The following is a 56771-nucleotide window of genomic DNA, read 5'->3' as shown; positions in this document are numbered from 1 at the left end:
GCCCGATGCGATCACAAGAGAGTTGCAATCGATGCGCCCGCCTGATGTCGAGACCCGAAAGCCGCTAAGGCTCTGCTCGAGCGCTTCAATCGAGGTCGACAGACGCAGAACGACGCCGGCATCCCGCATCTCGGACAGCAGCATGCGGATGATATCCTTGGCGCTGTCGTCGCAGAACAATTGCCCAAGCGTCTTTTCATGCCAGGCGATGCCGTGGCGCTCGACCATGCCGAGGAAATCCTGTGGCGTGTAGCGGGCCAGCGCCGATTTGCAGAAATGCGGATTGGCCGAGAGAAACGCTTTCGGGCTCGCATGGATATTGGTGAAGTTGCAGCGCCCGCCGCCGGAGATGCGAATCTTCTCGCCCGGCGCCTTTGCATGGTCGAGCACGATCACGCGGCGGCCGCGCTTGCCCGCCTCGATGGCGCACATCATGCCCGCCGCACCGGCCCCGATTATCACGACGTCGTAGTTTTCAACCACCGCTCATATCCCGTTTTCTTTTCCTTTGACGGCCGTGAGCGGAAAGTCAATCCGATGCATAAAACTGTCAAAAACCCGCTGCTGGGGCCATCAAGCCCCCCTAGCCAATTGCCAAACTGTGGCTATGATGCCCCATCCGAACCCAAAACCGGTGATTTATGCCTGCTAAAAGAACCCTCGTCCCCCGTGTAAAAGAGATTCCGAGAACACAGAAAATACCCGCAGCACTGCAAGCCCCACGCGGCGTCAAGACCTGGAAGGAAGCCGTCGACTGGCTCAAGGTTCGGGGAGTCGAAGACATCGAATGCATCACCCCCGACATTGCCGGCGTACCGCGCGGCAAGATGATGCCATCCTCGAAATTCACCTCCAATACCTCGCTTGCGCTGCCCTCGGCGATCTACCGCCACACCATTTCCGGCGAATATCCCGATGAAACCGGCAATTTCCGCTACGACAGCCGCGACAGCGACATCAAGCTGGTGCCTGACCTTTCCACCCTCTCCATCGTTCCCTGGGAAAGCGACCCGACGGCGCAGGTGATCTGCGACATCGCGGGCTCTTCCGGCGAAAACGTGCCCTACACGCCGCGTAACGTGTTGAAGCATGTGCTCGACCTTTACAAGCAGCGCGGCTGGAAGCCGGTGGTGGCGCCGGAAATCGAATTCTATCTCGTCGCCAAGAACGACGACCCCGACTATCCGCTGCGCCCGCCGACAGGCCGCTCCGGCCGCTCCATCCAGGGCGGGCAGGCTTACTCGATCGCCGGTGTTAACGAGTTCGACGAACTGATCGACGACATCTACCACTTCTCCGAAAAGCAGGGTCTGGAGATCGACACGCTGATCCATGAAGAGGGCCCGGCGCAACTCGAAATCAACCTGCGCCACGGCGACCCGATCGAGCTTGCCGACCAGGTGTTCATGTTCAAGCGCACCATCCGCGAGGCGGCGCTGAAACACGGCATCTACGCGACCTTCATGGCAAAGCCGATGCAGGCGCAACCGGGCTCGGCCATGCACATCCACCAGTCGGTGGTCGAGATCAACACCGGCCGCAACCTGTTCTCCAACGCTGACGGCTCTGCGTCGAAGGAGTTCTTCTCCTTCATCGGCGGCATGCAGAAATATGTGCCGAAGGCGCTGTCGATGATGGCGCCCTATGTGAACTCCTATCGCCGCCTGACGCCGGATATGTCGGCGCCGGTCAACAACGCCTGGGGCTACGACAACCGCACCACCGCCTTCCGCGTTCCGGTTTCGGAACCGGCGGCGCGGCGCGTCGAAAACCGGCTGCCGAGCTCGGATGCCAATCCGTATCTGGCGCTCGCCGCCTCGCTCGGCTGCGGCTATCTCGGTATCGTGCAGGGGCTGGAGCCCTCCGCACCGGCAGACGACAGCGCCGATGAAGGTACGATCGATTTGCCGCGTGGCCTCTTGGAAGCGGTCTCCCTGCTGGAATCGGAACCATCCTTCGAGGAAGTCTTCAGTGCCGAGTTCATCGCCATCTATGGCGGCGTCAAGCGGGGCGAGTTCGAGACCTTCATGCAGGTGATCAGCCCCTGGGAGCGGGAATACCTGCTTCTCAACGTCTGAGAGGAGGCTTAACCCATGGCGTGTCAAAGCCCGATCTCGCCGGGGATTTCCTGGTATGAGGACAATGTCGCCGAGCGGCCGGAATATCCGGCCCTCGGCGGCTCCACCGAAACGGACGTCGCCATCATCGGCGGCGGCTTTACCGGCCTGCAGGCCGCCTACAATCTTGCGAAGAACGACGTGCGCGTCACGCTGATCGAGGCCTGTCGCTTCGGCGATGGCGCATCTGGGCGCAATGGCGGCCAGCTTGGCAGCGGCCAGCGCTGGTGGCCGGAAGAAGCCGAAGCGTCCCTCGGCTACGACCGCTCCAAGGCTCTGTTCGACATGGCCGAGAATGCCAAGCGGTATCTCCTCGATTTCGCCGACGACCACGGCATTGATATCGACTACACGCCCGGCCAACTCTCCGTCTGTCACAAGAAGGGGCTGGAGAAATATTACCGGGCCAATGGCGAGATCGCCGCAAGCCGCTACAATTACCCGCATATCAGCTTCATGGACGGCAAGGAGACAGCGGAACGGCTCGGCTCGACGCACTACCTCTTCGGCGTGCGCGATACCGGCACCGGCCATATTCAGCCCATGAAGCTGCTGGTCGGGCTTGCCAGGCAGGCTCAGGCCGCAGGCGCTGCCATCCACGAGAAGACGAAGGCGCTGAAGATCGACCGGCAGGGCGGCAAGATCGTGATCGAAACCACCCACGGCACGATCCGCACCGAGCGGGCGCTGATTGCCTGCAATGCCTATATCGGCAATCTCGAACCGGTCACCGCAAACCACGTCATGCCGATCCGTTCCTTCATCGGTGCGACCCGGCCGCTGGATGATTTTCCTGATGTTATTCCCGGCAACGAATCGGTCGCCGATTCGCGTTTTGTCGTGCGCTATTTCCGCCGTTTGAAAAATGGCCGGCTGCTGTTTGGTGGCCGCGAAGCCTACACGGCTGACAATCCGCGCGACATCTCCGACCATATCCGCCGGCAGATCGCCGAAATCTATCCGCAGCTTGCCGAGATCGAGATGACCCATTCCTGGGGTGGCTCGGTCGGCATCACCCTGCCTCGCCAGCCCTTTGTGCGAGAGGTCATGCCCGGCGTCACCTCGATCGGCGGCTATTCCGGCCATGGCGTGATGTTGTCGAACTATTGCGGCAAGCTTTATGCCGACCTTGTGCGCGGCGACAGAACGGAGCTTGAGCTCTATCGCGACCTCAATATCGCAGGCTTTCCGGGGGGGCCGCGCTTGCGCACACCGCTTCTGTTTCTGGCGCTGAGCTGGTATGCCCTTCGCGACAAATTTTGATTGAAGACGCGGGAACCGTCATTAAACTGTTCCCGCGTCATACCAATCTTGGGCCAATCTTCCTGCGGCTTTCACAAGCCCGCTGCACACCGTATCAAGTCGCAAACCCGCATTTTATTGCGTCGCACCCTAGCGCTTTTAAATCGATTAGATTATATCACCCTCAGACGAACAGAGATCGAGAATTTCATGAGCAGCCAGATCATTCCTGTCGAGCCCTTTGACTATGTCGTTTTCGGCGGCACGGGCGACCTCGCCGAACGCAAGCTGCTGCCGGCCCTCTATCATCGCCAGCTGGACGGCCAGTTTACCGAGCCGACCCGCATCATCGGCGCCTCGCGCAGCGCGCTGAGCCATGAGGAATACCGCAAGTTTGCGGATGCCGCCCTCAAGGAATATCTGAAGGCCGGCGAATACCAGGAAGAGCAGGTCAAGACCTTCCTCAACCGCCTGTTCTATATTCCGGTAGATGCCAAGTCAGACGCGGGCTGGGACAAGCTCAAGGCTTTGCTCGACGAAGGCAAGGAGCGCGTTCGCGCTTTCTACCTCGCCGTAGCCCCCGGCATCTTCGGCGACATCTCCGAAAAGATCCGCGACCACAAGCTGATCACCAAATCGACCCGCATCGTCGTCGAAAAGCCGATCGGCCGCGACCTCGCCTCGGCGCTGGAGCTCAACGACACCATCGGCCGGGTTTTCCGCGAAGACCAGATCTTCCGTATCGACCACTACCTTGGCAAGGAAACGGTGCAGAACCTGATGGCGCTGCGCTTTGCCAACGCGCTCTATGAACCGCTCTGGAACGCCCAGTACATCGATCATATCCAGATATCGGTCGCCGAATCCGTCGGGCTCGAAAGCCGGGCCGGCTACTATGACAAGGCCGGCGCGCTGCGCGACATGGTGCAGAACCACATCCTACAGCTGCTCTGCCTCGTTGCCATGGAAGTGCCGCCGTCGATGAACGCCGAAGCGGTTCGCGACGAGAAGCTGAAGGTGCTGCGCGCCCTGAAGCCGATCAACGAAAGCAATGTCGAGAAGGCAACCGTGCGCGGCCAATACAAGGCCGGCGCCTCGGCCGGTGGTCCGGTCAAGGGTTACCTCGAAGAGCTGGAAGGCGGCGTCTCCAACACAGAGACCTTCGTTGCCATCAAGGCCGAGATCAACAACTGGCGCTGGGCCGGCGTTCCCTTCTATATTCGCACGGGCAAGCGCCTTGCGGCCCGCATGTCGGAGATCGTCATTACCTTCAAGCCGATCCCGCATTCGATCTTCGACGAATCGGCCGGTCGTATCGCCCAGAACCAGCTGATCATTCGCCTACAGCCGGACGAAGGCGTCAAGCAGTCGCTGATGATCAAGGACCCCGGCCAGGGCGGCATGCGCCTGCGCAACGTTTCGCTGGACATGAGCTTTGCCGAAGCCTTCAACGCCCGCGCCGCCGATGCCTATGAGCGACTTCTGCTCGATGTCGTCAGAAACAACCAGACGCTGTTCATGCGCCGCGACGAAGTCGAGGCTGCGTGGCAGTGGGTCGATCCGATCCTCAAAGCCTGGGAAGAGGTCGGCCAGCAGGCGCAGGCCTACACGGCCGGCACCTGGGGCCCGAGCCAGGCCATCGCGCTGATCGAGCGCGACGGTCGCACCTGGCATGAAGTGATCTAAGGAGCGCATATGGGGGAAGTCCTGCACCAATTCGATAACGGCGCGGCTTTGGCCGAAGGTCTTGCCGACGCTGTTGCCGAAGCGCTCTCGACCGCCATCGCGGCGCGCGGCAAGGCAACGCTGGTCGTTTCCGGAGGCTCGACGCCGAAAGCCTTTTTCCAGGCACTGTCGAGCAAACCGATCGACTGGCCAAATGTGGTTGTCACGCTGGTTGACGAACGTTTCGTGCCGCCGGAAAGCGACCGCTCGAACCACAAACTGGTGAGCGACAACCTGCTGAAAGCTGCGGCTGCCGGCGCACAGTTTCTCCCGCTCTATCACGCAGCCGATGATGCGGAGCGCGCTGCCGAGCTTGCGACGGAGGCGACAGCTTCGCTGGGCGCGCCCTTCGACGTGGTGATCCTCGGCATGGGAACGGATGGGCATACCGCCTCGTTCTTCCCGGGCGGCTCCCGTCTGGCCGAAGCGCTCGACGCGAACACCCCGCGCGGCGTGATCACCATGGAAGCCGACGGCGCGGGCGAGCCGCGCCTGACATTCACATTCTCCAGCCTTCAGGATGCCAGACTTCTGGTTCTCCATATCGAAGGCAACGGCAAGAAGGATGTTCTTGCCAAGGCAGAAGCGCCCGGAGACGAGGCGGAGATGCCGATCCGCGCCATGTTGCGCCGGGCGTCATCGCCGCTGCAGATCTACTGGGCGCCCTGACGTCACTCCGGGGCCCAAGACCCGAAGCCGTCACCCCGGGCTGCGCGATATCTTGACAGCGCGCAGTCTTTCGAAGTGTCGCGACGCCATCTTGCGGGTTTCGACCACGCGGGCGTCACAGAGCCAAGGGGCCGTTGGGCTCCGGAACAGGATTGCCATGTCCGTCGATTCCCGTATTGCCGCGATCACCGCCCGCATCGTTGAGCGTTCCAAGCCTTATCGCGAGCCCTATCTTGAGCGCGTGCGCAACGCCGCCGCAAAGGGTGTGCACCGCTCCGTTCTCGGTTGCGGCAACCTCGCACACGGCTTTGCCGTCTGTTCCCCCTCCGAGAAGGTCGCCCTTGCGGGCGACACGGTGCCGAACCTCGGCATCATCACCTCCTATAACGATATGCTGTCGGCGCATCAGCCGTTTGAGACCTACCCTGCCCTGATCCGGCAGGCCGCCCATGAAGCCGGCGGCATCGCGCAGGTCGCCGGCGGCGTTCCCGCCATGTGCGATGGCGTGACCCAGGGCCAGCCGGGCATGGAGCTGTCGCTGTTCTCGCGCGACCTCATCGCCATGGCGGCCGGCATCGGCCTGTCGCACAATATGTTCGATTCAACGGTCTACCTCGGCGTCTGCGACAAGATCGTGCCCGGCCTGATGATTGCCGCCATGACCTTCGGGCATCTTCCGGCCGTGTTCATCCCCGCCGGCCCGATGACCACAGGCCTGCCCAATGACGAGAAGGCGCGCGTGCGCCAGCTCTATGCCGAAGGCAAGGTTGGGCGCGACGAGCTGCTGGAAGCCGAATCCAAGTCCTATCACGGCCCCGGCACCTGCACCTTCTACGGTACCGCCAACTCCAACCAGATGCTGATGGAGATCATGGGCTTTCACCTGCCCGGCGCCTCGTTCATCAATCCGGGCACGCCGCTGCGCGACGCGCTGACCAAGGAAGCGACGAAGCGGGCGCTCGCCATCACCGCTCTTGGCAACGAATTCACGCCCGCCGGCGAGATGATCGACGAACGCTCGATCGTCAACGGCGTCATCGGCCTGCATGCCACCGGCGGCTCGACCAATCACACCATGCACCTTGTCGCCATGGCGCGCGCGGGCGGCATTGCCCTGACGTGGCAGGATATTTCGGAGCTCTCCGACATCATCCCGCTGCTTGCCCGCGTCTACCCGAACGGCCTTGCCGACGTGAACCACTTCCATGCGGCCGGCGGCATGGGCTTCCTCATCAGCCAGCTCCTGAAGAAGGGCCTGCTCCATGACGACGTTCGCACCGTCTACGGCCAGGGTCTTGATGCCTATGCGATCGATGTGAAGCTCGGCGCCAATGGCGGCGTGCTGCGCGAGCCGGCGCCGGAAAAGAGCCATGACCCGAAGGTGCTGGCCACGATCGATCATCCGTTCCAGTCGACGGGCGGCCTGAAGATGCTGGAAGGCAATCTCGGCAAGGCAGTCATCAAGATTTCCGCCGTCAAGCCGGAGCGCCACATCATCGAAGCGCCGGCCAAGATCTTCCACGATCAGGCCGAATTGCAAAGCGCGTTCAAGGAAGGCAAGCTCGAAGGCAACTTCATTGCCGTCGTGCGCTTCCAGGGGCCGAAGGCCAATGGCATGCCGGAACTGCACAAGCTGACGACCGTGCTTGGTATCCTGCAGGATCGCGGCCAGATTGTTGCGCTGGTGACGGACGGCCGCATGTCGGGCGCCTCCGGCAAGGTGCCGTCTGCAATCCACATGACGCCGGAAGCGAAGGACGGCGGCCCGATCGCCAAGGTGCGCGAAGGCGATATCATCCGCCTCGATGCTATTGCCGGTACGATCGAAGTGCTGGGAGACCAACATGCGTTCGCGGCTCGCGAGGCGGTGACAGCCGATCTCTCGCACAATGAGTTCGGCATGGGCCGCGAACTTTTCGCACCCTTCCGCGCGATTGCGGGCACTGCCGATCACGGCGCGAGCGTGCTGTTCAATTAAGGTTTTACGGAGACGGGCCCCTCTCCCCGCTTGTAAGGTTGAGGGGCAGTTCAAACCGACGATACACAGTTAAGGCAAAGGCCCGGGATGCATGTCCTGCCGGCCGTCATATCTCTCGATCTTCAAATCGAAGAGATCGATGTCATCAATGCAGCGCGCGTTGACGGACACCTTGCCGCCGGGATAGCCGGTCCGCAGCAGGGCGACACCGCAGGTCGGGCAGAAATGATGCCCTTCTGTGACGCAACGCCAGACATAGGTGGACATCTGCCGCTTTTCGCTGAGAAGCGTGATCCTGTCGGCCGGGATTTTCCAGTGAAGGAAGCCGGAGCGTCGGCAGGTCGAGCAGTTGCACTCGATGAGTTCGCCGGGCTCGTCATCGACCTGGAAGCGGATATCGCCGCAATGGCAGGAAAGCCTGTAGGGTTTTTCCATGCGTCATCATCCTGCTGCAACATAAGCCCATGACAGCCGCTCGTTCAGCGGGTGTCAAGCCTCGGCTTCGATGAGCGAAAGATTAGCGCGTCAACCGTAGATATCGAGCACCCGATTGCGGTGATTGGGGTGCGTCGAATAAACGAAGATGCGGTTGAGGTCACGATCGCTGATCAGCCGCAGGAAGCGGGCTTCGACGATGTTGTTGGCGTGAACACGCTTCACCAGGCAGCCGATCATGTTGATACGGGCGCTGGGAATATCGAGATAAAAATTCTGCGGCAGCTTGAACTGCGTCGGCATCGTCAGCACGGCGCTGCTCTTGGAGATCTTGATGATCTGGCACCGGCGGGAGGAGAGATTCGTCATACCGTTTTCGGTATATTCGATCCGCGCATCGTTCATCGTGTCTTCCATCGGGAAATTGACTTCCCGGTCATACATGAACGACTCTTCCTTGCTGAGGTACGTCGGCCGATCGACTGCGCCTGCCATTTCACTGTCCCCTTCCGTTTACGCCCTGAAATATTAGTGGGCGAAATTTAACAGAGGGTGAGTCGCCACAAAAAAACCGCCGGTTTTCACCGGCGGCCTGTTGAAAACCGGCTGGTTTCTAAAGCGTGTCGCGATCTTTCAGATTCGCTCGTCCGCTTTAGGTTTTTGTTTTTACGCATGTCTTTTCGCAAAACCGCGGCACACTTTTGCGAGACATACTTTAGCGGCGATAGGTCTTGCCGGCGTCGTCGAAGAGATGGAGCTTCGACTTGTCGGCGGTGAACCGTACTTTGGAGCCGCGAGCGACATCGAGAATGCCCGGCACCTTGGCGATAATCGGCTCGTTGGCGACGAGGCCTTCGATGTAAAGCAGCGTCACCTCACCGAGCGCCTCAATGATCGCCACGGTGCCCTCGAAAAGGAAGTCATCACCTTGCGCAATCCGCAGGTCTTCCGGCCGAACGCCGAAGCTGGCGGTCTTGCCGGCTTCGCTGGCAGCCGTCGGGATATCCAGCGTATCGCGCTTGCCGCCGACCAGCTCCACCGTCGTCTGCTGACCCGTGGTGATGATCTTGGCCGGAATGACGTTCATCGCAGGCGACCCGATGAAACGGGCAACGAACAGGTTGGCCGGGCGCTCGTACAGATCGAGCGGCGCACCGACCTGCTCGATATGGCCGGCGGACAGGACGACGATGCGGTCGGCAAGGGTCATCGCTTCCACCTGGTCGTGTGTCACGTAGATCATCGTGGTATCGGCCATGGCTTCGGAAAGCTTGGCGATCTCGATGCGGGTGGCGACACGCAGCGCCGCGTCGAGGTTCGACAGCGGCTCATCGAACAGGAAGACCTTGGGATTGCGGCAGATGGCGCGACCGATGGCGACGCGCTGGCGCTGACCGCCCGAAAGCGCCTTCGGAAGGCGGTCGAGATATTGGGTGAGCTGCAGGATATCGGCAGCCGAGCGAACCCGGCGGTCGATCTCTTCCTTGCTTTCCTTGGCGATGCGCATGCCAAAGGCCATGTTGTCGTAGACGGTCATGTGCGGATAGAGCGCATAGGACTGGAAAACCATGGCGATGCCGCGTTTCGACGGCGGCACGTCGTTGACGCGCTCGCCCTCGATGAACATATCGCCACCGCTGATCTCCTCAAGGCCGGCGATCATGCGCAGAAGCGTCGATTTCCCGCAGCCGGACGGCCCGACGAAAACCACGAACTCGCCCTTCTTGATGTCCAGATCGATGCCATGGATGACATCGACGGCACCGTAGGACTTGCGGATATTCTTCAGTTCAAGACCTGCCATGCCATCCTCCCCTTCATTTCCGTTGTCCGGCCTTTGCCCAAGGCTGTTTTGATTGTCATATCAGGCGCGCGAAAAAGCCGCTCCATGCGGGGAGCGTGATGCGCTCTTCGCCGAGTTCGGAAGTGAACCCGTGCCCTTCCAGCACGTCGAGCATCTCGATTGGACGCTCGACCGTGGTCGCCTCGCCGCTCATGTTGAACAGGCACAGAATTTCCTCGTTTCCGTGGATGCGGGTGAAACCGAGCACCGGCGCCTGGTAAGCGCGGAACGCGATGTCGCCCTTGGCAAAAGCCGGATATTGTTTCCGGAACGCCAGAAAGCGGCGATAGTGATGCAACACGGAGCGGGCATCGTTTTCCTGCGCGGAAACGGCGCGGGCGATATGGTCCGGCGAAACAGGCAGCCAGGTCTTGCCGACGCTGAAGCCGCCATTTGGCTCGTTTGCGTCCCAGACCATCGGCGTGCGGCAGCCGTCGCGGCCCTTGAAATCGGGCCAGAACTGGATGCCGTAAGGATCCTGAAGGTCCTCAAAGGCGAGCTCGGCTTCCGTCAGGCCCAGTTCCTCACCCTGATAGATGCAGACGGACCCCCGCAGCGTCATCAAGAGGCTGGCAAGGAACTTCGCATGGGCATCATGGTCTGCGATATCGAGGCCCCAGCGGCTGACATGGCGCACGACATCGTGGTTCGAAAACGCCCAGCAGGCCCAGCCTTCCGGCGCGGCGCGCTCGAAGGCATGCTGGACGGCCGCGACGCTTGCGGGCGTCAGCGGATCGGGCGCCAGAAATTCGAAGGCGTAGCACATATGCATCTTATCGCCGCCGGAGGTGTACTGGCCGGCGATTTCGAGACCGATCTGGCTGTCGCCGACCTCACCGACGGCGGCGATGGCCGGAAACTCGTCCATGACCGCACGAAACCGCTTCAGGAACGCCAGGTTTTCCGGCTGGTTCTTGTCGTAGAGATGTTCCTGATAGTTATACGGGTTGACGGCCGGCGCCGTATTCGCATTGCGCCGTTCGGGCGCGAGAGCCGGATTGTCGCGCAGTTCCTTGTCGTGGAAGTAGAAGTTGATCGTGTCGAGGCGGAAGCCATCGACGCCGCGCTCCAGCCAGAAACGCTCGACGGCCAGCAGCGCTTCCTGCACTTCCGGATTGTGGAGGTTGAGGTCCGGCTGCGAGGTCAGGAAGTTGTGCATGTAATATTGCAGGCGGGTCGGATCCCACTGCCATGCGGAACCGCCGAAGATCGACAGCCAGTTGTTGGGCGGCGTGCCATCCGGCTTGGAGTCGGCCCAGACATACCAGTCTGCCTTCGGATTGAAGCGGCTGGAGCGGCTTTCGACAAACCACGGATGCTGGTCCGACGTGTGCGACAGCACCAGATCGATCATCACGCGGATGCCGAGGCGATGAGCCTCAGCGATCAGCGCATCGAAATCGGCAAGGTCGCCGAAAATCTGGTCGACGCCGTTGTAATCGGAGACGTCGTAGCCGAAATCCTTCATCGGCGAGGTGAAGAAAGGCGAAATCCAGATCGCATCGACGCCGAGCGAGGCGACATGGGGCAGCCTTGCGGTGATGCCCTTCAGGTCGCCGATGCCGTCGCCATTGGAGTCCTGGTAGCTGCGCGGATAGATCTGATAGATCACCGCGCCGCGCCACCAGTCCTTGTCGGGCTGCAGCACTGCTTCGGTCGGGTTCGATACGCGTACATTCATTTCGTCTTGTCTTTCGTCGTCCAGTTAAATGTCAGCCGCCCTTGACCGAGCCCGCCAGCAGGCCGCGCACGAGATAACGCTGCAGGCTGAAGAAGACGATCAGAGGCACGATGATGGTGATGAAGGCGGATGCCGTGAGGATTTCCCAGTTGCCGCCGCGGCTGCCGAGCAGGTTCACCAGGCGGCCCGTCAGGACCAGCTCGTTGTTGCCGGTGCCCAGGAACACCATGGCCACCAGCAGGTCGTTCCAGGTCCAGAGGAACTGGAAAATCGCGAAGGAAGCAAGCGCCGGGAAGGACAGCGGAAGGATAATCTTGATGAAGATATCGAAGTCGCTTGCGCCATCCACCCGGGCGGATTCCATGATCTCGCGCGGCAGGCCGGCCATGTAGTTGCGCAGCAGGTAAATGGCGAGCGGCAGGCCGAAGCCGGTATGCGCAAGCCATATGCCCATATAGGTCTTGGCCGGCACGCCGAAGAAGGCACCGACGCCGTTATACAGTTTCAGAAGCGGGATCAGCGACATCTGTAGCGGCACGACGAGCAGACCGACGACGACGGCAATCAGCAGCGCCCTTCCGGGGAACTCCATCCAGGCCAGCGCATAGGCTGCGAAGGCGGCGATCAGGATCGGAATGATGGTTGCGGGAACGGCAACCGTGAGCGAGTTGATGAAGGATGCGCCGATGCCTTCGGCGTTCAGCACTTCGCGGTAGTTGTCGAAGGTGAAGCGCGGAGGGGTGGAGGCCGTGTAGAAAATGCGCTGGCCGCGCGTACCTTCCATCCTCGTATCCGAAACAATCTCGAAGCTGCCGTCTTCCTGCACCGTCAGCTTTGCGCCGTCGGCGAGGTCCGTCGTCTCGCCGGGCTGGAAGGCGCCGGGTTCGCGGCTGGATGTGCCGAAGGCGGAAACCTTGAGGCCGCCGCTCTCGCTGACATTGCCCGTGATGATGAACTTGCCGTCACGCTCGACCTGCGCATCGGCAGCCGGCGCACGGAAAACATCGTTGCGGGACGAACTGGAAAGAGCGGTCCACCAGCCGGAAACGGCCAGCTGGTCCTTGTCGCGAAGGGACGAGATCAGCAGACCTGCCGTCGGCAGTGTCCAGATCACGACGAGAAGCAGAACTGCCAGGTGAACAACCCACATCAGGGAGGAGCGTGCTGCGCCGATCATCTCAGTGTCCTCCCATTTCCTTGCGAGCGTTGCGGATGTTCCAGATCATGATCGGTATGACGAGCACCATGATGGTGACGGCGATCGCCGCCCCTCGTCCGAAATCGCCGCCCCCGCGGAACATCCAGTCGAACATGAGGTTGGCGAGCACCTGGCTCTGCCATTGCCCGTTGGTCATGGCCAGAACGATGTCGAAGACCTTGAGGACGAGAATGGTGATCGTGGTCCAGACGACGGCGATCGTGCCCCATATCTGCGGGATCATGATCTTGAAGAAAATCTGCAGGCCGTTTGCACCATCGATGACGGCGGCTTCCAGCGTTTCTTCCGGAATGCCGCGCAGCGCCGCAGAGAGAATGACCATGGCAAAGCCAGTCTGGATCCAGATGAGGATGACCATCAGGAAGAAGTTGTTCCAGAAGGGAATGGTGATCCAGGCTTCCGGCGATCCGCCGAAAGCGACGACGATGGCGTTCAGAAGGCCGATCTGTTCGGAGCCTTCGGCGCGATAGTCGTAGATGAATTTCCAGATGACGGATGCGCCGACGAAGGAGATCGCCATCGGCATGAAGATCAAAGTCTTCGCGATATTGCCCCACCAGATGCGGTCCGTGAGCGCGGCAATGATCAGGCCGAAGAAGGTGGCCGCGGCCGGAACGACCAGCAGCCACAGGAAATTGTTGAAGATCGACTGGCGGAACTCACCGTCATTGACCATCCAGACGAAGTTGCGGATGCCGACGAACTCCTGACCGGACTTGTCGTGGAAGGCGAGCCAGACGGACTCGATCACCGGATAGATCAAATAGATCGTCAGCGCAAAGAGTGCCGGCCCGAGAAACAGCCAGGGGCGGATGGCGTTGGTGATGCGCAGGTTTTGCGAGGCCTTGGCGCCGGAAAGGCCTTTCGATGGGAAAATCCTGTCGAGAATCCAGTTCGTACCGAAGAAATAGGCAACGCAGGCCAGAACGCCCGCCGCCATCGTAACAATGGCATAAAACAGCTGTTGCACGGCAACCCCTCCCCAGGATTGGGCGACCGTAAGCCGGCCTGCCCTCTTCATTCCCCGCCTTGGCCCTGCCCGGGCCCGAAACCGTCTGGCGTCATCCGACGGCCAGCGGCCAGAATTTCTTATGGAGCTTTGGAAAATCCCGCCGGGCATCGGTCCGGCGGGAGAATGTCTTGATCGAGCCGGCGTTTTGCCGCCGGTCCGTTTCTTTACTTGATCGAGTCCCAGGCCTTCTGGATATCAGCCGAAACATCAGCCGACGACTTGCCGCCGACATAATCAACCATACCCGTCCAGAACGCGCCTGCGCCGATCTTGCCCGGCATCAGGTCGGAACCATCGAAGCGGAAAGTCGTGGCGCCGAGCAGGATTTCACCCTGCTTCTTCATCGGACCGTTGGCATAGGTTTCCTTGTTGGCGGCCTTGTAAGGCGTCAGGAACGAGGACTGCGCCATCCAGAGTTCGTGGGCAATCGGCGTCTTCAGGAAGTCGATGAAAGCGCGCGAGGCCGGCGTATCCTTGGTGATCATGGCGAGCGTGCCGGCGCCGAGGACCGGATTGCCGAGATCCGGCTTGCTGGCGTAAGGCGGCATGTAGAAGAAGTCTGCGTCTTCCCCGACAACCGTGCCTTCCGGGAAGAAGGACGGGATGAAGGATGCCTGATGGTGCAGGTAGCACTTCGGCGGCGAAGCAAACAGACCCTTCGGGCTGTCGCGGAAGTCGGTCGCGGCAACGGCAGCAGCGCCACCATCGACGTTCTTGTCGTTTTTGGCGAACCAGCCGAATTCATCGATCGCGCCGGTGACGGCAGCATCGGTGAACGGAATTTCGTTCTTGATCCACTTGTCGTAGACATCTGCAGACTGCGTGCGCAGCATCAGGTCTTCAACCCAGTCGGTTGCCGGCCAGCCGGTTGCACCGCCCGAACCCAGACCGATGCACCATGGCGTACCGCCGTCGGCAACGATCTTTTCGGTCAGAGCCTTCAGCTCCTCCATGGTCTTCGGCACTTCGTAGCCGGCGTCTTCAAAGTTTTCCGGCACGTACCAGACGAGCGACTTCACGTCGATCTTGTAGGGGAAGGCGTAGAGCGCCTTGGTGCCGTCCTTGCCGGCATAGCTCGACAGATCGACCCAGGACTGGCCGGCGGCGTAGTTGTCGAGAAGCCACTTCTGGGTCTCTTCGCCAAGCGGCGTCAGGTAACCCTTGGAAGCGAGATCGGCAATCAGGCCCGGCTGCGGCAGGATGGCGATATCCGGCGGGCTGCCGGCCTGGGTATCGATGACGATCTGCTGCTCATAGTTTTCAGAGGAGGAATACTTTACCTCAGCGCCCGTCGCGTCGCGGAAATAGTCCAGAACGGACTCGACCAGCGTCTGGTCTTCGCCGCGCCAGGGGCCGAAGATGGTGAGCGTCTGACCCTTGAGGTCGTGACCCGTCTTGAACTCTTCGAGGCTCGCCCAGTTGAATTTGGAATCTTCGCCCGGCTTGAACTTCAGCTCGGCGGCGTTCGCTACGCCTCCGAGAAGCGCAAGTGCGGCAACCCCCATCAGGAATGTCTTCTTCACGTCACTTCCTCCCAAGAAATGCCCGACCTGACTGAGATGCCGGGCCCCAAACAAGCGCTAAATTCAAAGCGCTTTGAGCTGTTAACAAAACATTCGGATCGATAGCAAGTCAAGAGATTTCCCGCAGGTCGCGTAGTCCCGCATTTTTCTCGCGGCTGCAGCGAATTTTTGCAGCGCAATGAAGCCTGATTTTCATTGTCAGCCGGAAACACCGTGATACAGAGTACGTCTGTTCCGCTTCCATAATAGGAATGTAGCGGAATATCAAAGCGCTTTGGGAGGATGCGCTGCCGATGAATGTCAATCTGAAAAAGCTTGCCGAAATGCTTGGCCTTTCGCAGACCACCGTCAGCCGCGCCCTGAACGGCTTTCCCGAGGTCAACGCGGATACCCGGCAAAGGGTGCTGAGAGCCGTGCGAGAAACCGGCTACCGGCCGAACCGTGCCGCCCAGCGGCTTGCGACCGGCCGCGCGGGTTCGATCGGCCTCGTCATGCCCATTGCACAGGGCATCGATTCAGACATTCATTTCGGCGAGTTCCTTGCGGGGCTCGGGGAAGAATCCGTGCGCCACGATTTTCATTTCGTCATCAATCCGAGCGCGCCTGAAGACGAGGAACTGACCTTCAAGCGGCTGGCGGCCAGCGGCAATGTGGACGCGCTGTTTCTGGCCTATGTGCGGGAAAACGATCCGCGCATCGCAATGCTGAAATCGCTTTCCGTTCCTTTCGTCGTGCATGGCCGGACCGTGGACCAACCGACCGATTATCCTTTTCTCGACATCGACAACACCGGCGCCTTCTACGAGGCGACCCGCCTGCTCATCCAGCTCGGCCATCGTCGCATCGCCCTCATCAACGGGCAGAGCCATCTGACCTTCGCGATCCGCCGCAGGAAGGGCATGATCCGGGCCCTTGACGAAAACGGCCTTACCTTTGATGAGAGCCTATCCCACAACTCGCTGATGACGGATGAATATGGCTACCGCGCGATGGAGCGTTTTCTCGCCAACCCGGAGCCGCCGACGGCCGTCCTCTGTTCAAGCACCGTGATGGCGCTGGGCGCCGTGCGCGCGATCACACGCGCCGGATTGACGATCGGCAAAGATATATCGCTCATTACCCATGACGATGTTCTTCCCATGCTGAAGCCCGAAAACTTCATGGTCCCGCTGACCACGACACGCTCGTCGCTTCGGGCTGCCGGCGCGCGCATCGCAAACCGGCTGATCTCGCGCATCGGCATGGCTTCGGATGCCGTCGAGCAGGAACTCTGGCGCACCGAACTGATCGTGCGCGCCTCTACTGGACCGGCACCGTCCAGGTAGTTCTCAGCTTCTCAGAACTTCGGCGCCGTCTTGCCAGCCTTGCGATAGGCGGCGATCACGGTGTTGGCCATCAGCATGGCAATGGTCATCGGGCCGACACCGCCTGGAACCGGAGTGATAACAGCGGCGACCCTGGCGCATTCGTCGAAGGCGACATCACCCACCAGCTTCGATTTGCCCTCGCCCTTTTCCGGGGCCGGAACACGATTGATGCCGACGTCGATGACCGTGGCGCCTGGCTTGACCCAATCGGCCTTGACCATTTCCGGCCGACCGACAGCGGCAACCAGAATATCGGCATTGCGGCAGACCGAAGCGAGATCCTTCGTGCGCGAATGGGCGACCGTGACGGTGGCGTTGGCGGCAAGCAGGAGCTGCGCCATCGGCTTGCCGAACAGATTGGAGCGACCGACAACGACGGCATTGAGACCGGAAAGATCCTCGCCATGGGTGCGCTTGACGAATACCATGGCGCCGGCCGGCGTGCAGGAGACGAGACCGCCTTCGAGATCGCCCGTCGCCAGCTTGCCGGCGTTTACGATATTCAGACCGTCAACATCCTTTTCCGGTAGGATCGACTGGATGATCGGCTCGGAGTTCAAGGGTTTCGGCAGGGGAAGTTGCACCAGAATACCGTGGATCGAGGCATCGGCGTTCAGCGTTTCGACCAGCGCCGCAAGCGCGTCCTGGCTCGTATCTTCCGGCAGCGTGTGCTGCACGGAGGCAAAACCGCATTCCTTGGCCATCTTGCTCTTGGAGGACACATAGGCATGGCTTGCGGGATCGTTGCCGACAATCACCACGGCAAGACCGGGCTTTACGCCCGCCTCGCGCTCCAGCGCAACAGTTGCCGATTTCACCGCATCGATAACGGATGCGGCGACCTCTCTGCCATCAATAACGGTCGTCACGGATGCTCTCCCGGGGCTTTTCGTTGTTCGCGACACTTTAGTCGAAGCGCGTGGGCACAATGGCCTTATTGCGTCCTATGCTGTTCCGTTGCGATAAATACAAGTGCCGAAAATGCCGCGGGCTCTTATCTGCGGCGGGCCGCCTTGTGGCGCGCATAGTCTTCGACGCGCGAACGCAGAGCATAGAGTTCCTGACGCACATGCGCGACATTCGGATCAACAGGGACGTTGCGCGGTTCCATCGCCGCCGTGCGGTGACGGCTGCCCCAAGCGGCTTGCGGCTGAGCGTCAAGAGCCGAAAGGGCTGCCGTCGAGGCTGCGGTATGATGATATGACGGTTCCCGGTAGCGCGGCGGCTCGGCCTGCGGCTCTCGAAACCGTCGTCCATCCGGGCCGTCTCCATCGGGGGGCGTGACCGGCTCCTCAGCCAGCGTGCGCTGCCGGACATCGGTGGTCGAGAAAAGCTGACGCAGGCTGCGCACGACACCAAGCATAACACCGAGCCCGAGGCCGGCCATGAAACCCAGCATCACGCCAAGGATCGCAATCGTCCGGCGGGACGTACCGCTTGGCGCGAGAGGCGCCTGGGCGGGAGAGATGACCCGAATGTTCTTGGTGGTCAGCTTTTCCTCCTCGCCTGTCTCGCCCGCGCGTTTCAGGAAGGATTCGTAAATGGACCGCGTCGCGGCGGCCTTGCGCTCCAGTTCCCTCAGTTCGATGAAGGAGCCTGAAGCCGTGACCTGCTGCGTCTTCTGGAAAGCGAGCTGGCTGAGAAGATCCTGCTCAGCCTTCTTTGCCCGCTCAAGCTCCGTCTGGTTGCTTGCCGCGATCCGGCGCAGTTCGTTGTTGACCTCCGTGCGCGCGACATCGACGGCCTGCGCAGCCGCCAGCCTTTGGGGATGGCGTGGTCCGAGACTGGCCTCGAGTGACGCCAGCTGCGCGCGGGCAGACGAATATTGCTTGCGCAGTTCCGACAGCGCAACGGATGTCATCTCCTCCGGCAGCGCCCCTGTCAGCACCGCGTCGGCATCCGCCCGTTTTACGATTTCACCCTTGGCCTTTGCATCGCTGATCCGGCTTCGCGCTGCGGCCACCTGATCGGTGAGGGCTGCAAGCTGTCTGTCAGCGATCAGCTCGCCATTGGCCCCGATGATATCGTGATCGGCCTTGTATTTCTCGACGGCATTTTCAGCCTCGTCGAGCGACGCGCGCAATCCGGCGAGGCGGCTATCGAGCGCTTCGGTGGTGCGTTGGAAGAAGCTCGATTGGGCCGATTCTTCCTCTTTGAGAAAGGTCTTGACCAAATGATTGGCGATCGAGGCCGATTTTTCGGCGTTCCAGCTCTTCACCTCGACGGTGACGACGAAGGTCTTGGGGTCTCGTGAAACGGAAATCGCCTCGAAGAGATTATCCAGAACCTGCGGATCGACCGCTGCTTCCACGTCGGACCTCGGTACAGGCCGATCGGCGGGAGACAGAATGTCGCGGATGACCTTCACGCCAGCCACGAGGCCACCGCTCTCCTCGCCGGGCGCATTGCCGAACTCCGGATCGCTTTCAAGCTTCAGCTCGGTCGCGACCCTCGCAAGCACGCTGGGAGAACGCAGCACCTGCGTCTGACTGTCGACGATCGCAAGGATGGCCTCGGTGGAGAGGCTTTCCTTGGACAAATCGGAATCGGTGAGCCGGACTTCGCGGGGGTCGATGTAGAGTTTGCTTTCGGCGACATAGGTGCTCGGGGTGGACATCGCGAACATCACGCCGCCCACGGCACCCAGCACGGTGGTCGCCAGTATGACCTTGCGCAGCTGCCAGACCGAGGCGGCGATGAGGGCAAGATCGATCAGAGGCCGGTCCGGATTGGGCTCGGCAGGCGCGCGCGAACCCGAAAAGGCGACCGGCTTGGAAGCCAGGGAACCGGAGACGCCTTGCTTGACGCGTGCCAACAGGCCGGGTTCCGGCTTTTCGGAAGAACGTCCGGTCTCGATCTTGGCGGCGGAGGAGCGTGCTGCCTTTTCGGGGGCCTTTTCCACGGCCAAGGCGTTCAGGCGGTCGATCAGCGAGTCCGGGCTTTGCAGGCGCACGGCTTCATAGCGCGGACGCGCCTTTTCCAAGGGCGCGTTCGGCGCAAAGTCCAGGAGCGAGTTTGCCGCTCTGCGTCCTTTGTTGTCCGGCTCGAACATAAATGCCTGCAATATCCAAAGCGAGGTTCTGCAATCGTGAACACAAGCTAAGTTTTTATGGACAACAAACCGTTAACGCGCGGCGATCTTTTCGGAAATTCGACGATGGGGCGGCGCAGAACCGGTCATTAAACTTTGCAGGCTAGAAAAGTATCCAGCCGCGCAGCCGGAATGACTGCGGGCGCACGATGGACAAGTGGACCTTAAACCGTGATCGAGCTCGCCAAGACGGCCTATGCACGCCACCGTGACGTCATCGGCGCCTATATATCCATGACCGGCGGTTCGGCCGGGCGGCTGGTCCTGTCGCTCGTCTATTTCATCTGCGTGGCCAATGGCCTCTCGATTGCCGAGTTCGGACTGTTCGCGACGGCGTCTGCGGCGGGGATCATGGTCTCCCGCGTGTTGGCGTTCGGCTTCATGTCGCCGCTCTACCGCATCGCAACGGTCAAGCCGCTGCTGGTCGGCACCTACAGCCTCGGTTTTCTCTGCGCTGCCTTTCTATCCCTGCCGCTCGTGGCCGCCCTCGGCCTCGGCATCTATTTTGCCGTTTTCAGAAACGACATGGCGCTGCCGGTCTTCACGGTCCTGATGGCCGCCGAAATCCTCTGCTGGCGGGGCCTCGAAATCGTCGTCATCGTGCTGAACGGGCTTGGCCGCTTCGGTCGCGCGGCCTTGCTGGTCATCATCGGCACCGCGATCCGCACCGTTGCGGCGGTGCTCTTCGCCTTCATGCAATCATCGTCGCTCAACGATTGGTCGCTCTTCTATCTCGGCGCCAATGCCATCGCCTTTTCGACTGCCGTGTTGTTCTTCTTCCCGAGGGTGCGTCTGCGCTGGCAGCCGAAGCTTTATCTTCGCCGCTGGGCGGATTCCGTTTCCGTTGCCGGAGCCGAAGTGCTGTTCTATGTGCAATCGGAGTTCGACAAGATCGCGGTCCTGAGCATCGGAGGGCCGGCAGTATCAGGCCTGTACGCCATCATCATGCGGCTCGCCGACCTGACGGCGCTTCCCGTCCGTTCCTTCAACACCTTGCTCGTTCAGAAGATCATGCGGACGCCGGGCACGATCTCTTCCTGGCGCATCAGGCTGGCGATCGAGGCGATCATTGCCGCCGTGTCGTTCATGGCGATCGCCGCGATGGCGATCTATCTCTGGATCCTGCCCAACGGGCTCGGCAACAACCTGTCACAGGCCGCCCCCTATGTGATGGCGGTTCTGCTCGTGCCGGCGTTCCGCAACCTCATCGAGTATCATTCGGAATTGCTTTATGCGACGGGAGCCACGGTCCGCCGCATGATCAACCTGCTTTTCGCCGGCATCCTGAAAGTGGGTTTGCTGGCAGTGCTGCTGAAGCTCAGCCTTGATGTCGCGGTTTGGTCGCCAATGCTGAACGGCGTATTTTTCGTGGTGTATCTCGCATCATTCGCGCTGACATACAGCGCGCTCGGCAAACAGCGCGACCGCGCCATCTGACATTGCCGGGACGGATCAGGCTGCCTTTCCAAGGGCAAGTTCACGGATATCGGCAAGATCGTGACCGATGAAGGACTGCACGCCGATGCCGATCTGATACGGCTTCATGTCGGCGAGGAAATGTTTCAGTCCTTCGGCATCGCGCGCATGGCTGTCCTTTTGCCACAGGACATGGCAGAGGGCGTCGCTCGTTGCGAAATGGCCTTCGCCTCCCAGCACCTCGTCGACGAAGCGGCCATAGATCAGGCATTCGGAAAACTGGCGGGATCGTATCATCGCCCGCACCCAGCCGCAGCCGTGGCGGCTTTCGATGTAATCGAGCAGCGCGCGGCATGTATCGCTGCGCCAGCCGATGAGCGTGTTGATATAGTCGTCGGCCGGCAGACGAGAGGGACCGATCCCCAGCAGCCTGTCGGAATGGGCAAGCCACTCCAGGTGATTGGACGGCATGACGGGCTGGATGCCTGCCGGTCGCCGATACAAAGCCAGCTTACCGTCCTGCCATAGCGAGGCCGGATCGAAATCGCGCAACAAAACCACGTCGGAATCGATCGAGAACATGGTTTTTTCGGTCAAATGACGGCTCAAGCTGAAACGCCTGAGCTGCTGGACGTGCCAGCCGCGCAGCGGCAAACCGAAGGGGCTGATCCACAGCTTGCGGCGCCCCCCGGATACCGGATCCGGCACAGCCCGCAGCCACGACGGCAGCAGGTCTCGCTCGCTGACGATCCGCCGACGCGGGCCTTCGAACGCACGGAACAGACCAACATCGAAAGACGCGACCAGGATATAGTGGGTCCAGTCGCCCTTCAGACGCGTGTCCATGCTCTCGCACAACAAGCGACAGCGTTCGAAATCCGCAGCGTAGGACGCCGTTACAACAGCTGTGCTCATGATTTCATCCGTCAAATCAGCCTTTGCCCGACATGCCTGGCGGTTGCCGGCGAACGACCGAGCATCAGCTTCACCTTATGGTGCAACACACGATAAATGAAGAGCGGATTGCCAAGGATGTACCGGCGCCAGAGGCGACCCGGCTCATGGACCAGCCGATGCAGCCACTCCAGCCGCAGGCGCCGGACGGTTTCGGAGGCGCGCGGTACGTCGTCGGCGACGAAGTCAAACAGGGCACCGACGCCGATGACAAGCCGCGCATGGCCCGGACCGACGTAACGATCGATCCATTTTTCCTGCTTGGGGCTCCCCATGGCGATCAGCAGGATATCCGGGGCGATCTCGCGCACGCGCGCCATGACCGCATCGGATTCCGAGACGTCGAAATATCCGTCGGCGACCGGGATGAAGCTGTGCCAGGGCGTGTGCTTGGCAAAGTTTTCCGCCGCCCGTTCCAGAATGTCCCGCCTTGCGCCGATCATTGCGACGCGACGTGGCGTCGACATATAGGTCATCAGCGCCGGGATGAAATCTGTTCCGTTGAGGTTGGCCGGAAAGGACCGCCCGTGAAACACGCGCGAGGCGATATCGACGCCATGGCCGTCGGGCAGCACGATATGGCGCTTGAGGATATCGCGGTAGTCCTTGTCGCTCATCGCCAGATTGGCATTGTTGGCGTTGAGGAACGATATCACCGTCTGGCCGAAAGGAAGGGAAGCCAGCTCGTCCGCGAAGGAAAAGGCATTCGCCCAACCGAAGTCACAGACGGGAATATCGAAGATCAGTCTTTCAGACGGAACGATTTGTATGCCGGGAACGAGGTTCATCGTGCTTTCCCTCCTTCATGGACGGCAAGGTTCGGTTTGCCTGACGTGTTTTCCCGAGCAGATGTCGTGACGCCGGTATCGACAGGGCGGATAAGGCTGGCCAGCCCCTCCTGCAGATTTTCCAGCAGTCGGGATTTCTGGGCGTGATGAAACAAGGCCCCCGACACGAAACGGTTGGGGCTGAGCTGCGCATCCGCAACACGCTCAACGAGAAGCCGGGCAAAGTCCGCTTCATTGTCGGCAATCGAACAGTTTGACGGGATGACGTCGATGCCGCGCAGCGACTGCCTGGTCGCCACCGTCGGAAGACCGAGCTCGAACGCTTCGATGGATTTCAGCTGGACGCCGGTGCCGCTCTTGCTCACCAGCGGCACGACACCGGCGGCAGCAACGAAGGCGCGCGCGTCCGGTACACGCCCCAGGAACATGACACCCGGATGGGAGACGGTGGGTGCGTTGGCGATCTGGCCGGCGATGGCAATCGTCATCTCCGAGGGAAGAAGCGGGACGACCCGATTGAGGAACCAGTCGAGACCGATGCGGTTCGGCTTCCAGCTCCATGTGCCGATAAGGCCGAGGTCGTAGGACGCGGGCCGCGATGTCAGCGCTTCCGGCGCATCCCATTGCGTCACCAGCGGCAGGACGCTCGCCTTGTCCGAAAGCATATAGCCGAAGCCGAAGCGGTCCTGCTCGGCGAAGGTCCAGATCCGGCTTGCCCCCTGTGCCAACTGCTTTTCATACTGCTCGAGATAACGGGCTTCGCGCGAGAACAGCATCCGCTCGATGCGCCCCCTCGCCCGCTCCGAATTGGCAAGCGCGCTGTCGGCCTCGACATTGTGAGCAACGTAGATGTTCGGATGCCTCTGGAAGACACTGGCAAAGGCCGCGGGTAGCTGAACGGAATTCAGGATGATGCCGTCAAAGGGCTGCAACTCTGAAACGAGGGCCTCGATCCGCTCCGTGGAAACTTTGTGCATCTTGGCGGAGGAAACGGTGGTGCGCCGCATCAAGGCGGTGAGCAGCCAACCGAGCTTGGTGGCCGCGCCGACGCGGGCGTTGGCAAATTGCGCCTCGCCGAGCAGATGCGTCTCGCCCGGCCGGGCCGGCTCCTGACCCGGCTCGATGTAACCGATCACGCTGACCCGGTGGCCGAGCGCGATCAGACCGTCCAGAACGGCGCGATTTGCAATGTCAAAGCCCGAGGAGGGCTTGCTCACCGGAACCAGTGATGAGACAAAGAGCAGGTGCATGTTGCCACACGAGACTTGAGTTCAACTCCAGTCACTCTAGCAAGACGACCTGAAAAGCCGCTTAAACTATTCATTCAAAAGCGAAATCCCGTCTTCAGCATCTGTTTAGGAAGATTTGATTTAGTTCGGGTGAATTCCGCGTCCCGACAGGCCAGAACATGACCGCGCAAGCGCCGCAAGTGTCCATCTTCCACCAGCAGGCGGCAACCGCGTCCGAAAGCGTGGAATACGTCGTCACGCTGCCGACCTTCCGACGCCCGGATCACCTCGTCAAAACCCTGAAGACGGTGATCTCCCAGGATCCCGGCGCATCCGTTGCCATCATCGTGATGGAAAACGACGCGGATGGGCTGGCCGGCGCGCATGCCGCGAGAGAATTTTTCCTGCTGCATAAAATAAACGCACTGGTTGTTATCGCCCATGACCGCGGCAACTGTCATGCCTATAACGCCGGCTGGACAGCGGCAATGGCGACCTATCCGCAGATGAAGGCGCTTGCCGTCATCGATGACGATGAAATCGCCTCGCCTTCCTGGCTCGAAAATCTCGTTTTGATACAAAAACGAACCGGTGCCGATATCGTCGGCGGGCCCCAACTGCCGGATTTCGAGGACCGCGGCCGGGCTGAACTGAAGCGGCACCCCGTCTTCATGCCCCATTATGACACGAGCGGCCCCGTCCCTATCCTCTACTCGTCGGGCAACGTACTGATCACAGCGCCGGTTCTGGCGAAAATGCCGGTGCCCTATCTCGATCCGGTCTTCAATTTCACGGGCGGTGGCGACAGTGATTTCTATCGACGGTGCCGGGCGGAAGGTTTCTGCTTCGCCTGGGCAAACGAGGCTTGGGTGACGGAGACCGTGCCGGCCAGACGCACGGAACAATCCTGGATCCGCGCCAGAAGCCTGCGCACCGGCGCGCTTTCGGCGCAACTGGCCCACAGGGCACGGCCGGGCCTGGCCGGCCGCTTCCGGACGATCCTGCATTCGCTGCTGCTGCTTGCGGCGTCGCCCTTTCGTGGCATCCGGCTCTGGCGCAAAACGGGCGTCGCATCGACCGCGCTTTTCCACTTCTACGTGGCGGTCGGCCGGCTGATGGCGGAGTTCGGCGTGATCAACGAGCAGTATCGCAACCCGGAAAAGAATTGAGCGGGAAACCTTCGGTTCCCCGCTCCGTAAAGGTCCGCGCTCGGCGCGCTGTTTCAGTGCCCTGCGGAAGCTTCCTTACCCGGTAACTTGTCGTGGGCCGTCTCGCCATTCTTGTCGACAATGGCAACGGGCTTCTGCTTCGGCTCGTTGGCAGCATTGGCAAGCCGGGCAACATCGGACTTGGAGAGATATTCCAACTGCTCGACCAGAACCTCGAAGACGATCTCGTCCTCGAAATCCTTGTTCAGACCTTCCTTGACCTTGGTCTTGAACGTGGCGAGATCGAAGCTGTTGCTGTCTTCGACATTGATCAGCCGCTGGCCGACGAGAATGTCGTAGAGAGCGCTGGTGACGCTTTCCTTCAGCGGCACATGCAGCAACTTGATCTTGTTCTTGTCGACGGCGAAGGAAAGTTTGGTCAGGAAGTAGCCCTGCACCGCGCCATCGGTGATGACCGGCACGGTGATCAGCTCGCCCGGCACGTATTCCTCACGCGCCTTGCGCTCAAGCTCGGCCTCCGATTCCACCGGTGCCGATGCCATCTGCATCGAGTAATAAACGGAGCCGAGCGTGACCGCAGAGACCCAGACACCGACGAAAACGAGTTTCAACATCAGAAGCTACCGTAGCAGAACTGTTCCTGAGAATAGATGCCGTCGGCTTCCGCGCTCTTGGCAACGCTTTTCAGGATTTCCACCACCGAGCGGCAGGCTTCCATGTGGGCGTTGACCTTCTGCGAATTGGTCATCAGCTTGGTGCGGATATAGCGCGTCTGATCGATGAACGACGGCGAAATGTCGCCGAGCGGCGCATTGCGGTGGAGCATCGCCAATTCGTAAAGGCAGCGGCTCTTGCGCGCGTTCGACATCTTGAGATCGAAGCTGGGATCGACACCGATGCGCTCGTTTTCGTTGTCGAGGATCATCTCGAGACGGCCAAGCACGTTGCGGATACGAATGTCAGTGGATGCAGCAGCTTCCATCATTTAGCTCCCTTGGGTGCACTTGCGCCGGTCCTGCCGGCATGCGGGAATGCACGAATTCAATGTCGGCCCCCCGGCTGAATGCCGGGAAACGATGATTTGCAATCAGGCTCATGCGGGCGGCGACTGGATCGCCAGCCGACGTCAGGCCCGATCCTTCCGGTCCTCTGTTCCCATGAACTGGTCGACCGCCTTGCGCTGGTATTCCTGCACCATGCTGAGCGCGACGTTGTTGTCGTTGCCGTCGAGCGAAGCGTTGACGCGATCGATGTTTTCGCTGCCGACGATACGGTCGGTGATCAGGCTCTTGGCGATGCCGACGCCCTGGCCCTGCGACATGACGTTTGCGACCTGATCGGCCATCATGCCCTTCCACATTTCGCCCGCAGTGCCCTTGCCGTAAACCTCTTCGCTCTCGGCCGGCAGCATCGACTTGACGAAATTCTGCAGCACCATGGCTTCGAACTTGCGATAGGTTTCCGGGATCTTGACCGGCTCGGCGCGGTTGTTGATGTCACCGAGACCGGAGCTTCCCTCGCTCTGGTTCAAAACCGCGACGGTGTTGGCGAAACCATTGCCGGTCTCGGCAAGGCTGGACGCGCGAAACGCCGCCTGATTGGCCTTCAGCCGCGCCTGCGCTTCCTGAACCTCGCTCGGATCAGCCGCACGCACCACATCGAGCACGAGGTCGCTTGGAGGGGATATGGCCATCGGGCAGTCCTTTCCGTCCACGGCAGATACGAGGCTTCGACGCCCCATACCGGCTCCTGAATGTCGGTCTTTTCGGTCAGTGATGCCGACGCACGAGACGCCGGCCTTGAGATAGCACTATGAGTGGCCAACCTTACCGGAAGCTGGTGATGCGCTCATCGTGTGCTGGTCGATGAGATCGTAGATCGCGTTGTCCGCTTCCTCGCGGTCTTCTGCGGTCCGCGCTTCCTTCATGTTCTCTTCGAGACGGTCGCCCTTGGCACGCTCTTTCATGACACGGGCTTCGTGAACCTGCTGGATGCCGGTGAGCATCTGGTCCTTCTGGGCAAGACGACCGAGTTGCGACGCGTAGTGCCCGGAAAACATCGCATGCAGCGGCTTGGCCGAACCCATCGCATCGACCACCACATCGATCGTTTCGGAGAGTTCACGCCGCTGGCGGGTTGTCTCGGCAAGCTCGGCTTCCGCCATCTGCTCCAGATGGCGCTGCACGGCGACAAGGCGTTTCAGCTTTTTCGAACGGTTTTCGACCACGTCAGCCTCCCAGCATGACGGGTCCGAACCCGTCGGCAAACAGCTTCAGCATCGCGGCGATGCCGAGATAGAGCAGGAACATGCCGCCCATGATCAGATAGGGAAGCGAGATGAAGTAGATCGGAATGGCCGGCGCCAGCTTGTTGACGAGGCCGATGGCGAGGTTGAACAGCAACCCGTAGATCAGGAAAGGACCGGCAAGCCGGATCATGATCATGAATGTCGTTTCGAGCGCGTTGGTGAGCGTGATCAGCACGCCCTGCGCATCGAATCCGACACCAATCGGCATGACCTTGTAGGAATCCACCAGGCTCTCGATGATGACATGATGGAAATCCAGCATGAACAGGAGGATCAGGCCGGCAAAGCTGATCAGGTTGGTCAACTGGTTTTCCGGCGTGTCTTCCAGAACGTCGGCGGTCGGCGGAGCGTTGAAGCCGATCATCATCGTCAGCACCGTTCCGGCGAACTGAAGGCCGAGCACGTAGTAACGGGCAATCAGGCCGATGACGCCGCCGATGACCGTTTCGGTCGCGATGAGATAGATATAGGTGTGCCCCTTGCCGATGACCTGCGGGTAGATCTGGTCCCACATGATCGGCAGGACGGCCATGGAGATCGTGACCGCCAGCAGGATGCGGATGTTGACCGAGACGCGCGCCGTCGAAAAACCCGGCATGACCATGATGCAGCCGCCGATCCGGCAGAAAGCCGCAAACAGCGCCAGCACCGTGCCTTCCGGGTCGGTGATCATGAGATCGAGCCGATGATCTTTATCTCGAGGCCCTTGGCGAGCTCGACATGGCTGAGAACCGGCAGCGTGGCGAAAAGACGTTCGATAATCATGCGCACATAAGAGCGGGATTCGGGCGAACTTACCAGCACGAACGGCATGCCACGGTCGAGATGTTCACGGATGACGGTGGTTGCCTGTTCCGAGAACTCTTCCAGATGACGCGGATCGATATCGAATTCGACGATTTCACCCTTGGCGTCGCGCTTCAGCGCCTGATGGAACACCATGTCCCACTTGTTGCCGAGGCGAAGCACCCGCAGCGTGCCGTTGTCGGCGAGATCGCCGCAGAGCTGCTGCGACATGCGGACGCGAACGTGTTCGACAATCTGCTCGGTCTTTCTGACATGCGGCGCAAGTTCAGCAACCGCTTCGAGGATGAGATGCAGGTTGCGGATCGAAACGCGCTCTGCCAGCAGCAACTTGAGAACAGCCTGCAGACCTGAATAGGACATATGCGAGGTGCAGATTTCGTCCGCGAGCTTCCGGTATTCCGGATCGAGGCGCTCGATCAGGATCTTGACGTCCTTGTAGGACAGAAGCTGCGGCAGGTTGTTGCGGATGACTTCCGACAGATGCGTCAGAACGACAGAGACGTTGTCGATCGGGTGGAAGCCTTCGCGCTTCAGGTCTTCGGTGAAGGTTTCGAGGATCGAAACCGCCGGCATGCCGAATGCGGGTTCGCGGATATCGTCTCCCGGAACGCTCGGGCGACGGCCACCGCCGGTAACGACGATGACTTCGCCGACGCGCACCGTGTTGGAGGCGATCGTCGTGCCGTGGATGCGGATGTGGTACGCCTTGTCCGGGATGCTGATGTCGTCGGACACCTTGATTTCCGGAACGATGAGACCGTACTGGCCGGCGAATTTGCGGCGCATCTTGCCGACGCGGAAGGCGAGTTCTTGATGCGAGCCGAGAAGGCGGGTCGAGACCTGCTTTCCGAGAAGAAGCTCGACTTCCGCCGTCTTGAGAACCGACTTGACCGAATCCTTTTCCGTATCCTTGACTTGGGAGGCCACCTGCTGATCGGCCTCTTGCTTGGCGCGCTTGGCAGCTTCCAGCTGACGCGGGATGATCCAGGAGAGGAAAGCCATGCCCCCACCGAGAAGCGCGAACGGGAAGAATGGAAGGCCCGGCATCAGCGCCAGTACGAGCACCAGACCGGAGGCGAGCATCAACGCGCGGGGATAGTGGCTGAGCTGACCGATGACAGCCTGGTCGGTGGAGCCTGACGTACCGCCACGCGATACGAGCAGGCCGGCTGCGAGCGAAACGATCAGCGCCGGGATCTGCGAGACCAGACCGTCACCGACGGAGAGCTTGACGAAGACGTCTGCCGCTTCACCAATCGACATGTCGTGACGGACATAACCGATGATGATGCCGCCGAAGACGTTGATGGCGGTGATCAGAAGGCCGGCGATCGCGTCGCCACGTACGAATTTCGAGGCACCGTCCATCGAACCGAAGAAGGAGCTTTCCTCTTCCAGTTCGCGCCGGCGACGTTGCGCTTCCTTCTCGTCGATCAGGCCGGCCGACAGGTCGGCATCGATCGACATCTGCTTGCCGGGGATAGCATCAAGGGTAAAACGAGCGCCGACTTCCGCGATACGGGTCGCGCCCTTGGTGATGACGATGAAGTTCACCGTGATCAGAATGAGGAAGACGATCAGACCGATGACGAAATCGCCTGACATCACGAGGCTCGCAAAGCCTGAGATTACGCCCCCCGCCGCGTTGTGACCCTCATGTCCGTGCGAGAGGATGACGCGCGTCGTGGCGATATTGAGCGCCAGTCGCGTCATGGTCGAGATCAGGAGAATGATCGGGAAGGACGAGAAATCCAGCGGGCGCTGGATCCATAGCGCCACCATCAGGATGAGCACGGAGAACGCGATGGAGAAGGCAAGCCCGAGATCGATCAGGAACGGCGGGATCGGCAGAAAGAGGATCGACAGGATCGCCACGATGCCGAGCGCAAAGCCGATATCACGGCCACGCGGAGCGACTTTCGGGATGACCAGAGCAGGAGGTGTTGCCATCGGAAATTCCGTCTCTTCATGAGAGGCGAGCAACATTCATACCTGTTGCCCAAGTTTAGGCCTTGAGACCTAAACTGCCAAGCTTGCGCGAGGATGGCGGCAAATCTCCCTCTTCTCCCCCGCGGGGAGAAGAGCCGAGCGTATGCGAGGCGATGAGGGGTGGTTCGGCAAGTTATGAAGCGTGTGGCTCCCCTCATCCGGGCCTTCGGGTCACCTTCTCCCGGCTGGGGAGAAGAGGACAATCAGAAACCGCTCTGGATGCGGGAGAAAATCGTATCGGTGAAGATGGAAATCTGTGCGCCGATGAAGGAGGCCGAGAGCGCGACCGTCACCAGGACGGCGAGGATCTTGGGCACGAAGGTCAGGGTCATTTCCTGAACCTGGGTCAGCGCCTGAACCAAGGCGACGACGAGACCCACCACCATGGCTGCGAGAACAGCAGGGCCCGAGGCGACGACGACCGTCCAGATCGCCGCCTGCACTATATCGAGGGCATCTGCCTCATTCATGGAGTATCACTTTATGGTGACGCCCGGTCCGACGACGAGTTCATCGCCGTTTTCGAGCACTGCTACGATTCCATCGGAATATAGCTTCACTTCCTTGACGACGCCAGACGTCTCGCCATCGGCGCTGGTAACGGTCTTGCCGATGACAGCGTTTGCTTCGCTGAGCGACGTGCGCTGCAGCAGGCTTTCCAGATTGGTGTTCGTCTTGATCGTCTGTTCCACCTGCGAGAAGGTCGCGAGCTGGGCGATCTGCTCGGAGGAACTCATCGGATCGGTCGGATCCTGGTTCTTCATCTGCGCAACGAGCAGCTTCAGGAAGCTGTCGTAGTTCAAGCTGGCATTTTCCGCATCCGCGGTCGATTCCGTCGCCGAGGTGGTCGGAACGTAGCTCGTGGATGTCGTGGTAGTGACGCCGCTTACCGCCATGGTGCAATCTCCTTGCGAATCTGTTCGATCGTTGCAGGCGCCATTTCCTGATTGTTGAGGATGCGATCCTCGATCGGATAGAGGCCACGGATCGCCTTCAGCGCGTCGAAAGCGCGACCCTGGGTAACCATTCCGTCGATACGCTTCAGCTCGGCGATGACTTCTTCGTTCTTGAAGCAGTTCAGGAGCATGACCACCGACTTGCGGAACATGTTGGTCGACTGTTCCGCGCCTTCCGGATTGATCAGGATCATCTGGGCGATGAAATAGAGCTGCTTGAGCGGCGTCGTTGCATCTTCCGGCTGGAGAACATGGTTCTCGAGAAGGAATGTGACATCATTCAGGAACTCGACAGCGACCTTGCGGTCGACGCGCAACACCGCTCCGTTTACAAAAATCCGTTCGCCCGATTTCAGCGAGATACGCAGTGTGCTTTTCATTTGAGGCCATCCCTGATGATGGTTGTGATGTCGATGATGCCCTGGAAATTGGAGGATTCACGTTTTCGGATTTTCTCCGTCTCCCCCAGGATCCAGATGGCAATGGATATGAGATTAGCGCGCAGTTCGTCGTTCAACTGGTTGTCCGAGGCACGCAAGTCCTCGATAAACCTTATCCAGACGCGCCGCGTGTAGTAGATCGCCTCAATTGCTTCCCGCGAATAACCGCTCTGCTGCTTTGCAGCGCGGAGCAGTGCGATCGAGCGATCGAGCACCTGCCGTTCGCGATCCTTGGAATCGGCAACGCCGTCTTCCATGATCTCGGCATATGAAAACTGGTACATTCCAAGACATCCTTCATGTTTGTCCCATGCCCGCTTCCCGTCAGAGGAAGTTGATCAAGCTCAGTTGCTGAAGCCTCGAGGTCAGCGTGTAAGAGGTCTCGATCTGGGTCAAAAGCGTATTCATCCGGGTCGATGCCTCGTAGGTATCGACACCTTCAAGATCCGAAATGTTTGTTTTGACGAGCTTGATCTGCGCTTCGAGCGATGTGTTCGCCTTCTCGACGCGCGATTCAGAGATGCCAAGCGCGCTGCGCTGCGCATCGATGCCCGAGATAGCCTCGCCGATGTAGCCAACGGTCTTCTGGCTGACCAGGCTGCGAACCTCGGAGGAAACGTCCGCACCGAGCAGTTCGTAAGCGATGACGTTTGCAAGCGCGAACTTACGTATGCCTTCCGAATTGGCCGTCGTGGAGCTGGGCACCACCTCGGTCGTTGAAATCCGGCTTGTCATCGTCTGGTCGGACGCACTCGACCAATCCGTTGTCCATTGCGACTGGTCGCCGGTCGCTGGATCGGTATCGAGATACATCGGCTCGAGAGTATTCTCGATAAAGTCAGTCATCTGCGCCGTCGTGAACTCGTTCATCGACGACAGCGGCGGGGCCTGCGCCGCCATGAAATTGTTCAATGCCGTATCGAACGCGGCCTTGGCCGCCGAACCCGCGGGATCATTGTAATCGGCAACCGGCTTTACGTCGGTGTTGATGCCGGAAAACAGGAACTCGCCGTTGAAGGACGTGTTGATCGCAGAGTTGAAGATAGACATCGAGTTGGTGACTTCGGTCTTGGCGATCGCGAGCTGGTCGGCGGAATCGCTGCCGCTGAGCGCAATCAGCGCTTCCATCGTCGACTGGGCGGCATCGGAAATCGAGGTCAGGGCTTCCTGGGAAGCGGAAAGGCGTTGCGTAACGACGGAGTTGGTTTCGGTCAGCGTCGTCATGCGCGCAAGCTCGCGCTGCAGGTCGAGCGATTTCGAAGCAGCGCCGCCGAGGGCGACGCCAACATCGGCGTGACGACCTGTCGTTACTTCCAGCTCCAGCTTCACGACTTCCGTCTGGCTCTGCTGGATCGTGAGCCTCATCGCATTCTGGATGGCCAGATTGGAAACGAACGACGTTTTCATGATTACCCCACAGCTTCAAGAAGGGCCGCCATCATGGCGTCCACGGTACTAACCAGTTTGGCCGATGCCTTGTAGGACTGCTCAAGGTCCAGAAGCAGGGACAGTTCCTCGTCCATGCTGACGCCGGTTTCGTTGCTAAGCGCTTCCGCAGTTCGCGAAAGCAGAGCGGTCTTGTTGTCGTTTGCAGTCGAAGCATCGCTGCGCAGCTGTTCCAGCCAGCCCACCGAGGCGGTGGCGTAGCTCGAAATCGTCGTTTGCGGATCAAGCCCCGTCGTCGCGTCGAAATCCAGATCGCCATCGAAGGCATCAATGAAACCGTCCAGAAGGTCGGAGAAGCCCGAAGCGTTGTCCGTGTTCGCGATCACGCCATTGAAGCCGCCGTCGCGGATCATCTCCGGATTATCCTTCGCCAACGGATTGACGATCAGGCTGGCAGCAAGCCCCGGCTCGACGGTACCCGCCGTCGGAACGGTCGCCGGCGGCGTGCTGGTCGTGTACGTAAAGAGGCCCGGCGCGTAGGGCACAGCCGGCGTGCCGCTCGGATCGCCTTCCTGGAAAAGCGTCACGAGGCCGCGGGCGATTTCGTCGAGCTGAGTCTGGTACTGCGGCGCAATTTCGTCGCGCAGCTGCAGGAGAGCGGCGAGCTTGCCCTCACCCGATGTGTTTCCGCCCGTACCCGCGGCGAGTGGAACACCGTCCACATAGACGCCGTTTCCGCTTGTCGAGGCATCAAAGCCGGAGGTCGGCGTGAAGGTGACCTGTCGGGCCTTGTTTTCGAAGAGAACCGTGCCGTCGGAGGTATAGATGACGGTATCGCCGCTGCCGCGCGTCACCGTAGAGATACCGACGATCTCGGAAATCTGCTTCAGGATCTTGTCGCGCTGGTCCAGCGCATCGCTCGGATCGCTGCCTGTACCGATCGCGCTCTGAACCGCAGTGTTGACGGTTTCGAAATCCGACAGCAGGCCGTTCAAGGTTGCGACGGAAGTTGCGATTTCCTTGTCGGAATCGAGCCGCATATCCTGCACGGCAGCCGACGTCTTGTTCAGCGACGTCACGAGGTCGCCGGCCGCGGAGACAACGGTCGCCGCGATCGTGCTGTTGCCGGGGGTCGATGCGTAGGTCTGCAGGGCATCGCGAAATGACGCCAGATACGTGGATGGCGCCATTTCGTAGTCGTTGCCGCCCAGCGCACTTTTCAGTGTCGTCAGGCCGGAAAGCAGCGTGCTCTGGGCAGAAGACTGCGAGATGCTCACAATATTCTGCTTCAGCAACGCTTCGTTCTGGGAGCGCTGGATCGAGAGAACCTGCGCTCCGTTGAGGCTTGTCCCCATCAGCGCCAGACGGCGTGCATAATCGGCGTTGCTCGCATTCGCGATGTTCTTCGATACGATCGCGGTCTGCTGACCTGTCGTGGTGAAGACCGATTGAGCCGAAATGAGTGCAGAGGACAGAGACATTGAATCAGCCTGTACTTAGGTTACCGCTTCAGGTTGACCAGAACGTCGAGAAGTTCCGAGCCGGTCTGGAAAACCTTGGAGTTTGCGGTGTAGCTGCGCTGGGATTCGATCATCGACGTCAGTTCCTCGGCGATATCGACGTTGGAGCTTTCCAACGCGCCGGAGATGACAGAGCCGAAGTCGCCGGAACCGGCGAAGCCCGTGACGATGACGCCCGATTCCACACCCTGCGAATAAACGTTGCCGGACTGCGGGATAAGGTTGTCAGGGCTCTGCACGTTGGCGAGCGCGATGCGGTAACGCGGATCGAGCTTGCCGTTTTCGTACTTGACGTAAACGATACCGTCGTCGTCGATCTGGAAGCCCGCGACCTTGCTCGGCGCGTTGCCATCGATCGAGCCGCCATCCGGATTGAACTTGTAGCCGAGCTGGGTGGTCTTGGTGAGATCGATCTCGATCGCGCCGAGGTCGGCGCCGGTGCCGGCAATGCCGGTCATCGCCGCAGTTGTCACCGTCGTCGGCGTTGTCGTCAACACGCCATCGGCATCGAAGGCCAGGGCCTGGGTCGCGAGGGACGTGCCGCTTTCGCGGTCAACGATTTCCAGCGACCAGTTGTTGTCCGAGGTTTTCTCGTAGTTGAAATCGAGGATTCGGGTGTTGCCCTGGCTGTCGTAAACGATCAGCGACGTCGTGGAGATATCGCCATTGGCGGCGCCGGAGGGCAGGTTGGCGCCCATCGAGCCCGTGGTGGAGCCCTTTGCGACGAGACCGTCCGAGGAGAGATTGACTTCGCTCAGACCGTCGAAGCCGTTGACGACGACCGTCGGGTCGACGCCTTCGGTGTATTCGTATCCCATCAGCGTGTAACCGGCCGAGTTGACCAGATTGCCTTCGCTATCCTGGGTAAATGCGCCGGCGCGGGTCAGGTATTCCTGGCCGTTGGCGCCGGAAACGATGAAGAAACCGCCGCCGTCGAGGGCGAGGTCGGAGGCCGAGGTGGTGTACACCTTGGCACCTTCGTCAGAGATCGAGTAACGCACCGATGTTTCGACGCCGCCCGAATTGTACGAGCCGTTGCTCGAGGGCAGGATCATCGAGGAAAATTCGGTGGAAGCGCGCTTGTAGCCGGTGGTGTTGGCGTTGGCGATGTTCTCGGCGACGGTGCTCAGGCGGTTGGCCTGTGCATTCATCCCGGAGCCGCCGGTTCTCATCATTCCGTAAAGACTCATGTCCGATCCTCGTTTTACTCGTTATCGCAAGACTAGAAGATGGGCCTTGCGTGAACCTGTCTTGAAGGTCGGACCGGATGCCGCCACATCCGGCGACGACCTTTTGGCCGTCGCCTATTCCCAGTCGATGCAGTAGCCGAGGAAACGCTTGGAATCGATCGGATCGACGCCGAGTTTCTTGCGCAGTTTCTTGCGCAACTTGCTGATGTGGCTTTCGACGACATTCTCTTCGACGTCTTCATCGAAGATGCCGTAGATCGCGTTGAAAATCTGGGTCTTGGAGACACGGCGGCCGCGGTTGGCGACCAAGTATTCCAGGATGCGACGTTCACGGCGGGGAAGTGCGAAAACTTCGCCCTGGATTTCCGGATCGCGACCATCGGAATAGACACGGATGGAACCAATGTCTGTGTAATTGGCAAGGGCCTTGAGGCGACGGCGGATGGCCGCTGCACGTGCAAGGATTTCGCGGGGATGAACCGGCTTGCGCACGACGTCATCGACGCCGCAGTCAAAGAAGGCCAGCGTTGTTTCCAGCGACGGGGTGTCGCTGATGGCGATCACCGGTGCCGTGGAGCGGTCCCGGATCGCACGGGGCAATGTCATCGCCCGTTCGCCCTGACCGATCAGGAATGCTTCGACCGCATCAATATCGGTGTCCGCGGCCGTCGCGACCCAGTCGCCAAATTCCTTGGGATCAAACCCCGTGGAGGGCACGCCCTCCCGTCCAAAAAGAGAAGTGTAACCATCTTTTACGAGCTCACGCTCATCAACCACTACGATCATTCGTCCGCCTCCGAATCAGCATCGTATTTTCGATGAGCAAGAGGTACGAATCTGGTGCCTTTTTTGGAACTATGGAAACTCACAGGCGGGAATTAATACTAGATTAACTAACCCGTGCCGATTTGATCTACATCTAGTAGGTGGATCAAAATGAGACGCTAAAAATCATGTGGAAACGTTAACAAGTGCCCAGAAATGGCCTTGCAACGAGGCTTGTGCCAAACTTGCGACACAATTCGAGTTCGCTCACGAACCGCCTCAAATGACAACTTGTAGTTGTTATTTGCAGAAAGCTGACGCATTTGGCGTCCACTTGCCATAGCCCGTTGCCACCAGATTGGCGATGACCCGGCAGACATATTTTTTCTGGGCGGGGTCATTGTTCGGGCCGGCATGATAACGTGCGACGGCCATGGTCCAGGTTTCATGCCTGGAATGGAGGTTTGCAAGGAAGCGCGCCGCATATTCCACGTTCTTTTTCGGGTCGAGCATGTCGCCCGGGGAGGCAAAATTTTCGCCGTGAAAGTGGTAATTTATCTGCATGCAACCGAGGTCGATCAGCTTTGCACCCTGTGACCGCGCATTGGAAAACCGCGCCAGCACATCGCCGGCGCTGCTTTCAAAATAGGCCTTGCCCTCGATATTCATCGCATAAGGCTGGAGCGACCCCTTGCGCCCGGTCTCCGTCAGGCCGACGGAATAGAGGATACCGGGGGGCACGTTGTACTTGGCGGCGGCCGCGATGATTTCGCTTTCGCAGACGCCGGTACTCGCCTCAGCCTCAGATATAAACGTTCCCAGAACGGCCCGCGTCAGCAGCAGATGGTTCACCAGTCGTTTCATTTGCCGTCCACCGCTCGCCTTGCGACTGTTCATTTCCGCTGTTGCCCCGCTGCTCCCGGCCCTGGGCGCCGCTGCCGCCGGCGGACGCTTCACGTCCCGCCTGCTGACCGCCGGCCTGGGGCTGCTGCTGTTGCTGCGCACCGTTGTTGCTATCCGGCGCGTTGAAGACGACGTTTACCTTGTCGACAGCGAAGCCTTGGGCACGCAGAGCCTTGACGATGTCGCCCTGGTCGTCGCGGAGCTGGCGGAAGGCGTCGCCGGTCTCCACCTTCAGATCGACCTGCAGTTCGTCGTCTTTCAGCCGCAGCGTGACCGTGACCATGCCGAGATCGATCGGGTGCATCTGGATCTTCAAGGTGTTGAGAACCTTGCCGGTCGCCTGCTGCTGCGTGGTGTTGCCTGTCGCGGAGGTCTGCTGGATCGACTGCGCCCATTCCGCATCGCCGGCAATCGCCGTCGTCACAGCCTGCGCGTTGCTGCTTGGCGCGATGCCGAGATAGCGACGGGCCTCCAGCACGGTAACGGTCTCGGCCTTAGCCGCAGGCGTACCACCGGTGTCGATCGTCGCCTTGTCGCCGTCAGCGCCGATGGAGATCGAGACCTCCTGCCCCTTGCCGTCAGCGCGGGCGAAACGGAACACCTGATCGGCCTCGACCTTGGCCTCCGCGGCAGGAACATCTGTGGTTTCAACTCCATGTGTCGCCGTATGCGTCGCCGCGTTGGTAGCCGCGCCGGCCTTCGTGGCAGCATCAGCCTCCTTCGATACGGGCTTGGCCTTGCCGGCGCGTTCGGCCAAGGCCTGGAACTCGCTCAAGGCAGAACTTGTCTGCGTCGGGGCTTCCGACTGCTCCACCTGCGCCTGGGCAGCGCCCAGCATGACCAGCAGTTGATCCACGTCCGTCGAGGCCGCAACAGCAGCTTCGGTGTTTTCGCTGTCGGCCTTTTCCTTGCCTGCGCTTGGCTTTCCGCTTGCGCTCGACTTTGTCATCTCGGCCTGGCGCTCCTTGAACAGATCGGCAAGCTTGCGCACGACGTCGGCGTCTATTGCGGGCACGTCGCCCGACGATGCTTCGGGATCGACGGGGATCTGAATCTGCTCGGCCTCGTCACCGGCAAGAGCGGCGATTGCCTCTGCCCTTGCTTTTGCCAGGTCAGAACGGGAAGCGCCTTCGCTGTTCAGCGGGATCTTTTTGTCAAGCTGGGGGGCGGGATCGGCCTGGGGCTCGGCTTCCACCTGCCGAAACTCCTCGGGCAGTTCCAACGGCGCAGGCTCACCAGTGGCCGGCTCGACGGGAAGCTGAAAATCACCGCCGTCAGTATCGGCAGCGATTGCCGTTTCCGTGTTGGAGGTCATCGCGGTGCCATTCTGGACCGGACTCTGAATGCTGATCCGGCTCTGCGTCTCCGTGCCGTCTGCGCCGAACTTATCGCGGATGGATATCTGCGGCTGCTTCTTTCCGGCGTCGGAAAAGGCCTGGTTGAAGGCATCCTTCTGGGCAGCGATCTCCGCCTGTTTGGCGCCCTTACCACCGGATTTGCCGCCGCGTAACGGAACGGTTCCCGTCAGACTGTCATCCACAAACGTCACTGTGTCACTCCCTTCAGGAGAGAATCGATCTCATCAAGCTTCGAACGGCCCGCGCTCACGAAGGAATCGAAGCCCGGGTCATCAGGTTCGCTTGCCGCGACCTGCTCATCGGGCGCCGTCTTGGAAGGCTGTTCGGCCTCGACCGGGGTCTGCGCGGCAAAAGGGCTCTCGCCGCTACCCGTCGATGGATCGTCCTCTTTTTCTGCGATTTCCGGTTCTAGTTTAGGAGCGGTCGCTTGTGTCAGGCTTTCTGCCGTGGGCCGCCGCAACACTTCGTCGGCAACGGCACGCGCCGCATCTCGAAGCGCGCGATCGCGGGGGGAAAGCTCCGCATCGGGGATCGCACTGATGTTTTCGACAGCCTTCAGAATGCCATCGGAAGGGACATCGACAAGACCGGAATAAAGGCTGGCAAGCGCCTTGGGCTGGGCATCGGCCTCACCTAACGACAATGCTTCTGCCCGTTCCGTGGACAGCCGGGTCAGACCCGCCATACCGCCGATGGCAGCACGGCGCGCGATCCGCAGATAAACCTCGCGCTGTCGCGGCGCATCCATGAAGGACAGGATTTCCTGCAGTTTGCTTTCCGTCTCGTCATTATAGTTATCGACCGCAAGCTCGACGAAGACATCGGCGAACTGGCTCGCATAGGGCGAGGTCAAGAAGCGGCGAGCATAGGACAGCGAATAGGAAAAACCCTTGTCTATCACCTTCTGGCGCGTGGCAATGACCAGAGACCGACGAAGTGCTGCCTCCTCGATATTCGTGCCCGGTGCGACCAGACGTGCCCAGTCGTAATATTTGAGCGAGGTCTTCGGGTCCTGCTGCGCGGTGGCATTGCCCAAGATGAGATAGAGATACGGCCCGATCCTGGCATTCCTGTATTCCGGAATGGCCTTGCTCAACTGTTCGACGACCAGACCTCCCTTGCCGCCGAGATAATGGACCAGCGCATCGGTGATGCGCGTATCGAAGTTGCCGCTGATGTCGCGCGACACGAGATAGGACAATGTCGCGGGATTGCCGCCGCTCATCGCATAGATCAACGCGGCATCGACGTTGCGCGGATCATCGAACACCTTGACGTCGGCCTCGCGCAGCCGCTTGTCAATGGCGCCCAGCATGAAGCGCTGCATCTCGGCAGCCTTGTGATCCCCCAGAACAATGGAATCCTGGATATGCTGCAGGGAGCGCAGCATCTTGTAGGGCGGCAGGTTCTCGCCATCCTCGCCATGGGCGAGCCCGACCGGCAGCATGCCGCCCACGCAGGCACATAACAAAAATGCGCGAAAAGCCTTCAACATGACGTTCAGCCCTGATCCGTTTGCAGAAGAATTTCGATACGGCGGTTCTGCGGCGCGTTCGGATCGTTGGGAACTTGCAGGCGCTTATCGGCGAAACCGCTGATCTGGCTCACGCGCTTTTCGTCGAGCCCGCCCCGAACCAGCATGTAATAGGCGCTCTGCGCGCGCGCCGACGACAGGCGCCAGTTGTCATAGTTGCCGCTCTTGAAGGGACGACCGTCCGTATGGCCGCGAATGGCGACGGCGCCCTTGCTGCGTTCCGAGAGAAGCTTGCCGATCTTTTCCATGGCAGCCACCATCGTCCCTTCGGGAACGGCCGAGCCGAGACCGAACATCGGCGCATCCGACTGCTCGCTGATCGTCACGAGCAGCCCCCCTTCCGTCGGCGTTACCAGCAGGCCCTCGGCGAGCTTGCCGGCCGCGCCACCGATCTCCTTCTGGATTTCGGCTTTCAGTTCTTCGGCGGACTTTTCGTCGGACTTCAGTTCAGCCGTCTTTTGCGGGGCCTCCCCTTCCTCCGGTGCCTTTCCGTTCATCGCCAACTCGGTCTTGCCATCATCATTCCTGACGCCGGCATCCTGACCGTTGCCCGGCATGTCCTCGGCGCTCAGACCACCCTTCTCGGCGTTCTTCAGCTCGACCTGCTTGGTCCAGAAATCCGGATCGAAGGGATCACGATAGGCCTCACCGCCATCGGCCCCGGTTGCCGGGCCAGAATCGGCGGCGCCACCGTCGCCCTTGGTGCTGATGTTTGCCTGGAGGCCGCTATCCTGCGCGATCTCGGAGAGAACCGAATACGGGTTCTCGAAGAAATCGGCATCCGAATACTTGGTTTCCTCACCGGAGGTAGCGGCCTGGTCTTCGCCGTTCTTGGCCGAGCCGCCGGTCTTGTCCTGATCGCCATCGACCTTGGATTTCGCCTGATCGTTCTCGCCCTTGGCGTCCTTGGCCGGCTGTTTCACACCCTTTTCGGACGGTTTCGAATCGGTGAGCTGAACCGGGTTGAAATAAGATGCCAGGGCCGCCTTCGTCTTCGGGTTTGCGGCATTGATAAGCCACATGACGAGGAAGAACGCCATCATCGCCGTCATGAAGTCGGCATAGGCGATCTTCCATGCGCCACCGTGATGGCCATGTTCGTGATTGCCATGACGCTTGATGATGATGATTTCGTTCTTGCCGTGGTGATGGCTCTCGTTGTCGCTCATGCAAGCACCTTCCGGACGGTGTCCGCCCACGCCGCCATTCTCGTCACCAGAATGGAATCGCCGAATTCGACCGAGAGATCGATGTCGGCCGTTTCGATATGTCTGAATGTCAGGGTTTCGTCATCGAGATGCGTCTTCAGCGCCTCGAACAGATCCTTCGTGCCCTTGACCGTGATTTTGCAGGCTTCGCCGTGTGCTATCGTCTGGCGCACGAGGCGACCGAGATCGGCGACGGCCTTTTCCACCAGCGCGCCCTCGATGACCGGTGCCAGCGCCCGCGCGACCTGATCGCCGAAGATATCGGCCAGCTGCGAGCCCATGTCGGAGAAGCGATCGAAGATCATCGCCGCGACTTCGTTTTCGCAGCGCGTCTTTAAGGCTTCCATCTCCGTCGCATGCCGCTCTTCAAGGGCAACCATGGCGGCGGTATGGGTTGCTTCCAGTTCCTTCTCCGCCTGATGCCGGCCTTCCTCGAAAGCGGCGCGGCGTTCTGCCTCGATATCGATCTGCGGCTGCGCAGGCGGCGCCGGCGGGCTGATCGCCACGACGCCCTTTGTCGGCATGACATCGTCAAGCTCGGGGAAATATTTCGGAGGGATCATCGCCATTTCCATTTTCGGGGCGCTGAAATCCTTGAGGTATCGGGAGAGAGATGCGGTCATGGGCGGCCTCCGGCGAGGCAATCCCGCAGCGATCCGGCAAACGGATGCGCGGGGTCGATCGTTCGAGACGGCAAATGGCCTTCAAGCCGGATAAGATACGACCGTGACACTGCGGCGATGTCTCCTTGAGGACCCCTGGCGGCTGGCCGCCCGTCTGGTCCGCACATTTTCAATCCGTGCCGGTTGAGGCACACGCGGCAGCGAAAGCTTCATCTTGCGCTGACAGCCGGCATGCAATGGCTGCGGGAGGAGACTATCGGGTCAAACTTGCGCGAAAATGTAGGGTGTTGGACCGCACCTGGGCAATCGATGCGGTCCAACCGATCCACCAACGCCGATGACCGGCGGCGAAGGCGGAATGCGTGACGGGCGCTTGAGAACAGTGCCCGGGAGGCGGCGTGTCCGGCTGTTACCGGCCCGCGCGCCGCGCTGCGTCTTACTGCTGGAAGAGACGCAGGATGTTTTCGGAATTGGTGTTGGCGATCGACAGGGACTGCACGCCAAGCTGCTGCTGGGTCTGGAGCGCCTTGAGCCGGGTCGATTCCTCGTTCATGTCGGCATCGACCAGACGGCCCACGCCCTTGTCGATGACGTCCATGAGATTGGCGACGAAATCTTCCTGCATGTCGATGCGGCTGGTGATCGCGCCGAGCGTCGCTGCCGAATCGGTCAGCGTGCTGAGGATGGCATCGACCGCGCTGATCATGCCGTCGATATCGTCGTCGGTGGTGTCGGTGCCCAGTTCGATCAGCTTGGAATCCGTCGGCGCCGTGCTGCCGTCGACGTAGATCAGATGATAGGTCGCGTCCGCAGTCGTCGGCACGGCCGGGTCGGTGATCGTATCCGGCTGCACGACTTCGATGCCCCTGGTCAGCTGACCGCGGGCGGTATCTTCGACGTCGATGAGGATGGAGGTCGAGGTGTCGTAATCGAGGGTCGATACCGAGACATTGCCGCTGGTCGAGCGGTTGAACGATGCCACGATGGACTTGGTGCCGACAGCGTCGGTGCTTTCGTTGTAGAGCCAGTTCTCACCCGAGAAGGAGGCCGATTCGGCGGCCGAGGCGAGCTGTGCCTTCAGCTCGGCCAGTTCCTTGTTGATCTTGGTCTTGTCGACGCCCGGTTCGCGCGCTGCGACGAGCTTGGCCTTGATCTCGGAAACCAGATCGATGGAGGCGCTCATAGCGGAATAGGATGTATCGACCTTCGCGGCGCCCAGTCCGAGGGCATCCTGCACGGTCGAAAGAGCTGCGTTGTCGGAGCGCATCGTCGTCGCGATGGACCAGTAAGCCGCGTTGTCGGCAGCGGTCTCGACGCGATAACCCGACGAAATGCGGGCCTGCACTTCTTCCATATTGTTGTTGATGGAACGCAAAGTATGGAGCGCGGCCATGGCGGCCGTGTTGGTCATGATGCTGGTCATTGGTCATTGCCCTGGTTCGTTTGGGGGAGCATTCCGGAAAAAGACCGGCAGCGACAGAACCAGCATCATGCAAACTGCCCAAATTCGCCCAAGGGACAGTCTATCGCTCTTAAGGAACACTTAACGATGCTATGGTTAACAAACAGTTAAACACGTTAGCAAGTCGGTAATCTCCATAAACGAAAATAAATATGTCCTGCCAAAAGCTTAACGCGAACCAGCGTCGAACTGCACGTTTCGAGGGCTTAAAAAAATTAAGGCCGCACCTCGGAAAGGTGCGGCCTCATGGAGAGCGACACGATTAGCGCGTGTCGCCGGATGTCCGGTCCCTGTCCGATTAACGGAAGAGCGACAGGATGTTTTCCGAGTTGGAGTTGGCGATCGACAGCGCCTGGATGCCGAGCTGCTGCTGGGTCTGCAGAGCCTTGAGGCGGGTCGATTCTTCGTTCATGTCGGCATCGACGAGGCGGCCAACGCCCTTTTCGATAACGTCCATGAGGTCGGCCATGAAGTCGTCCTGCATCGAGATGCGGGTGTTGGTGGCGCCGAGCGTTGCGGCAGCATCGGTCAACGAGGTCAGCATCGCGTCAACGGCGCTGATCATGCCTTCGATGTTGTCGTCAGCCGTGTCCGAAGCCAGTTCGATCAGGTCGCCCGTGTGGGTCGCGCCATCGACTTCGATCAGGTAGTAGGTCGCATCGGCAGTCGTGGTGGTGTCCGGCTGAACAACTTCAACGCCCTTGGTCAGCTGGCCGAGGTCAACGTCGTTGGTGTCGATCAGAACCGAGGTGGAAGCATCGAAGCTCAGAACGCCGACAGCGACAGTGCCGTCTGCAGCGCGGGTGAACGAACCGACCATCTCGCGGGTGCCGAGAGCGTCGGTGCTTTCGTTGTAGAGCCAGTTTTCGCCCGAGAACGAAGCCGACTGGGCAACCGAGCTCAGCTGGTTCTTCAGTTCGGTCAGTTCCTTGTTGATCTTTTCCTTGTCAACGCCCGGTTCGCGAGCAGCGACCAGCTTTGCCTTGATTTCGGAAATGATCTCGATCGAGTTTTCCAGGCCGGTGTAAGCCGTGTCGGTCTTGGCAGCGCCGAGGCCGAGTGCGTCCTGAACCGTCGAGAGCGCCTTGTTGTCCGACTTCATGGTCGTTGCGATCGACCAGTAAGCTGCGTTGTCAGCGGCGGTTTCGACACGCAGACCGGAGGAGACGCGGCCTTGGGTGGTTTCCATGCCGTCATTGATCGAACGCAGCGTGGAAAGTGCCGCCATGGCGGCGGAATTGGTAAGAATGCTCGTCATCGTAAACTGCCCCTTTTGAACAGATAAAATTGGAGGGCACTCCGGTCGTTACCGGGAAACAGCGGCCAGCTTCATGCCTGCTAACACGTTAAATTTCGTGGTTAACCCGCTGTTTCGATGGGCATAGAAAACACCAACATGGTTAAAGAAAACCTAAATGAAGAAAGTAATTTTTGAGGATGGAAACAAAAAAGCCGCATCTCTTGCGAGACGCGGCTTCTTGTGGAGGAACACAGGCTGGTCGTTGGGGGGATGACCGGCCTGCGCCTTCGGTTCTATTAACGGAACAGCGACAGGATGTTCTGGCTGTCCGAGTTTGCGATCGAGAGCGCCTGGATACCGAGCTGCTGCTGGGTCTGGAGCGCCTTGAGGCGGGTCGACTCTTCGTTCATGTCGGCGTCGACGAGACGGCCTACGCCCTTGTCGATAACGTCCATCAGGTCGGCCATGAAGTCGTCCTGCATCGACAGGCGCGAGTTGGTCGCACCGAGCGTTGCAGCAGCGTCCGTCAGGTTGGTCAGCATGGAGTCAACCGCGCTGATCATGCCTTCGATGTCGTCGTCTTCCGAGGTGGAGGACAGTTCGATCAGGTCGCCCGTGTGGGTCGCGCCGTCAACTTCGACCAGGTAGTAGGTCGCGTCAGCGGTCGTCGTGCCATCCGGCTGAACGACTTCGATGCCCTTGGTCAGCTGGCCGAGGTCAACGTCGTTGGTGTCGATCAGAACCGAGTTTGCAGCGTCGTAGTTGATGACGCCAACCGAAACGGTGCCGTCTGCGCCACGGGTGAACGAGCCAACCATTTCCTTCGTGCCGAGAGCGTCGGTCGAAGCATTGTAGAGCCAGTTTTCGCCCGAGAACGAAGCCGACTGAGCAACCGAGCTCAGCTGGTTCTTCAGTTCGGTCAGTTCCTTGTTGATCTTTTCCTTGTCAACGCCCGGTTCGCGAGCGGCGACCAGCTTTGCCTTGATTTCGGAAACGATTTCGATCGAATTTTCAAGGCCGGTGTAGGCCGTGTCGGTCTTGGCAGAAGCGAGGCCGAGTGCGTCCTGAACCGTGGAGAGGGCCTTGTTGTCCGACTTCATGGTCGTCGAGATCGACCAGTAGGCAGCATTGTCAGCAGCCGAACCAACGCGGAGGCCGGAAGAGATGCGGCTCTGGGTGGTCTCCATGTCGGAGCTGATGGAGCGCAGGGTGGACAGCGCGGCCATCGCGGAAGAGTTCGTCAGAATGCTTGTCATTAGAATTGTCCCTCTGGGTACAGAATACGAGTTTTAGGGGGACATACCGGACTGAATACTTACCGGTGATGGCGGTTCGGCATCATGCCACTCGGCTCCCTGTTTTCTCCAGGCAGGCCAAACCCGTCATGTAGGGTGAATATCGCAGCCAAACATTGCGATTTGTTTAAATCGCGCCGACTTGTTAGGCGGCTCTAATATTTTAGGAAGGAAATCAAACAGGATCTGAAATTTTAAATATCTCTATTTTTCAGATATTTACGTTAAATGAGCACATCAGTGAATTCGACTTCATTGACGGTTCATTAACCATACATCCCGATCAGCTAAAAGATCGGACCAGGCTGCCCACCAGGAGGTTCCAGCCGTCGATCAACACGAAGAAGAGAATTTTGAACGGCAGCGAAATGGAGGTGGGCGGCAGCATCATCATGCCCATGGCCATGGTAATCGTCGCAACCACGAGGTCGATCACCAGGAACGGCAGCATGATCAGGAAGCCGATTTCGAAGCCCCGGCGTATCTCCGAAATCATGAAAGCCGGAATGACCGCGCGCAAATCCACCTGCCCGTCGACGACGAGATTCTGACCCTTTTCCTGGGCCATGTCGATAAACAGCTGCAGATCCTTGTCGCGCGTGTTGGCGAGCATGAAATCCCGGAACGGATCGGAGATGCGCGTCAGCGCCTCCTGTTCGGTGATCTGGTTCTGCAGGAGCGGATCGACACCATTCTGCCAGGCGCGGTCGAATGTCGGCGCCATCACGTAGAACGTCATGAACAGCGCAAGGCTGACCATGATCATGTTGGATGGCGTGGTCGCAAGGCCCATACCGGTGCGCAGGATCGCAAAGGCGATGACGAAGCGCGGGAAGCTCGTGACCATGATCAGGATGCCGGGCGCGATCGACAGGATCGTGATCAGCCCGAACGTGCGGATGATCCAGGATGCCACGGAGCCTTCGATAGGCGTGTTCAGGAGATCGCTCGGAAACCCTTGAGCTCCGGCAATTCCCGACATCGCCACCATGGCGGCTATGAATGCGGCAGTCCGGATCAGTGGTCGAATCATTGGATCACGAAAGTCCTGAAGATGACATTCGTTACGCGCCCTTCGGAGCGTAGGTCAACCCGTTCTTCGATGTCATCCTTCAGATATTGAAACCCGCGCGGTCCCTGGATCTGCTGAAGGGATACAGTTCTGAGATAAGCAGAGATATCCTGATGTATCTGCTCAGCCATCGGAGCATCCGGCGGACCGTTGAACAGCAGCGCCAGTTCCAGCCTGATCCAGTTTTCTGTCGGATAGGCAAGATTGGTGGTAATCGGTTCAAGCTGGAGAACGCCATTGGCTTCGGTGGCCGCCCGTGGCAGGCCCTCGTCCTTCTTGGATTCGTGACCGCCGGAGGCCTCGGCGGCGTCGGTGGCCGCCTTTTTCTCTGCTGCCGTCTTGCGTACCTCTTCGAGAGCCTTTGCCTCTTCGACGGTGATCGGCTTCGGGGCAAGCATGCCACCCAGCATCCAACCGCCGCCGGCCCCCAGCAGCGTCACAACGCCGATCGCGGCGATGGTCAGGATCATCGAGGGCTTCTTCGGCGCCGGCGCGGCTGCGTCAAGCTCTTCCATAGTGTTCATCCGGATAAGTGGATCAGGCCGGGGCGATTCCCGGCCATCGTCCAGTGGTGGATCAGATCGGCGAAATCAGGTCCATGACCTGCTGGCCATAGGGTGGCTGCTGGATTTCCGTCAGGCGGCCGCGACCGCCGTAGGAGATGCGTGCTTCGGCGATCTTCTCGTAGGAGATCTTGTTGTCGGCATCGACATCCTTGGGCCGAACGATACCGGCCACGTTCAGGATGCGCATCTCGTGATTGACGCGGACTTCCTGCGAACCGCTGATCAGCAGGTTGCCGTTTTCCAGCACGCCGGTCACGACAGCCGCGACCTGCAGCACGAGCTTTTCGGAACGCTCCGTCGAGCCATCGCCCTTGGAAGACGTGTTGGAGCCGTAATCGAGCCCGCCACTCCAACCGAAGCCCGGACTGGTCTGAGACTTGCCATTGGCGCCGATATTGAAACCGCTGTCGTTTTCGCGGCTGCGTTCCGTCTTGTTGTCGAACGATGCCTTGTCGTTGATCTGGATATCGACGGTCAGGATGTCACCGACATTGAGCGCACGCGCATCCTTGAACAAAGCAGCCTGGTTGTCGCTCCACAGCGAGTAGCCGCTCGCCATCGCGCGCGGCTCCTTCGGATACATCGCCATCTGGGGCGTCTGCGCATATTGCAGGCCGCTGCCGATGGGGCTCATAGACGGGGCGCGACCAATTTCGTTGACGGTCTGCTGGCAACCGGCCAGCAGGCCTGCAACCGCGATCAAAGCCGGAAAGCGGATATTCATGACGGCTCCTTGGATGTATTGGGATCGCTGGCGCTGGAAATGATATTGGCGAGGGTGGCAGCCTTTTCGCTGTCCATTTCGCTCAGGATAAGGCTCGACTGCCGCGCGGGCAGACGCATGACGATAGCGGCGGCGATTTCGGGATGGATCAGCTCAAGCTGACCGGCCGCGGCGTCCGCCTTCATGTTCTTGTAGATGTCGGTGAGGCCGAGTTCGGCCTGCTTCAGGAAATCGTCGCGACGCTTCAGCCAGTCCTGATATTCGGCCTTGCGCTTCTCAAGCTCGGCAATCCGCTCGTCGATGTTGCTCTGAAGCTCTTCAAGATCCTTCTTCTGCAAAACATAGCGCTGATCGCGGGCTGCATCGGCAATATTGGTGCAGAACTGCTGGATTTCATCGCCATTGGCCGGAACCGCGACCGCGGGGGCTGCGACTTCCTGGGCGAAGGCGCCGGGAATGGCGAGCATCACGCAACCGGCGGCGAGAATGGAGAAGCGGCGGGCGCGGCCCGTGGCTGTCGGGAAAATATGTGCAATCATTGCAACACGAGCTCCGCCTGGAGGGCACCCGCAGTCTTGATGCCCTGGAGAATGGAAATGATACCGTCCGGCTTGACGCCGATGCTGTTGAGGCCGGCGACGAGGGTACGCAGGTTCGAACCGTTGAGGATGGCAACCGTGCCGCCGTCCTGCGAAGCCTCGATCGTCGTGTTCGGCTCGATTGCGGTTTCGCCGCGTGAGAACGGTTCCGGCTGCACCACCGTCGGGGTCTCCGTGACCTGAACCGTAAGCGTGCCGTAGCTGACCGCGACTTCGGATATGCGCACGTCTTGGCCGATGACAATCGTGCCGGTGCGTTCGTTGACGACGACGCGGGCCGGAACATCGGTCTCGATCACGAGATTTTCGATGTCGGCCATCAGGCGCGAAAGATCGGCCGTCTTCGGCTTGTCGATCACCACCGTCTGGCTGTCGCGCGCCTCCGCGATCCGGCCGCCGAACTGTTCCTTGGAATAACGGTTGATGGCCTCGGCCATGCCGACGGCCGTCGAAAAATCGGGGTTGCGCAGCTGCATCACCAGATTGAAGCCGTCCTTGAACTTGGACGGCAGTTCGCGCTCGATGATCGCGCCGTTCGGCACGCGGCCGGCGGTGGTGATGCCCTGGTTGAGCGTCGCGGCATCGCCCTGTGCGCTGAAGCCCGTGACGACCACCGAGCCCTGCGCAACCGCATAGATCTGCCCGTCTGCGCCTGAGAGCGATGTCATGACCAGCGTGCCGCCGCGCAGCGACGTCGCATCGCCGAGCGAGCCGATGGTCACATCCATGCGGCTGCCCGGGCTCGCAAAGGCGGGAAGATTGGCCGTGACCAGAACGGCTGCGATATTCTTCGAACGGGATTCACCGCCCTGCGTGGAAATGCCGAGATTTTGCAGCATCGCACGCAACGACTGTTCGGTGAAAGGCGAGGACCGCAGGCTGTCACCCGTGCCCTGAAGACCGACGACGAGACCGTAGCCGATCAGCTGGTTTTCGCGACCGGATTGCAGCGACGCCACGTCCTTGATGCGCGATGCCGCCTCCACGGGCGAAACCGCGATCGAGCAGACGGCAGCCAGTGCGACCAGCCATTTGCCAAGAAGAGTTCTCATTTTGCCACCACCTGGATTGTGCCGTCCTGCATGACTGTGCCCTGCACGATCACGCCGCTATCGGTGTTGCGCACGCGGATGAGATCGCCGATGGCGGCGTTCTCCAGCGGCGCACCGCCCGCGGTGATCGTCAGGGGACCGTTCGTGTAGACGATGCGGACAGCCTTGCCGCGCTCGACGACGTAAGGATCGCGAAGGCCGGAAACGAGGATGACGCGCCCCGCAAGCAAGGTGCGGTTGGTAATCTTGCCGGTCACCTCGTCGATACGATGGGCGTAGTCGCCGGTCAGGTTCGGGTTGGTGACCTCGACCTCTTCGAGACGGCTCGCATCGATGATGTCGCCGGGATAGATCGTTTCCTTGGGAATGACCGCGGTCAGCTTTTCCGCCGCGGCGAACTGGCCCGGCAAAAGCCCGGCACAGAACGCGACAACGCCTGCTAGCGCGCGCAGGCGTATCGCGCGCACCACCACGACAGTCGACTTCGAGACTTGATCCATCCGGCGAAACATCATGTCTGCCTTCCTTCTCTTACCTGAGATTCTTGCTGACGGTTGCGGCCATTTCGTCGGCGGCCTGGATGATCTTGGAGTTCATCTCATAGGCGCGCTGGGCGGAGATCAGATCGGTGATTTCCTTGACCGGATCGACGTTGGACGCTTCGAGGTACTTCTGCTTGATCTGCGCGTAGCCCGGATCGCCCGGCGTGCCGACAACCGGGTCGCCGGAGGCCGGCGTCTGCTTGAACAGGTTGTCGCCCTGTGGCTCGAGGCCGGCTTCGTTGACGAAGTTGGCGATCGTCAGCTGGCCGATTTCCTGCGGGATCGTGTCGTTGCCGATGCGGGCCATGACCTGGCCGGAGGCGCTGACGGTGATCTCGCTGGTATTTGCCGGTACGGTTACGCCCGGAACCACGGTGTAGCCATCAATGGTGACGAGCTGGCCATCGGCATTGGTGTTGAAGGCGCCCGCACGGGTATAGGCGGTTTCGCCATCCGGCGTCTCGATCTGGAACCAGCCGCGGCCGACGAGAGCCATATCGAGATCGTTGCCGGTGCTGACGAGGCTGCCCTGAAGGTGCAGGTTGCGCACCGCCGAGGTCTGGACGCCGAGACCAATCATCGCGCCTTCCGGAACGATCGCCTGGTTGGCGCGGTTCGGCACGCCCTGGGCGCGCTCGGTCTGGTAGAGAAGATCCGAGAACTCGGCGCGCGCGCGCTTGTAGCCTGTGGTGTTGATATTCGCGATGTTGTTCGCGATGACTTCCAGGTTGAGCTGCTGGGCGTTCATGCCGGTTGCGGCGATGGCGAGAGCCTTCATGGAATGTGTCCTTTAGATCGACATGCGTGCGACTTCGAGATAGGCGGTGACCACCTTGTCCCGGATGGCGATTGCGGTCTGGAGCGACTGTTCGGCGTTCATGACGGCATCGATGACTTCGCGGGTGTTGGCCTCGCCGCGAATGCCCTGGATGGAAGCCACTTCCGACGCCTTCAGGCTGTTGACGGCGTCGCTCGCCATGTTGGACATGACGGATGCGAAGCTCTGGGTGGTGCCGCTCGCGACGGAACCGGAAAGGGCCTGCGTGGCCGAGCTTTCCAGACTGGACGAAACGCCCTTGGCGCCGGAGATCGCCGAGCTGATGGTGTTGATTGCGTCGATCATTATTGCGAAGCCCTCAGAAGGTCGATTGTCGCGGAAATCAGGTCACGGGCCTGACGCGTGGTTTGCAGATTGGCCTCGTAGGACCGGTTGGCCTCCCGCATGTCCGCCATTTCGACGAGGACGTTGACGTTCGGCAGCTTGACCATGCCCTTGTCGTCGGCGGCCGGATTGCCGGGGTCGAATTCCGTCACGAAATCGGAATCGTCCGTGCCCAGACGTTCGATGGAAACGGTGGAGGCGCCGCTCATGCGGTCCACTTCGGCCGTGAAGCTGACGGTCTTGCGCCGATAAGGGTCCGCGCCGGGCGTATCGCCGGTCGAGCGGGCGTTGGCGATGTTTTCGGAAACGATCCTGAGGCGGGTCGATTCCGCTTCCAGGCCAGAGGCCGAAACACGAAGGGATGAGACGAGAGGATCCATGGCTCTTACTTCCGTACCGTCATGAGCATCATCCGGTGAAACGCCTTTACGAGCCCGGTGTTGAGCTCGTAGTCGCGCTTGATCTCACCGGTTTTCATCATTTCCTTTTCCAGCTGGACACTGTTGCCCGACTGCTGGATCTGGGTATCTTCCAGCATGCTGGTTTCCGTCACCTGCGCCGCTTCCGGGCTCTCGGTGAAGTGTCCACGTTGGGTCGCGGCCATCTGGATGCCGGTTGTCTGCAGCGTGCTTTCGAAGGATTTGATGTCCTTGGCTGCGTAATGAGGCGTGTTGACGTTTGCTATGTTGCCCGCGACGACGTTCTGGCGAACTGCCAGCCATTGCGCCTGCCGCGACGCGAGATCAAAAAGCTGTATCGGTTGCATCATGCGACTCCATGCTTGTTGCCTGGAACCTATGACGGCAATCTTGCGTCAGACTGTTGCTGAGGGCGCTTTGCCGGCCTCGAAACGATGGCCGGCGGAATAAATGAGGCTTTTGCGCAACGCCGAGTGCGACGCCCGCAAGTGCGACCGCCGGCTTTTTCCGGAAGAATGGGAAATCAAGGGTGGAGGCCGGGCTATTCGGCCTGGATCAGGTCGCCCTTGGAGGTGATCATCACCCAGCGGCCGTCGCGCTGCTCAAGCGTCGCGACGCGGCTGTTGTCCGGCAGAACTCCGCCGACATTGACGATGTAAATGCCGTTGCTGTCCTCGACCAAAGCACGACCATCTGCGACGTGCATGAGGCGAAAGCCGGAGGCTGACGGAAACGGCTGGCCCGGACCGTCCTGCGCAGTGGCAGGCGTCTCGGCAGGGTCTGGCACCGTCGCCGTCACCAGCTGGTCGACGGCTGCGCGGGTTTCAGGGTTGTTCAGCGCCAGCGGCGAAGCGGAAAGCCCGCTCTGTCCCATGCCCGGGATTTCGCGCGAACTTCCCTGCCACAGGGTCGGCAGCGAAAACTTGTCCTGATTGAGAAAGGCGTACCACGGGAAAAAGACCGCGAGGCCTGCGAGCGCGATGCCGGTCGCGCCGAGCGCCTTGTCGATCAGCGGCACCCGATCCCGGCGCTTGCGCTGGGTTACAACCTCATCGGCATCGTAGTCAGTCATCTGGTTTTTCATGCCCTCGCCCTCACCGCTTCGGTCCGCCCATGCCCGCAGCCGCCTTCAGCGCATTGGCCAGATCGCCGAAAGCGTCAAATGCGGGCCGCTCGCCAGGGGTCTGTTTCAGAATGTCGTAGATAACCGGCACCTGCTTGATCGCCATATCCAGATCCGGATCGCTGCCGGCCCTGTAGCCGCCGATCAGCCGCAGATCGCGGGTCTCCTCGAAACGGTGGATCAGCGACTTCAGCCGCGACACCAGCTTTTCCTGATCCGGCGTCCAGGCCTTGCGCGCCAGACGCGACACGGAGGCCAGCGGATTGACGGGGGGGTAGCGCCCCTCCTCGGCAAGGCTTCGATCCATCACGATGTGTCCGTCGAGAATACCGCGGGTCGAGTCGGCGATCGGATCATTGTGGTTGTCACCATCGACAAGGATCGAGATGATCGCCGTGATCGTTCCCGTGCCTTCCGCCCCCGGCCCTGCCCGCTCGAGAAGACGCGGCAGTTCGGTGAAGACCGATGCGGGATAACCACGGGCGATCGGCGGTTCGCCGGATGCGGTCGCCACCTCACGGATCGCATGGGCGAAGCGCGTCACGCTGTCGACGATCAAAAGGACGTTATCGCCCTTGTCGCGGTAGTGCTCGGCAATGGTGATAGCCGTCAGCGGCGCCATCTTGCGCAGCATCGGGCTTTCGTCGCTGGTGGCGACGACGGCGACAGATTTCTTCAGGTTGTCGCCAAGCGTATCCTCGATGAATTCGCGCACTTCACGGCCGCGTTCGCCGACCAGCGCGATGACCACCTTGTCGAAAGCATCGGCCCGGGCGAGCATGGACAGCAATGTCGATTTGCCGACGCCGGAACCGGCAAAAACGCCGAGACGCTGGCCCAGGCACAGCGGCGAGAAGATGTCGATGGCGCGAACGCCCGTCTTGAAACCGTGCTCGACGCGCTTGCGGGTCATCGACGGCGGCGCTGTGTTGGAAATCGAGCGGCGCACGTCCCCCTGCAGCATGGGGCCACGACCATCGATCGGTTCGCACAGCGAGTTTATGGTCCGGCCGCACCAGGATTCCGTCGGCGCGATGCGGAAGGCGCCCTTGCGGATCACGGTGTCATGAATGCCGATCGGGTCGCCCGGCTCGATGGGGCATACATAGACCAGCTCCGGCTCGACCTTCACCACCTCGCCGAGATGAATGCCGGTCGCGCTCTTGTGCGCGACGAATTCGCCGAGGCGAACATGGCGCGAGAGGCCGCTGACCGTATAGTGACCGGCAGCAATGGTCTGGACGTGGCCGCCCGGCGCGATGGAAAAATCCGGGTTGGCGTAGCGCTGGGCAAGACCCGACAACGCGGCAAGCGATGTCGAAGACGTCTTGATCCTGATCTTCTCGTTTTGCATACGGCCTCGTCTTCAGCGTTCAAACCATGCTGTTCAAATGCAGCGGTTTACTTCGCCCCACCCAGGGTCTTGATGGCTTCATCCAGCGAACCTTCGCTGTCGCGCATCAGCGCGCTGATGTTTTCGAAGGCACGCGACACCATGATCAGTTGGGACATCTCCTGAACCGGATTGACGTTGGATTCCTCGACGTATCCCTGCATCACGCCGACGTCCATGCGATCGACGACGGGCTCCGGCTGGCTGTTCGGGATCACGCCACTATTATCCGTTCGAATAAAGCCGTTCGAAAAGTCCGCTTCATAGAGACCAAGCGCCGCGACCTGCGTGCCGTTCTGGTGGATCGACCCGTCGGAACCGACCTTGATCGGCGAACTGCCGTCGGCAATCTGGACCGGAGCGCCGCCGGCATCGAGCACAGGATACCCCTTGAGGGTCACGAGATCGCCGGTTTCGGTCAGCGTGAAGCGACCGTCGCGGGTCAGCGCTGGGCCGGATGGCGTCTCGATCTGGAACCAGGCATCGCCCTTGATGGCGAAGTCGAGCGTGTTGTTGGTCTGCGTCAGGCCGCCATTGTTGGTGTTGATGAACTCTTCCCCGCGCGACACGAAGGATACCTGCGCCGGCTTGTTGTCGCCAATCAGCTGGTTGAACTTCACCTCGGTTGCGCGAAATCCGACGGTGTTGGAGTTCGCGACGTTATCGGCAAGCGTGTTCATGCGCTTTTCCAGCGCCATCTGCGACGAAACCGCCACGTAAAGTCCGGTCTGCATATCAGCGACCTCCGAGTTTCAGGGTATTGATGGAAAGCAGGAGATCCGAGGAGATCCCGCGGCTGGCGGAACCGAAGACCGCAAGCGGGTCGTAGCCATCGGAAGAATTGTCGATTTCCCACAGCGCCGTGAAGCGTTCGAGCAGCTTCGTGAGTTTGGTCGGGTCCTTGAGGTCGCCGAGGTCGATGGCCCGCTCGACTGCCGCCGCCTGCTTGTCGATATCGGAAGCGGCAAACTCATCCGGCATCTGCATGATCGTGCGGGCGACTTGCGCCAGCGCGTCATCGGCGAGGATCGCGTAACCGCTGTCGATGGTCGGCGCCATACGCTCGAAATAAAGAGCAAGACGCACGCCGGCATTCTCCTCGCCGGCGTTCTGCTCCAGCGTCTGGCGCATGTATTTGTCGGCGACGCCTTTCTGGGCGCTGTCGAAGGACGTCGCAGCCGCGCCATTGCGCGCAAAATTCAGCGATTCAACCAGATCGGTATAGCGGCTGTCGGTGAGCTGCTTGGCGAAGGCATCCTCGCTGTCGATGCCTTCCGTCAGGACCTTGCGCATGAAGGCCTTGGCATAGCCCATGTCTTCGAGACCATGTGCCTTGATGGCGTAATTATAAAGGCGGCTGTCGGCGAAGAAATCGTCGATGGATTTGATGTTGCCGATGTTGGCGAGGTAATACTCGGTCTCGCGGGCAACGTCCGGCTGCTTCGATACCTTGTCCAGCGACTTGGACATATCGGTCGTTATCAGCTTGTAACTGGTGTAGGTGGTCGTCACGACAGTTATCCCGCTCTCTGGTTCACACCCGGAATCCGCGCAGGGCTCCGGCTCTACCGGCGGAAACTGCAGGAACTTGCTTGCGCGAACCTGTTGGCGGGAAACGGCCGTTTTCGGCCTTTGGGCCAGCCTCACGCAAGGCTCAAGACCTATCGATATCTCGAA

Annotated in this window: 57 protein-coding genes (1 of these 57 running past the window's edge); 8 read left to right on the top strand and 49 right to left on the bottom strand. The window is 60.4% G+C overall.

Going from position 1 to position 56771, the window contains the following annotated elements:
- Positions 1-483 carry the start of a BaiN/RdsA family NAD(P)/FAD-dependent oxidoreductase gene (locus BLX89_RS19080; protein WP_075292529.1) on the bottom strand. 702 nt of this gene lie to the left of the window's left edge, so 483 of the gene's 1185 nt are visible here — the first part of the coding sequence; its start codon is at positions 481-483; its stop codon lies off the left edge, out of view.
- A 158-nt stretch (positions 484-641) separates the two neighbouring features.
- Between BLX89_RS19080 and BLX89_RS19075 the strand changes: the two genes are divergently transcribed.
- The 5 genes from BLX89_RS19075 to edd all read left to right on the top strand — a co-directional run bounded on the left by BLX89_RS19075 (position 642) and on the right by edd (position 7731).
- Positions 642-2078, top strand: coding sequence for a glutamine synthetase family protein (locus tag BLX89_RS19075; RefSeq protein ID WP_075292528.1), 1437 nt, complete (start codon positions 642-644; stop codon positions 2076-2078).
- A gap of 15 nt (positions 2079-2093) precedes the next feature.
- Positions 2094-3380 (top strand): NAD(P)/FAD-dependent oxidoreductase, encoded by a 1287-nt coding sequence (locus BLX89_RS19070; RefSeq protein WP_075292527.1) that lies wholly within the window; start codon positions 2094-2096, stop codon positions 3378-3380.
- A gap of 189 nt (positions 3381-3569) precedes the next feature.
- Positions 3570-5045: a glucose-6-phosphate dehydrogenase gene (gene zwf / locus BLX89_RS19065; RefSeq protein ID WP_075292526.1), complete on the top strand. Its 1476-nt coding sequence runs from the start codon at positions 3570-3572 to the stop codon at positions 5043-5045.
- Between the two features lie 9 nt (positions 5046-5054).
- A complete protein-coding gene (gene pgl, locus BLX89_RS19060) occupies positions 5055-5753 on the top strand; it encodes a 6-phosphogluconolactonase (RefSeq protein WP_075292525.1) in 699 nt (232 codons plus the stop codon).
- Between the two features lie 157 nt (positions 5754-5910).
- Positions 5911-7731, top strand: coding sequence for a phosphogluconate dehydratase (gene edd, locus BLX89_RS19055; RefSeq protein WP_075292524.1), 1821 nt, complete (start codon positions 5911-5913; stop codon positions 7729-7731).
- 69 nt (positions 7732-7800) lie between these two features.
- Here the strand turns inward: edd and BLX89_RS19050 are convergent, their stop codons facing one another.
- The 7 genes from BLX89_RS19050 to BLX89_RS19020 form a co-directional block, all read right to left on the bottom strand.
- Positions 7801-8166 carry a GFA family protein gene (locus BLX89_RS19050; RefSeq protein ID WP_075292523.1) on the bottom strand — a complete coding sequence of 122 codons (366 nt, stop codon included), beginning with the start codon at positions 8164-8166 and terminating at the stop codon, positions 7801-7803.
- Between the two features lie 90 nt (positions 8167-8256).
- The gene (locus BLX89_RS19045; protein WP_083637686.1) at positions 8257-8661 is read right to left on the bottom strand and encodes a hypothetical protein; all 405 of its coding nucleotides are present in this window, start codon (positions 8659-8661) and stop codon (positions 8257-8259) included.
- Positions 8662-8881: 220 nt separating this feature from the next.
- Positions 8882-9970, bottom strand: coding sequence for an ABC transporter ATP-binding protein (locus tag BLX89_RS19040; protein ID WP_075292522.1), 1089 nt, complete (start codon positions 9968-9970; stop codon positions 8882-8884).
- Between the two features lie 55 nt (positions 9971-10025).
- Positions 10026-11690, bottom strand: coding sequence for a beta-galactosidase BglA (gene bglA, locus BLX89_RS19035; RefSeq protein ID WP_075292521.1), 1665 nt, complete (start codon positions 11688-11690; stop codon positions 10026-10028).
- A 31-nt stretch (positions 11691-11721) separates the two neighbouring features.
- Entirely contained in the window at positions 11722-12867 is a 1146-nt protein-coding gene (locus BLX89_RS19030; protein ID WP_075292520.1) for a carbohydrate ABC transporter permease, read from the bottom strand.
- Position 12868: 1 nt separating this feature from the next.
- Positions 12869-13879: a carbohydrate ABC transporter permease gene (locus BLX89_RS19025; RefSeq protein ID WP_075292519.1), complete on the bottom strand. Its 1011-nt coding sequence runs from the start codon at positions 13877-13879 to the stop codon at positions 12869-12871.
- Between the two features lie 206 nt (positions 13880-14085).
- On the bottom strand, positions 14086-15426 hold the full coding sequence (locus tag BLX89_RS19020) for an ABC transporter substrate-binding protein (RefSeq protein ID WP_425348622.1): 1341 nt from the start codon (positions 15424-15426) through the stop codon (positions 14086-14088).
- A gap of 311 nt (positions 15427-15737) precedes the next feature.
- Between BLX89_RS19020 and BLX89_RS19015 the strand changes: the two genes are divergently transcribed.
- Entirely contained in the window at positions 15738-16769 is a 1032-nt protein-coding gene (locus tag BLX89_RS19015) for a substrate-binding domain-containing protein (RefSeq protein ID WP_075292517.1), read from the top strand.
- An 11-nt stretch (positions 16770-16780) separates the two neighbouring features.
- Here the strand turns inward: BLX89_RS19015 and folD are convergent, their stop codons facing one another.
- Together folD and BLX89_RS19005 are read right to left on the bottom strand one after the other, a co-directional pair.
- Positions 16781-17680 (bottom strand): bifunctional methylenetetrahydrofolate dehydrogenase/methenyltetrahydrofolate cyclohydrolase FolD, encoded by a 900-nt coding sequence (folD, locus tag BLX89_RS19010; RefSeq protein ID WP_075292516.1) that lies wholly within the window; start codon positions 17678-17680, stop codon positions 16781-16783.
- A 125-nt stretch (positions 17681-17805) separates the two neighbouring features.
- Positions 17806-19863, bottom strand: a complete 2058-nt coding sequence (locus BLX89_RS19005; RefSeq protein ID WP_075292515.1) for a GumC family protein — start codon at positions 19861-19863, stop codon at positions 17806-17808.
- A gap of 210 nt (positions 19864-20073) precedes the next feature.
- On the opposite strand from BLX89_RS19005, the gene BLX89_RS19000 reads away from it, so the two are divergent.
- The gene (locus tag BLX89_RS19000; protein WP_075292514.1) at positions 20074-21339 is read left to right on the top strand and encodes a lipopolysaccharide biosynthesis protein; all 1266 of its coding nucleotides are present in this window, start codon (positions 20074-20076) and stop codon (positions 21337-21339) included.
- Between the two features lie 15 nt (positions 21340-21354).
- Here the strand turns inward: BLX89_RS19000 and BLX89_RS18995 are convergent, their stop codons facing one another.
- The 3 genes from BLX89_RS18995 to BLX89_RS18985 are packed head-to-tail and all read right to left on the bottom strand — an operon-like array spanning position 21355 to position 24310.
- Entirely contained in the window at positions 21355-22233 is an 879-nt protein-coding gene (locus BLX89_RS18995) for a DUF6492 family protein (protein ID WP_075292592.1), read from the bottom strand.
- A gap of 11 nt (positions 22234-22244) precedes the next feature.
- Complete coding sequence (locus BLX89_RS18990) at positions 22245-23060, bottom strand: WecB/TagA/CpsF family glycosyltransferase (protein ID WP_075292513.1); 816 nt, start codon at positions 23058-23060, stop codon at positions 22245-22247.
- On the bottom strand, positions 23057-24310 hold the full coding sequence (locus BLX89_RS18985; protein ID WP_075292512.1) for a glycosyltransferase: 1254 nt from the start codon (positions 24308-24310) through the stop codon (positions 23057-23059). The genes BLX89_RS18990 and BLX89_RS18985 overlap by 4 nt, the downstream gene beginning before the upstream one ends.
- A gap of 158 nt (positions 24311-24468) precedes the next feature.
- Here BLX89_RS18985 and BLX89_RS18980 point away from each other — a divergent pair, with 158 nt between their 5' ends.
- A complete protein-coding gene (locus BLX89_RS18980; protein WP_075292511.1) occupies positions 24469-25458 on the top strand; it encodes a glycosyltransferase family 2 protein in 990 nt (329 codons plus the stop codon).
- Positions 25459-25511: 53 nt separating this feature from the next.
- Here the strand turns inward: BLX89_RS18980 and BLX89_RS18975 are convergent, their stop codons facing one another.
- From BLX89_RS18975 to BLX89_RS18800, 36 genes are all read right to left on the bottom strand, one after another.
- Positions 25512-26072, bottom strand: coding sequence for a hypothetical protein (locus BLX89_RS18975; protein WP_075292510.1), 561 nt, complete (start codon positions 26070-26072; stop codon positions 25512-25514).
- Positions 26072-26440, bottom strand: coding sequence for a hypothetical protein (locus tag BLX89_RS18970; protein WP_075292509.1), 369 nt, complete (start codon positions 26438-26440; stop codon positions 26072-26074). Before BLX89_RS18970 ends, BLX89_RS18975 begins: the two co-directional genes overlap by 1 nt.
- Positions 26441-26584: 144 nt before the next feature.
- Positions 26585-27151, bottom strand: coding sequence for a rod-binding protein (locus tag BLX89_RS18965; protein ID WP_075292508.1), 567 nt, complete (start codon positions 27149-27151; stop codon positions 26585-26587).
- Positions 27152-27268: 117 nt separating this feature from the next.
- A complete protein-coding gene (locus BLX89_RS18960; RefSeq protein ID WP_075292591.1) occupies positions 27269-27622 on the bottom strand; it encodes a hypothetical protein in 354 nt (117 codons plus the stop codon).
- Between the two features lie 64 nt (positions 27623-27686).
- Positions 27687-28439 carry a flagellar biosynthetic protein FliR gene (gene fliR / locus BLX89_RS18955; protein ID WP_075292507.1) on the bottom strand — a complete coding sequence of 251 codons (753 nt, stop codon included), beginning with the start codon at positions 28437-28439 and terminating at the stop codon, positions 27687-27689.
- Positions 28436-30523 (bottom strand): flagellar biosynthesis protein FlhA, encoded by a 2088-nt coding sequence (gene flhA, locus BLX89_RS18950; RefSeq protein ID WP_075292590.1) that lies wholly within the window; start codon positions 30521-30523, stop codon positions 28436-28438. Before flhA ends, fliR begins: the two co-directional genes overlap by 4 nt.
- Before the next feature lie 242 nt (positions 30524-30765).
- The gene (gene fliQ / locus BLX89_RS18945; protein ID WP_075292506.1) at positions 30766-31032 is read right to left on the bottom strand and encodes a flagellar biosynthesis protein FliQ; all 267 of its coding nucleotides are present in this window, start codon (positions 31030-31032) and stop codon (positions 30766-30768) included.
- A gap of 6 nt (positions 31033-31038) precedes the next feature.
- Complete coding sequence (gene flgD / locus BLX89_RS18940) at positions 31039-31458, bottom strand: flagellar hook assembly protein FlgD (RefSeq protein WP_075292505.1); 420 nt, start codon at positions 31456-31458, stop codon at positions 31039-31041.
- Positions 31449-31898, bottom strand: coding sequence for a flagellar biosynthesis repressor FlbT (gene flbT, locus BLX89_RS18935; RefSeq protein ID WP_075292504.1), 450 nt, complete (start codon positions 31896-31898; stop codon positions 31449-31451). The genes flgD and flbT overlap by 10 nt, the downstream gene beginning before the upstream one ends.
- Positions 31895-32242 carry a flagellar biosynthesis regulator FlaF gene (flaF, locus tag BLX89_RS18930; protein ID WP_075292503.1) on the bottom strand — a complete coding sequence of 116 codons (348 nt, stop codon included), beginning with the start codon at positions 32240-32242 and terminating at the stop codon, positions 31895-31897. Before flaF ends, flbT begins: the two co-directional genes overlap by 4 nt.
- Before the next feature lie 40 nt (positions 32243-32282).
- The gene (locus BLX89_RS18925; protein ID WP_075292502.1) at positions 32283-33365 is read right to left on the bottom strand and encodes a flagellar hook-associated family protein; all 1083 of its coding nucleotides are present in this window, start codon (positions 33363-33365) and stop codon (positions 32283-32285) included.
- 2 nt (positions 33366-33367) lie between these two features.
- Positions 33368-34825: a flagellar hook-associated protein FlgK gene (gene flgK / locus BLX89_RS18920; RefSeq protein ID WP_075292501.1), complete on the bottom strand. Its 1458-nt coding sequence runs from the start codon at positions 34823-34825 to the stop codon at positions 33368-33370.
- 20 nt (positions 34826-34845) lie between these two features.
- The gene (locus BLX89_RS18915) at positions 34846-36054 is read right to left on the bottom strand and encodes a flagellar hook protein FlgE (protein ID WP_075292500.1); all 1209 of its coding nucleotides are present in this window, start codon (positions 36052-36054) and stop codon (positions 34846-34848) included.
- 114 nt (positions 36055-36168) lie between these two features.
- The gene (gene rem / locus BLX89_RS18910) at positions 36169-36840 is read right to left on the bottom strand and encodes a transcriptional activator Rem (protein WP_075292499.1); all 672 of its coding nucleotides are present in this window, start codon (positions 36838-36840) and stop codon (positions 36169-36171) included.
- Positions 36841-37119: 279 nt separating this feature from the next.
- Positions 37120-37671, bottom strand: coding sequence for a transglycosylase SLT domain-containing protein (locus BLX89_RS18905; protein ID WP_075292498.1), 552 nt, complete (start codon positions 37669-37671; stop codon positions 37120-37122).
- A complete protein-coding gene (gene fliK, locus BLX89_RS18900) occupies positions 37622-39271 on the bottom strand; it encodes a flagellar hook-length control protein FliK (protein ID WP_075292497.1) in 1650 nt (549 codons plus the stop codon). Before fliK ends, BLX89_RS18905 begins: the two co-directional genes overlap by 50 nt.
- On the bottom strand, positions 39268-40575 hold the full coding sequence (gene motC / locus BLX89_RS18895) for a chemotaxis protein MotC (protein WP_075292496.1): 1308 nt from the start codon (positions 40573-40575) through the stop codon (positions 39268-39270). The genes fliK and motC overlap by 4 nt, the downstream gene beginning before the upstream one ends.
- Positions 40576-40580: 5 nt before the next feature.
- Positions 40581-41783 (bottom strand): flagellar motor protein MotB, encoded by a 1203-nt coding sequence (locus BLX89_RS18890; protein WP_075292495.1) that lies wholly within the window; start codon positions 41781-41783, stop codon positions 40581-40583.
- Positions 41780-42445, bottom strand: coding sequence for a hypothetical protein (locus tag BLX89_RS18885; protein ID WP_075292494.1), 666 nt, complete (start codon positions 42443-42445; stop codon positions 41780-41782). Before BLX89_RS18885 ends, BLX89_RS18890 begins: the two co-directional genes overlap by 4 nt.
- A gap of 436 nt (positions 42446-42881) precedes the next feature.
- Positions 42882-43868 carry a flagellin N-terminal helical domain-containing protein gene (locus BLX89_RS18880; RefSeq protein WP_075292493.1) on the bottom strand — a complete coding sequence of 329 codons (987 nt, stop codon included), beginning with the start codon at positions 43866-43868 and terminating at the stop codon, positions 42882-42884.
- A 337-nt stretch (positions 43869-44205) separates the two neighbouring features.
- Positions 44206-45165: a flagellin N-terminal helical domain-containing protein gene (locus BLX89_RS18875; protein WP_075292492.1), complete on the bottom strand. Its 960-nt coding sequence runs from the start codon at positions 45163-45165 to the stop codon at positions 44206-44208.
- Between the two features lie 278 nt (positions 45166-45443).
- Positions 45444-46403, bottom strand: coding sequence for a flagellin N-terminal helical domain-containing protein (locus BLX89_RS18870; RefSeq protein ID WP_075292491.1), 960 nt, complete (start codon positions 46401-46403; stop codon positions 45444-45446).
- Between the two features lie 322 nt (positions 46404-46725).
- The gene (fliP, locus tag BLX89_RS18865; protein ID WP_198935171.1) at positions 46726-47475 is read right to left on the bottom strand and encodes a flagellar type III secretion system pore protein FliP; all 750 of its coding nucleotides are present in this window, start codon (positions 47473-47475) and stop codon (positions 46726-46728) included.
- Complete coding sequence (locus tag BLX89_RS18860; RefSeq protein ID WP_075292490.1) at positions 47472-48029, bottom strand: flagellar basal body-associated FliL family protein; 558 nt, start codon at positions 48027-48029, stop codon at positions 47472-47474. The genes fliP and BLX89_RS18860 overlap by 4 nt, the downstream gene beginning before the upstream one ends.
- Before the next feature lie 61 nt (positions 48030-48090).
- A complete protein-coding gene (gene flgH, locus BLX89_RS18855; RefSeq protein WP_075292489.1) occupies positions 48091-48804 on the bottom strand; it encodes a flagellar basal body L-ring protein FlgH in 714 nt (237 codons plus the stop codon).
- Positions 48801-49343 (bottom strand): MotE family protein, encoded by a 543-nt coding sequence (locus BLX89_RS18850; protein ID WP_075292488.1) that lies wholly within the window; start codon positions 49341-49343, stop codon positions 48801-48803. Before BLX89_RS18850 ends, flgH begins: the two co-directional genes overlap by 4 nt.
- The gene (locus tag BLX89_RS18845) at positions 49340-50455 is read right to left on the bottom strand and encodes a flagellar basal body P-ring protein FlgI (protein ID WP_075292487.1); all 1116 of its coding nucleotides are present in this window, start codon (positions 50453-50455) and stop codon (positions 49340-49342) included. Before BLX89_RS18845 ends, BLX89_RS18850 begins: the two co-directional genes overlap by 4 nt.
- Positions 50452-50970, bottom strand: a complete 519-nt coding sequence (gene flgA, locus BLX89_RS18840) for a flagellar basal body P-ring formation chaperone FlgA (RefSeq protein WP_075292486.1) — start codon at positions 50968-50970, stop codon at positions 50452-50454. The genes BLX89_RS18845 and flgA overlap by 4 nt, the downstream gene beginning before the upstream one ends.
- 16 nt (positions 50971-50986) lie before the next feature.
- Complete coding sequence (gene flgG, locus BLX89_RS18835) at positions 50987-51775, bottom strand: flagellar basal-body rod protein FlgG (RefSeq protein WP_075292485.1); 789 nt, start codon at positions 51773-51775, stop codon at positions 50987-50989.
- Between the two features lie 12 nt (positions 51776-51787).
- Entirely contained in the window at positions 51788-52120 is a 333-nt protein-coding gene (gene fliE / locus BLX89_RS18830; protein ID WP_075292484.1) for a flagellar hook-basal body complex protein FliE, read from the bottom strand.
- The gene (gene flgC / locus BLX89_RS18825; RefSeq protein ID WP_075292483.1) at positions 52120-52539 is read right to left on the bottom strand and encodes a flagellar basal body rod protein FlgC; all 420 of its coding nucleotides are present in this window, start codon (positions 52537-52539) and stop codon (positions 52120-52122) included. Before flgC ends, fliE begins: the two co-directional genes overlap by 1 nt.
- A gap of 5 nt (positions 52540-52544) precedes the next feature.
- Positions 52545-52925 (bottom strand): flagellar basal body rod protein FlgB, encoded by a 381-nt coding sequence (gene flgB, locus BLX89_RS18820; RefSeq protein WP_075292588.1) that lies wholly within the window; start codon positions 52923-52925, stop codon positions 52545-52547.
- 194 nt (positions 52926-53119) lie between these two features.
- On the bottom strand, positions 53120-53650 hold the full coding sequence (locus BLX89_RS18815) for a flagellar protein (RefSeq protein ID WP_075292587.1): 531 nt from the start codon (positions 53648-53650) through the stop codon (positions 53120-53122).
- A 22-nt stretch (positions 53651-53672) separates the two neighbouring features.
- Positions 53673-55055: a flagellar protein export ATPase FliI gene (gene fliI / locus BLX89_RS18810; RefSeq protein WP_075292482.1), complete on the bottom strand. Its 1383-nt coding sequence runs from the start codon at positions 55053-55055 to the stop codon at positions 53673-53675.
- A 47-nt stretch (positions 55056-55102) separates the two neighbouring features.
- Positions 55103-55828, bottom strand: a complete 726-nt coding sequence (flgF, locus tag BLX89_RS18805) for a flagellar basal-body rod protein FlgF (protein WP_075292481.1) — start codon at positions 55826-55828, stop codon at positions 55103-55105.
- Between the two features lies 1 nt (position 55829).
- The gene (locus BLX89_RS18800; protein ID WP_075292480.1) at positions 55830-56606 is read right to left on the bottom strand and encodes a DUF1217 domain-containing protein; all 777 of its coding nucleotides are present in this window, start codon (positions 56604-56606) and stop codon (positions 55830-55832) included.
- Positions 56607-56771 lie beyond the last annotated feature (165 nt).

Source organism: Pararhizobium arenae, from assembly GCF_001931685.1.
GTDB classification, from domain to species: Bacteria; Pseudomonadota; Alphaproteobacteria; order Rhizobiales; family Rhizobiaceae; genus Pararhizobium; species Pararhizobium arenae.
This window is presented reverse-complemented; position numbering and strand designations above follow the sequence as displayed.

Excerpts from the sequence above, each read along its gene's own strand:
- flgC (WP_075292483.1), bottom strand. The coding sequence starts at position 52,539 with ATGGATCCTCTCGTCTCATCCCTTCGTGTTTCGGCCTCTGGCCTGGAA.
- BLX89_RS18870 (WP_075292491.1), bottom strand. The coding sequence starts at position 46,403 with ATGACAAGCATTCTGACGAACTCTTCCGCGATGGCCGCGCTGTCCACC.
- BLX89_RS19050 (WP_075292523.1), bottom strand. The coding sequence starts at position 8,166 with ATGGAAAAACCCTACAGGCTTTCCTGCCATTGCGGCGATATCCGCTTC.
- flgF (WP_075292481.1), bottom strand. The coding sequence starts at position 55,828 with ATGCAGACCGGACTTTACGTGGCGGTTTCGTCGCAGATGGCGCTGGAA.
- fliP (WP_198935171.1), bottom strand. The coding sequence starts at position 47,475 with ATGATTCGACCACTGATCCGGACTGCCGCATTCATAGCCGCCATGGTG.
- zwf (WP_075292526.1), top strand. The coding sequence starts at position 3,570 with ATGAGCAGCCAGATCATTCCTGTCGAGCCCTTTGACTATGTCGTTTTC.
- pgl (WP_075292525.1), top strand. The coding sequence starts at position 5,055 with ATGGGGGAAGTCCTGCACCAATTCGATAACGGCGCGGCTTTGGCCGAA.
- bglA (WP_075292521.1), bottom strand. The coding sequence starts at position 11,690 with ATGAATGTACGCGTATCGAACCCGACCGAAGCAGTGCTGCAGCCCGAC.
- BLX89_RS18985 (WP_075292512.1), bottom strand. The coding sequence starts at position 24,310 with ATGCACCTGCTCTTTGTCTCATCACTGGTTCCGGTGAGCAAGCCCTCC.
- fliQ (WP_075292506.1), bottom strand. The coding sequence starts at position 31,032 with ATGAATGAGGCAGATGCCCTCGATATAGTGCAGGCGGCGATCTGGACG.
- BLX89_RS19075 (WP_075292528.1), top strand. The coding sequence starts at position 642 with ATGCCTGCTAAAAGAACCCTCGTCCCCCGTGTAAAAGAGATTCCGAGA.
- BLX89_RS18860 (WP_075292490.1), bottom strand. The coding sequence starts at position 48,029 with ATGGAAGAGCTTGACGCAGCCGCGCCGGCGCCGAAGAAGCCCTCGATG.
- BLX89_RS18970 (WP_075292509.1), bottom strand. The coding sequence starts at position 26,440 with ATGGAAGCTGCTGCATCCACTGACATTCGTATCCGCAACGTGCTTGGC.
- BLX89_RS19020 (WP_425348622.1), bottom strand. The coding sequence starts at position 15,426 with ATGGGGGTTGCCGCACTTGCGCTTCTCGGAGGCGTAGCGAACGCCGCC.
- BLX89_RS19040 (WP_075292522.1), bottom strand. The coding sequence starts at position 9,970 with ATGGCAGGTCTTGAACTGAAGAATATCCGCAAGTCCTACGGTGCCGTC.
- BLX89_RS19045 (WP_083637686.1), bottom strand. The coding sequence starts at position 8,661 with ATGGCAGGCGCAGTCGATCGGCCGACGTACCTCAGCAAGGAAGAGTCG.
- BLX89_RS18980 (WP_075292511.1), top strand. The coding sequence starts at position 24,469 with ATGACCGCGCAAGCGCCGCAAGTGTCCATCTTCCACCAGCAGGCGGCA.
- BLX89_RS18960 (WP_075292591.1), bottom strand. The coding sequence starts at position 27,622 with ATGGCGGAAGCCGAGCTTGCCGAGACAACCCGCCAGCGGCGTGAACTC.
- flgG (WP_075292485.1), bottom strand. The coding sequence starts at position 51,775 with ATGAAGGCTCTCGCCATCGCCGCAACCGGCATGAACGCCCAGCAGCTC.
- BLX89_RS18880 (WP_075292493.1), bottom strand. The coding sequence starts at position 43,868 with ATGACCAGCATCATGACCAACACGGCCGCCATGGCCGCGCTCCATACT.
- flhA (WP_075292590.1), bottom strand. The coding sequence starts at position 30,523 with ATGGCAACACCTCCTGCTCTGGTCATCCCGAAAGTCGCTCCGCGTGGC.
- BLX89_RS18890 (WP_075292495.1), bottom strand. The coding sequence starts at position 41,783 with ATGAGCGACAACGAGAGCCATCACCACGGCAAGAACGAAATCATCATC.
- BLX89_RS18925 (WP_075292502.1), bottom strand. The coding sequence starts at position 33,365 with ATGAAAACGTCGTTCGTTTCCAATCTGGCCATCCAGAATGCGATGAGG.
- fliI (WP_075292482.1), bottom strand. The coding sequence starts at position 55,055 with ATGCAAAACGAGAAGATCAGGATCAAGACGTCTTCGACATCGCTTGCC.
- BLX89_RS18815 (WP_075292587.1), bottom strand. The coding sequence starts at position 53,650 with ATGACTGACTACGATGCCGATGAGGTTGTAACCCAGCGCAAGCGCCGG.
- BLX89_RS19070 (WP_075292527.1), top strand. The coding sequence starts at position 2,094 with ATGGCGTGTCAAAGCCCGATCTCGCCGGGGATTTCCTGGTATGAGGAC.
- BLX89_RS18975 (WP_075292510.1), bottom strand. The coding sequence starts at position 26,072 with ATGTTGAAACTCGTTTTCGTCGGTGTCTGGGTCTCTGCGGTCACGCTC.
- flbT (WP_075292504.1), bottom strand. The coding sequence starts at position 31,898 with ATGAAAAGCACACTGCGTATCTCGCTGAAATCGGGCGAACGGATTTTT.
- BLX89_RS18915 (WP_075292500.1), bottom strand. The coding sequence starts at position 36,054 with ATGAGTCTTTACGGAATGATGAGAACCGGCGGCTCCGGGATGAATGCA.
- fliR (WP_075292507.1), bottom strand. The coding sequence starts at position 28,439 with ATGATCACCGACCCGGAAGGCACGGTGCTGGCGCTGTTTGCGGCTTTC.
- flaF (WP_075292503.1), bottom strand. The coding sequence starts at position 32,242 with ATGTACCAGTTTTCATATGCCGAGATCATGGAAGACGGCGTTGCCGAT.
- flgD (WP_075292505.1), bottom strand. The coding sequence starts at position 31,458 with ATGGCGGTAAGCGGCGTCACTACCACGACATCCACGAGCTACGTTCCG.
- flgH (WP_075292489.1), bottom strand. The coding sequence starts at position 48,804 with ATGAATATCCGCTTTCCGGCTTTGATCGCGGTTGCAGGCCTGCTGGCC.
- BLX89_RS18845 (WP_075292487.1), bottom strand. The coding sequence starts at position 50,455 with ATGAGAACTCTTCTTGGCAAATGGCTGGTCGCACTGGCTGCCGTCTGC.
- flgA (WP_075292486.1), bottom strand. The coding sequence starts at position 50,970 with ATGATGTTTCGCCGGATGGATCAAGTCTCGAAGTCGACTGTCGTGGTG.
- BLX89_RS18990 (WP_075292513.1), bottom strand. The coding sequence starts at position 23,060 with ATGAACCTCGTTCCCGGCATACAAATCGTTCCGTCTGAAAGACTGATC.
- flgK (WP_075292501.1), bottom strand. The coding sequence starts at position 34,825 with ATGTCTCTGTCCTCTGCACTCATTTCGGCTCAATCGGTCTTCACCACG.
- BLX89_RS18995 (WP_075292592.1), bottom strand. The coding sequence starts at position 22,233 with ATGAGCACAGCTGTTGTAACGGCGTCCTACGCTGCGGATTTCGAACGC.
- BLX89_RS19005 (WP_075292515.1), bottom strand. The coding sequence starts at position 19,863 with ATGTTCGAGCCGGACAACAAAGGACGCAGAGCGGCAAACTCGCTCCTG.
- fliE (WP_075292484.1), bottom strand. The coding sequence starts at position 52,120 with ATGATCGACGCAATCAACACCATCAGCTCGGCGATCTCCGGCGCCAAG.
- BLX89_RS19015 (WP_075292517.1), top strand. The coding sequence starts at position 15,738 with ATGAATGTCAATCTGAAAAAGCTTGCCGAAATGCTTGGCCTTTCGCAG.
- BLX89_RS18875 (WP_075292492.1), bottom strand. The coding sequence starts at position 45,165 with ATGACGAGCATTCTTACCAATTCCGCCGCCATGGCGGCACTTTCCACG.
- BLX89_RS18965 (WP_075292508.1), bottom strand. The coding sequence starts at position 27,151 with ATGGCCATATCCCCTCCAAGCGACCTCGTGCTCGATGTGGTGCGTGCG.
- BLX89_RS19030 (WP_075292520.1), bottom strand. The coding sequence starts at position 12,867 with ATGATCGGCGCAGCACGCTCCTCCCTGATGTGGGTTGTTCACCTGGCA.
- edd (WP_075292524.1), top strand. The coding sequence starts at position 5,911 with ATGTCCGTCGATTCCCGTATTGCCGCGATCACCGCCCGCATCGTTGAG.
- rem (WP_075292499.1), bottom strand. The coding sequence starts at position 36,840 with ATGATCGTAGTGGTTGATGAGCGTGAGCTCGTAAAAGATGGTTACACT.
- flgB (WP_075292588.1), bottom strand. The coding sequence starts at position 52,925 with ATGCAACCGATACAGCTTTTTGATCTCGCGTCGCGGCAGGCGCAATGG.
- BLX89_RS18850 (WP_075292488.1), bottom strand. The coding sequence starts at position 49,343 with ATGATTGCACATATTTTCCCGACAGCCACGGGCCGCGCCCGCCGCTTC.
- motC (WP_075292496.1), bottom strand. The coding sequence starts at position 40,575 with ATGTTGAAGGCTTTTCGCGCATTTTTGTTATGTGCCTGCGTGGGCGGC.
- BLX89_RS18885 (WP_075292494.1), bottom strand. The coding sequence starts at position 42,445 with ATGACCGCATCTCTCTCCCGATACCTCAAGGATTTCAGCGCCCCGAAA.